The organism is Tenacibaculum pacificus (assembly GCF_027941775.1).
In the GTDB taxonomy this organism is placed as follows: Bacteria; Bacteroidota; Bacteroidia; order Flavobacteriales; family Flavobacteriaceae; genus Polaribacter; species Polaribacter pacificus_A.
Window position 1 is genome coordinate 2,599,387 of the sequence record NZ_CP115917.1, and the last position, 57,671, is coordinate 2,657,057.

59 protein-coding genes, 3 tRNA genes and 4 pseudogenes (1 of these 66 running past the window's edge) are annotated in these 57,671 nt (G+C 29.2%); 34 read left to right on the forward strand and 32 right to left on the reverse strand.

Going from position 1 to position 57,671, the window contains the following annotated elements; genetic code table 11:
* Nucleotides 1-99: 99 nt before the first annotated feature.
* On the forward strand, nt 100-2,154 hold the full coding sequence (metG, locus tag PG913_RS11860) for a methionine--tRNA ligase (RefSeq protein WP_271230892.1): 2,055 nt from the start codon (nt 100-102) through the stop codon (nt 2,152-2,154).
* Between the two features lie 75 nt (nt 2,155-2,229).
* Nucleotides 2,230-4,352 (forward strand): annotated as a pseudogene (locus PG913_RS11865) (Tex family protein).
* A gap of 233 nt (nt 4,353-4,585) precedes the next feature.
* Here the strand turns inward: PG913_RS11865 and PG913_RS11870 are convergent.
* Together PG913_RS11870 and PG913_RS11875 are read right to left on the reverse strand one after the other, a co-directional pair.
* A complete protein-coding gene (locus PG913_RS11870) occupies nt 4,586-5,440 on the reverse strand; it encodes a YitT family protein (RefSeq protein ID WP_271230893.1) in 855 nt (284 codons plus the stop codon).
* Nucleotides 5,441-5,615: 175 nt separating this feature from the next.
* Nucleotides 5,616-5,954, reverse strand: coding sequence for a single-stranded DNA-binding protein (locus PG913_RS11875; protein ID WP_271230894.1), 339 nt, complete (start codon nt 5,952-5,954; stop codon nt 5,616-5,618).
* 187 nt (nt 5,955-6,141) lie between these two features.
* Between PG913_RS11875 and PG913_RS11880 the strand changes: the two genes are divergently transcribed.
* Complete coding sequence (locus PG913_RS11880; RefSeq protein ID WP_271230895.1) at nt 6,142-6,492, forward strand: hypothetical protein; 351 nt, start codon at nt 6,142-6,144, stop codon at nt 6,490-6,492.
* Nucleotides 6,493-6,552: 60 nt separating this feature from the next.
* On the opposite strand, the gene pyk is transcribed toward PG913_RS11880, so the two are convergent.
* From pyk to PG913_RS11905, 5 genes are all read right to left on the reverse strand, one after another.
* Nucleotides 6,553-7,980: a pyruvate kinase gene (gene pyk / locus PG913_RS11885; protein ID WP_271230896.1), complete on the reverse strand. Its 1,428-nt coding sequence runs from the start codon at nt 7,978-7,980 to the stop codon at nt 6,553-6,555.
* A 3-nt stretch (nt 7,981-7,983) separates the two neighbouring features.
* A complete protein-coding gene (locus tag PG913_RS11890) occupies nt 7,984-8,454 on the reverse strand; it encodes an IPExxxVDY family protein (protein WP_271230897.1) in 471 nt (156 codons plus the stop codon).
* Nucleotides 8,455-8,536: 82 nt separating this feature from the next.
* The gene (gene rnc / locus PG913_RS11895) at nt 8,537-9,274 is read right to left on the reverse strand and encodes a ribonuclease III (protein ID WP_271230898.1); all 738 of its coding nucleotides are present in this window, start codon (nt 9,272-9,274) and stop codon (nt 8,537-8,539) included.
* A gap of 6 nt (nt 9,275-9,280) precedes the next feature.
* Nucleotides 9,281-10,531 (reverse strand): beta-ketoacyl-ACP synthase II, encoded by a 1,251-nt coding sequence (fabF, locus tag PG913_RS11900; protein ID WP_271230899.1) that lies wholly within the window; start codon nt 10,529-10,531, stop codon nt 9,281-9,283.
* 18 nt (nt 10,532-10,549) lie between these two features.
* Nucleotides 10,550-10,786, reverse strand: a complete 237-nt coding sequence (locus PG913_RS11905; protein WP_068702406.1) for an acyl carrier protein — start codon at nt 10,784-10,786, stop codon at nt 10,550-10,552.
* Nucleotides 10,787-10,964: 178 nt separating this feature from the next.
* On the opposite strand from PG913_RS11905, the gene purN reads away from it, so the two are divergent.
* On the forward strand, nt 10,965-11,534 hold the full coding sequence (gene purN, locus PG913_RS11910; protein WP_271230900.1) for a phosphoribosylglycinamide formyltransferase: 570 nt from the start codon (nt 10,965-10,967) through the stop codon (nt 11,532-11,534).
* A pseudogene (locus PG913_RS11915) lies at nt 11,535-12,161 on the forward strand (ribonuclease H1 domain-containing protein); the annotation flags it as partial.
* Nucleotides 12,162-12,210: 49 nt separating this feature from the next.
* Here PG913_RS11915 and PG913_RS11920 read toward each other — a convergent pair.
* Nucleotides 12,211-12,558, reverse strand: coding sequence for a toxin-antitoxin system YwqK family antitoxin (locus PG913_RS11920; protein WP_271230901.1), 348 nt, complete (start codon nt 12,556-12,558; stop codon nt 12,211-12,213).
* A gap of 724 nt (nt 12,559-13,282) precedes the next feature.
* Here PG913_RS11920 and PG913_RS11925 point away from each other — a divergent pair.
* Together PG913_RS11925 and PG913_RS11930 are read left to right on the forward strand one after the other, a co-directional pair.
* On the forward strand, nt 13,283-13,636 hold the full coding sequence (locus PG913_RS11925) for a DUF1304 domain-containing protein (RefSeq protein ID WP_271230902.1): 354 nt from the start codon (nt 13,283-13,285) through the stop codon (nt 13,634-13,636).
* Nucleotides 13,637-13,674: 38 nt separating this feature from the next.
* A complete protein-coding gene (locus PG913_RS11930; protein ID WP_271230903.1) occupies nt 13,675-14,484 on the forward strand; it encodes a mechanosensitive ion channel family protein in 810 nt (269 codons plus the stop codon).
* Here PG913_RS11930 and tsaB read toward each other — a convergent pair.
* From tsaB to cyoE, 10 genes are all read right to left on the reverse strand, one after another.
* Complete coding sequence (tsaB, locus tag PG913_RS11935) at nt 14,481-15,158, reverse strand: tRNA (adenosine(37)-N6)-threonylcarbamoyltransferase complex dimerization subunit type 1 TsaB (protein WP_271230904.1); 678 nt, start codon at nt 15,156-15,158, stop codon at nt 14,481-14,483. The two genes, PG913_RS11930 and tsaB, sit on opposite strands and share 4 nt — an antisense overlap.
* A 93-nt stretch (nt 15,159-15,251) precedes the next feature.
* A complete protein-coding gene (locus PG913_RS11940) occupies nt 15,252-16,616 on the reverse strand; it encodes a TolC family protein (protein WP_271230905.1) in 1,365 nt (454 codons plus the stop codon).
* A 184-nt stretch (nt 16,617-16,800) separates the two neighbouring features.
* Complete coding sequence (locus PG913_RS11945; RefSeq protein WP_271230906.1) at nt 16,801-17,013, reverse strand: hypothetical protein; 213 nt, start codon at nt 17,011-17,013, stop codon at nt 16,801-16,803.
* Entirely contained in the window at nt 17,006-17,527 is a 522-nt protein-coding gene (locus PG913_RS11950; protein ID WP_271230907.1) for a DUF420 domain-containing protein, read from the reverse strand. Before PG913_RS11950 ends, PG913_RS11945 begins: the two co-directional genes overlap by 8 nt.
* Nucleotides 17,528-17,541: 14 nt before the next feature.
* Complete coding sequence (locus PG913_RS11955) at nt 17,542-18,189, reverse strand: SCO family protein (RefSeq protein WP_271230908.1); 648 nt, start codon at nt 18,187-18,189, stop codon at nt 17,542-17,544.
* Entirely contained in the window at nt 18,176-18,856 is a 681-nt protein-coding gene (locus PG913_RS11960) for a hypothetical protein (RefSeq protein WP_271230909.1), read from the reverse strand. Before PG913_RS11960 ends, PG913_RS11955 begins: the two co-directional genes overlap by 14 nt.
* A gap of 66 nt (nt 18,857-18,922) precedes the next feature.
* Entirely contained in the window at nt 18,923-19,261 is a 339-nt protein-coding gene (locus tag PG913_RS11965) for a cytochrome C oxidase subunit IV family protein (protein ID WP_271230910.1), read from the reverse strand.
* 18 nt (nt 19,262-19,279) lie between these two features.
* Entirely contained in the window at nt 19,280-20,263 is a 984-nt protein-coding gene (locus tag PG913_RS11970) for a cytochrome c oxidase subunit 3 (RefSeq protein ID WP_271230911.1), read from the reverse strand.
* Nucleotides 20,264-20,319: 56 nt separating this feature from the next.
* Nucleotides 20,320-20,904, reverse strand: a complete 585-nt coding sequence (locus PG913_RS11975) for a cytochrome c oxidase subunit 3 (protein WP_271230912.1) — start codon at nt 20,902-20,904, stop codon at nt 20,320-20,322.
* The gene (gene cyoE / locus PG913_RS11980) at nt 20,905-21,807 is read right to left on the reverse strand and encodes a heme o synthase (protein ID WP_271230913.1); all 903 of its coding nucleotides are present in this window, start codon (nt 21,805-21,807) and stop codon (nt 20,905-20,907) included.
* Nucleotides 21,808-21,985: 178 nt separating this feature from the next.
* On the opposite strand from cyoE, the gene PG913_RS11985 reads away from it, so the two are divergent.
* The 15 genes from PG913_RS11985 (at nt 21,986) to PG913_RS12055 (ending at nt 30,146) form a co-directional block, all read left to right on the forward strand.
* A tRNA-Gly gene (locus PG913_RS11985) sits at nt 21,986-22,057 on the forward strand.
* Between the two features lie 55 nt (nt 22,058-22,112).
* A tRNA-Leu gene (locus tag PG913_RS11990) sits at nt 22,113-22,196 on the forward strand.
* 67 nt (nt 22,197-22,263) lie between these two features.
* Nucleotides 22,264-22,347: transfer RNA gene (locus tag PG913_RS11995), tRNA-Leu, on the forward strand.
* 117 nt (nt 22,348-22,464) lie between these two features.
* Nucleotides 22,465-23,028: a Crp/Fnr family transcriptional regulator gene (locus tag PG913_RS12000; RefSeq protein WP_271230914.1), complete on the forward strand. Its 564-nt coding sequence runs from the start codon at nt 22,465-22,467 to the stop codon at nt 23,026-23,028.
* Between the two features lie 115 nt (nt 23,029-23,143).
* Complete coding sequence (locus PG913_RS12005; RefSeq protein WP_271230915.1) at nt 23,144-23,560, forward strand: DoxX family protein; 417 nt, start codon at nt 23,144-23,146, stop codon at nt 23,558-23,560.
* Nucleotides 23,561-23,570: 10 nt separating this feature from the next.
* Nucleotides 23,571-23,765 (forward strand): tautomerase family protein, encoded by a 195-nt coding sequence (locus PG913_RS12010; RefSeq protein WP_271230916.1) that lies wholly within the window; start codon nt 23,571-23,573, stop codon nt 23,763-23,765.
* A gap of 395 nt (nt 23,766-24,160) precedes the next feature.
* Nucleotides 24,161-24,868, forward strand: coding sequence for a DUF547 domain-containing protein (locus PG913_RS12015; protein ID WP_271230917.1), 708 nt, complete (start codon nt 24,161-24,163; stop codon nt 24,866-24,868).
* 73 nt (nt 24,869-24,941) lie between these two features.
* Nucleotides 24,942-25,277, forward strand: a complete 336-nt coding sequence (locus PG913_RS12020; protein WP_028888674.1) for an arsenosugar biosynthesis-associated peroxidase-like protein — start codon at nt 24,942-24,944, stop codon at nt 25,275-25,277.
* Between the two features lie 9 nt (nt 25,278-25,286).
* A complete protein-coding gene (gene arsS, locus PG913_RS12025) occupies nt 25,287-26,339 on the forward strand; it encodes an arsenosugar biosynthesis radical SAM (seleno)protein ArsS (RefSeq protein ID WP_271230918.1) in 1,053 nt (350 codons plus the stop codon).
* Between the two features lie 234 nt (nt 26,340-26,573).
* Nucleotides 26,574-27,005: a rhodanese-like domain-containing protein gene (locus tag PG913_RS12030; RefSeq protein ID WP_333780762.1), complete on the forward strand. Its 432-nt coding sequence runs from the start codon at nt 26,574-26,576 to the stop codon at nt 27,003-27,005.
* A complete protein-coding gene (locus tag PG913_RS12035) occupies nt 26,998-27,597 on the forward strand; it encodes a TIGR04282 family arsenosugar biosynthesis glycosyltransferase (protein ID WP_271230920.1) in 600 nt (199 codons plus the stop codon). Before PG913_RS12030 ends, PG913_RS12035 begins: the two co-directional genes overlap by 8 nt.
* 49 nt (nt 27,598-27,646) lie before the next feature.
* Nucleotides 27,647-28,462, forward strand: a complete 816-nt coding sequence (locus PG913_RS12040) for a purine-nucleoside phosphorylase (RefSeq protein ID WP_271230921.1) — start codon at nt 27,647-27,649, stop codon at nt 28,460-28,462.
* A gap of 36 nt (nt 28,463-28,498) precedes the next feature.
* Entirely contained in the window at nt 28,499-29,467 is a 969-nt protein-coding gene (arsM, locus tag PG913_RS12045; protein ID WP_271230922.1) for an arsenosugar biosynthesis arsenite methyltransferase ArsM, read from the forward strand.
* 132 nt (nt 29,468-29,599) lie between these two features.
* A complete protein-coding gene (locus tag PG913_RS12050; RefSeq protein ID WP_271230923.1) occupies nt 29,600-29,893 on the forward strand; it encodes a Bor family protein in 294 nt (97 codons plus the stop codon).
* A 58-nt stretch (nt 29,894-29,951) separates the two neighbouring features.
* The gene (locus tag PG913_RS12055) at nt 29,952-30,146 is read left to right on the forward strand and encodes a hypothetical protein (protein ID WP_271230924.1); all 195 of its coding nucleotides are present in this window, start codon (nt 29,952-29,954) and stop codon (nt 30,144-30,146) included.
* On the opposite strand, the gene radA is transcribed toward PG913_RS12055, so the two are convergent.
* The 4 genes and pseudogenes from radA to panC all read right to left on the reverse strand — a co-directional run bounded on the left by radA (nt 30,143) and on the right by panC (nt 33,905).
* Nucleotides 30,143-31,504 (reverse strand): DNA repair protein RadA, encoded by a 1,362-nt coding sequence (radA, locus tag PG913_RS12060; RefSeq protein WP_271230925.1) that lies wholly within the window; start codon nt 31,502-31,504, stop codon nt 30,143-30,145. The two genes, PG913_RS12055 and radA, sit on opposite strands and share 4 nt — an antisense overlap.
* Before the next feature lie 205 nt (nt 31,505-31,709).
* Entirely contained in the window at nt 31,710-32,615 is a 906-nt protein-coding gene (locus PG913_RS12065) for a lysylphosphatidylglycerol synthase transmembrane domain-containing protein (protein WP_408648492.1), read from the reverse strand.
* A gap of 44 nt (nt 32,616-32,659) precedes the next feature.
* On the reverse strand, nt 32,660-33,010 hold the full coding sequence (panD, locus tag PG913_RS12070) for an aspartate 1-decarboxylase (RefSeq protein WP_271230927.1): 351 nt from the start codon (nt 33,008-33,010) through the stop codon (nt 32,660-32,662).
* A gap of 48 nt (nt 33,011-33,058) precedes the next feature.
* Nucleotides 33,059-33,905, reverse strand: a pseudogene (gene panC / locus PG913_RS12075) (pantoate--beta-alanine ligase).
* A 96-nt stretch (nt 33,906-34,001) separates the two neighbouring features.
* Between panC and PG913_RS12080 the strand changes: the two are divergent.
* From PG913_RS12080 to glmS, 3 genes are read left to right on the forward strand one after another with little or no spacing between them, the layout of a single operon-like run.
* Nucleotides 34,002-34,820, forward strand: coding sequence for a glycogen/starch synthase (locus PG913_RS12080; protein WP_271230928.1), 819 nt, complete (start codon nt 34,002-34,004; stop codon nt 34,818-34,820).
* Nucleotides 34,821-34,829: 9 nt separating this feature from the next.
* The gene (locus PG913_RS12085) at nt 34,830-36,425 is read left to right on the forward strand and encodes a DUF4270 family protein (RefSeq protein ID WP_271230929.1); all 1,596 of its coding nucleotides are present in this window, start codon (nt 34,830-34,832) and stop codon (nt 36,423-36,425) included.
* A gap of 9 nt (nt 36,426-36,434) precedes the next feature.
* On the forward strand, nt 36,435-38,291 hold the full coding sequence (gene glmS, locus PG913_RS12090) for a glutamine--fructose-6-phosphate transaminase (isomerizing) (protein WP_271230930.1): 1,857 nt from the start codon (nt 36,435-36,437) through the stop codon (nt 38,289-38,291).
* A gap of 136 nt (nt 38,292-38,427) precedes the next feature.
* On the opposite strand, the gene gdhA is transcribed toward glmS, so the two are convergent.
* A complete protein-coding gene (gdhA, locus tag PG913_RS12095; RefSeq protein ID WP_271230931.1) occupies nt 38,428-39,771 on the reverse strand; it encodes an NADP-specific glutamate dehydrogenase in 1,344 nt (447 codons plus the stop codon).
* Between the two features lie 266 nt (nt 39,772-40,037).
* Here gdhA and pheS point away from each other — a divergent pair, with 266 nt between their 5' ends.
* The 3 genes from pheS (at nt 40,038) to PG913_RS12110 (ending at nt 42,733) form a co-directional block, all read left to right on the forward strand.
* Nucleotides 40,038-41,057: a phenylalanine--tRNA ligase subunit alpha gene (gene pheS / locus PG913_RS12100; protein WP_271230932.1), complete on the forward strand. Its 1,020-nt coding sequence runs from the start codon at nt 40,038-40,040 to the stop codon at nt 41,055-41,057.
* A gap of 82 nt (nt 41,058-41,139) precedes the next feature.
* Complete coding sequence (locus tag PG913_RS12105; protein ID WP_271230933.1) at nt 41,140-41,535, forward strand: hypothetical protein; 396 nt, start codon at nt 41,140-41,142, stop codon at nt 41,533-41,535.
* A 79-nt stretch (nt 41,536-41,614) separates the two neighbouring features.
* Nucleotides 41,615-42,733 carry an SDR family oxidoreductase gene (locus tag PG913_RS12110; protein ID WP_271230934.1) on the forward strand — a complete coding sequence of 373 codons (1,119 nt, stop codon included), beginning with the start codon at nt 41,615-41,617 and terminating at the stop codon, nt 42,731-42,733.
* A gap of 189 nt (nt 42,734-42,922) precedes the next feature.
* Here the strand turns inward: PG913_RS12110 and PG913_RS12115 are convergent, their stop codons facing one another.
* Nucleotides 42,923-43,270 carry a HopJ type III effector protein gene (locus PG913_RS12115; protein WP_271230935.1) on the reverse strand — a complete coding sequence of 116 codons (348 nt, stop codon included), beginning with the start codon at nt 43,268-43,270 and terminating at the stop codon, nt 42,923-42,925.
* Nucleotides 43,271-43,711: 441 nt separating this feature from the next.
* Here PG913_RS12115 and PG913_RS12120 point away from each other — a divergent pair, with 441 nt between their 5' ends.
* From PG913_RS12120 to PG913_RS12140, 5 genes and pseudogenes are all read left to right on the forward strand, one after another.
* Nucleotides 43,712-43,906 carry a hypothetical protein gene (locus tag PG913_RS12120; RefSeq protein WP_271230936.1) on the forward strand — a complete coding sequence of 65 codons (195 nt, stop codon included), beginning with the start codon at nt 43,712-43,714 and terminating at the stop codon, nt 43,904-43,906.
* Between the two features lie 62 nt (nt 43,907-43,968).
* Nucleotides 43,969-45,724: pseudogene (gene aspS, locus PG913_RS12125) on the forward strand (aspartate--tRNA ligase).
* Nucleotides 45,725-45,876: 152 nt separating this feature from the next.
* The gene (locus tag PG913_RS12130; RefSeq protein ID WP_232124000.1) at nt 45,877-46,134 is read left to right on the forward strand and encodes a hypothetical protein; all 258 of its coding nucleotides are present in this window, start codon (nt 45,877-45,879) and stop codon (nt 46,132-46,134) included.
* Between the two features lie 4 nt (nt 46,135-46,138).
* The gene (locus PG913_RS12135; RefSeq protein WP_271230937.1) at nt 46,139-46,858 is read left to right on the forward strand and encodes a DUF1266 domain-containing protein; all 720 of its coding nucleotides are present in this window, start codon (nt 46,139-46,141) and stop codon (nt 46,856-46,858) included.
* 102 nt (nt 46,859-46,960) lie between these two features.
* Nucleotides 46,961-47,845 (forward strand): SAM-dependent methyltransferase, encoded by an 885-nt coding sequence (locus PG913_RS12140; protein ID WP_271230938.1) that lies wholly within the window; start codon nt 46,961-46,963, stop codon nt 47,843-47,845.
* A 21-nt stretch (nt 47,846-47,866) separates the two neighbouring features.
* On the opposite strand, the gene PG913_RS12145 is transcribed toward PG913_RS12140, so the two are convergent.
* The 8 genes from PG913_RS12145 to PG913_RS12180 all read right to left on the reverse strand — a co-directional run bounded on the left by PG913_RS12145 (nt 47,867) and on the right by PG913_RS12180 (nt 56,293).
* Nucleotides 47,867-48,787: a 2OG-Fe dioxygenase family protein gene (locus PG913_RS12145; RefSeq protein ID WP_271230939.1), complete on the reverse strand. Its 921-nt coding sequence runs from the start codon at nt 48,785-48,787 to the stop codon at nt 47,867-47,869.
* Nucleotides 48,788-48,789: 2 nt separating this feature from the next.
* Entirely contained in the window at nt 48,790-50,694 is a 1,905-nt protein-coding gene (locus PG913_RS12150; protein ID WP_271230940.1) for an AAA family ATPase, read from the reverse strand.
* A 13-nt stretch (nt 50,695-50,707) separates the two neighbouring features.
* Nucleotides 50,708-51,517 (reverse strand): ABC transporter ATP-binding protein, encoded by an 810-nt coding sequence (locus tag PG913_RS12155; protein ID WP_271230941.1) that lies wholly within the window; start codon nt 51,515-51,517, stop codon nt 50,708-50,710.
* Nucleotides 51,518-51,519: 2 nt separating this feature from the next.
* Nucleotides 51,520-52,482 (reverse strand): ABC transporter permease, encoded by a 963-nt coding sequence (locus PG913_RS12160; RefSeq protein ID WP_271230942.1) that lies wholly within the window; start codon nt 52,480-52,482, stop codon nt 51,520-51,522.
* Complete coding sequence (locus PG913_RS12165; protein WP_271230943.1) at nt 52,482-54,023, reverse strand: phosphate ABC transporter substrate-binding/OmpA family protein; 1,542 nt, start codon at nt 54,021-54,023, stop codon at nt 52,482-52,484. The genes PG913_RS12160 and PG913_RS12165 overlap by 1 nt, the downstream gene beginning before the upstream one ends.
* 30 nt (nt 54,024-54,053) lie before the next feature.
* Nucleotides 54,054-55,058 carry a PspA/IM30 family protein gene (locus tag PG913_RS12170; RefSeq protein WP_271230944.1) on the reverse strand — a complete coding sequence of 335 codons (1,005 nt, stop codon included), beginning with the start codon at nt 55,056-55,058 and terminating at the stop codon, nt 54,054-54,056.
* Nucleotides 55,058-55,726: a hypothetical protein gene (locus PG913_RS12175; RefSeq protein WP_271230945.1), complete on the reverse strand. Its 669-nt coding sequence runs from the start codon at nt 55,724-55,726 to the stop codon at nt 55,058-55,060. Before PG913_RS12175 ends, PG913_RS12170 begins: the two co-directional genes overlap by 1 nt.
* 63 nt (nt 55,727-55,789) lie before the next feature.
* Nucleotides 55,790-56,293: a hypothetical protein gene (locus PG913_RS12180; protein WP_271230946.1), complete on the reverse strand. Its 504-nt coding sequence runs from the start codon at nt 56,291-56,293 to the stop codon at nt 55,790-55,792.
* Nucleotides 56,294-56,482: 189 nt separating this feature from the next.
* Here PG913_RS12180 and PG913_RS12185 point away from each other — a divergent pair, with 189 nt between their 5' ends.
* On the forward strand, nt 56,483-57,671 hold the 5' portion of the coding sequence (locus PG913_RS12185; protein WP_271230947.1) for a DUF2339 domain-containing protein. 1,271 nt of this gene lie beyond the right edge of the window; only the first 1,189 of its 2,460 coding nucleotides appear in the window; its start codon is at nt 56,483-56,485; its stop codon lies beyond the right edge, outside the window.

A 57,671-nucleotide genomic window follows, 5' to 3' on the forward strand; every position in this document is an offset into this window, starting at 1 on the left:
GTTCAATTAAAAAGTATAATCTATGTAAATGTACCTATTTTATAACAGTTTAAAAAATTGCTTTTTCGTACTTTTGCGCTTTAATTTTAGCATAGAAAAATGACTACACCAAAAAGATATACAATTACAGCGGCATTACCTTATACAAACGGTCCTATACATATTGGACATTTAGCAGGTGTATATGTTCCTGGAGATATTTACTCACGTTTTTTACGTGGAAAAGGAAAAGATGTTGCTTTTATTTGCGGATCTGATGAGCATGGTGTAGCAATACCAATGCGTGCAAAAAAAGAAGGTGTTACTCCACAACATATTATTGATAAATATCACGGAATTATTAAAAAATCATTTGTTGATTTTGGTATTTCTTTTGATAATTATTCTCGTACATCTTCTGAAATTCATCATAAAACAGCTTCTGAATTTTTCACAAAATTATATAATGATGGAGAATTTATTGAAGAAGTTACAGAACAATTATACGATGCTGAAGCTAATCAATATTTAGCTGATCGTTTTGTGGTTGGAACTTGTCCAAAATGTGGAAATGAAGAAAGCTATGGTGACCAATGTGAAAAATGTGGAACAAGCCATAATGCAACAGATTTAATCAATCCTAAATCGGCAATTACAGGAAATGTTCCTTCTTTAAAAGAAACAAAACACTGGTTTTTACCTTTAGATAAACACGAAGATTTTTTACGTAAATGGATTTTAGAAGGTCATAAAAGCGATTGGAAACCAAACGTTTTAGGGCAATGTAAATCTTGGATTGATGACGGATTACGTCCAAGAGCCGTAACTCGTGATTTAGATTGGGGAATTCCTGTTCCTGCTGAAGGAGCTGACGGAAAAGTATTATATGTTTGGTTTGATGCTCCTATTGGTTATATTTCATCTACCAAAGAATGGGCTGCTCGTGAGGGTAAAAACTGGGAAGATTATTGGAAAAAAGACGATACTAAATTAGTACACTTTATCGGAAAAGATAATATTGTATTTCACTGTCTTATTTTTCCATCAATGTTAAAAGCTCATGGAGATTATATTTTACCTGAAAATGTACCTGCCAACGAATTTTTAAATTTAGAAGGTAATAAATTATCAACATCTAAAAATTGGGCAGTTTGGTTGCATGAATATTTAGAAGATTTTCCTAATCAGCAAGATGTTTTACGTTACACTTTAACGGCAAACGCTCCTGAAAGTAAAGATAACGATTTTACTTGGAAAGATTTTCAAGCAAAAAATAATAATGAGTTAGTCGCTATCTTCGGAAACTTTATAAACCGTGTAGTTGTTTTAACTAACAAATATTATGAAGGAAAAGTACCTGTTGCGGGTGATTTATCAGAAGTTGATGAAGATACTTTAGCCACTTTAAAAGAGTTTCCGAATGTAATTGCTAAATCAATTGAGCGTTACCGCTTTAGAGAAGCATCTCAAGAATTAATGAATTTAGCACGTTTAGGTAATAAATATTTAGCCGATGAAGAGCCTTGGAAAATGATTAAGGTTGATGCAGAACGCACTAAAACAATTATGAATGTAGCTTTACAAATTGCTGCTGGATTAGCTATTTTATCAGAACCTTTTTTACCTTTTACTTCAACAAAATTAAAATCAATTTTAAATATTGATACCGCTTTAACTTGGAATGATGTATCAGAAAAAGAAGTTTTAATTTCAGATAATCATCAAATTAACGAAGCAGAATTATTGTTTTCTAAAATTGAAGATGTTGAAATTGAAAAACAATTAGCAAAATTAGAAGCTACTAAAAAAGCAAATGAAGCTGAAAACAGAGTTCTTGAGCCTCAAAAAGAAACCATTGAATTTGATGATTTCACAAAAATAGATATCCGTGTAGGAACTATTACTGCTGCCGAAAAAGTAGCAAAAACGAAGAAGTTATTAAAACTTACTGTTGATGTTGGGCTTGATACTAGAACAATTGTTTCGGGTATTGCTGAAAGTTTTAAACCTGAAGATATTATTGGACAACAAGTTTCTGTAGTTTGTAACTTAGCTCCTCGTAAATTAAAAGGAATAGAAAGTCAAGGTATGATTTTAATGATTGATACGCCTGATGGTAAACTTGCATTTGCACAACCTTCTGAAAAGGTAACAAACGGAGAGTTTATATCTTAAATAAAAATAACATTTTAGTATATTTGAAACCTCACTTTTAAAAAGTGAGGTTTTTTTATCTCAAATAACTACGCTATGCAACTCATAAATTATATAATTTCTCGCTGTAAAATTTCTTTAAAATCGATTCAAAGTACTATTGAATTATTAAATGAAGATTGTACTATTCCTTTTATTGCTCGTTACAGAAAAGAAAAAACTGGTAATTTAGATGAAGTTGAAATCGGTTTAATAGTCGAATTAAAAGAGCAATTTGAAATCCTTGAAAAAAGAAAAAAACAATCATAAAAGCCATTGAAGAACAAGATGCTTTAACCGATGAACTAAAAAATAAGATTGATAAAACAGAAAATATTACTGCTTTAGAAGACATTTATCTTCCTTATAAAAAGAAACGAAAAACAAAAGCCGAAACTGCTCGTAAAAACGGATTAGAACCTTTGGCAAAAATGATACTAAGTCAGCGTATAAATGACTTAAATTTTACTGCATCAAAATATAAAAACAACGAAGTTTCATCCGAAGAAAAAGCCTTAGAAGGCGCACGACATATTATATCAGAATGGATAAATGAACGCACCGATGTTCGAAATAATATTCGTAAAGAATTAGCACGTTTTTCTGTTATCAATACTAAAGTTGTAAAAACAAAAAAAGAAGAAGAAAACGCGCAAAAATTTAAAGATTACTTTGATTGGAATGAAAGTTTTAGTAGAATTCCTTCTCATAGATTTTTAGCTATTCTTCGTGCCGAAAAGGAAGGTTTTATCAGAATAAAAATTGATATAGATAACGAAAGAGCAATTCAAAAAATAGAAAATAGTATTATTCGTTCTCAAAATAATTGTAGTCAACAAATTGAATTAGCTATTTCCGATGCTTATAAACGTTTATTATTAACCGCTTTAACAAATGAAGCAATGGTAATTGCTAAAGAAAAAGCTGATGAAAGTGCAATAACAGTATTTACAAAAAACTTACAACAACTTTTATTAAGTGCTCCGTTAGGCGAAAAACGAATTTTAGCAATTGACCCAGGTTTTAGGTCGGGCTGTAAAGTCGTTTGCTTAAATAAACAAGGCGATTTATTACAAAATGATACTATTTATCCACATGCACCGCAACATAAATCTGACGAAGCGATACAAAAAATAAGTGCTTTAGCTGAAAAACATAACATTGAAGCCATTGCAATTGGTAACGGAACTGCATCAAGAGAAACGGAACAGTTTATCAAAAAAATAGCTTTTAAAAATAATATTTCGGTTTTTGTTATTAGTGAAGCTGGAGCATCAATTTATTCGGCTTCAAAAATTGCTAGAGATGAATTTCCTGATTACGATGTTACCGTTCGTGGTGCAATTTCTATTGGTCGTAGATTGGCTGATCCGCTTGCGGAATTAGTTAAAATTGATGCAAAATCGATTGGTGTAGGACAATATCAACGTGATGTAGAACAAGGAAAACTAAAAAAATCATTAGATATCGTTGTTGAACATTGTGTAAATAAAGTAGGCGTAAATATAAATACGGCTAGTGTTTCGTTATTAAGTGCAGTTTCTGGAATTGGTACAAAACTAGCCGAAAATATTGTAAATTATCGAAATGAAAATGGCGCTTTTAAAAACAGAACTGCTATAAAAAAAGTTCCTCGTTTAGGTGGAAAAGCTTTTGAACAATCCGCAGGTTTTTTACGTATTAAAAATGGCGATAATCCTTTAGATAATTCGGCTGTCCATCCTGAGCGTTATGCTTTGGTCAAAAAAATGGCTAAAGATTCTGGCAATAAAATCATCGATTTAATAGGAAATAACTCGGTTTTAAAACAATTGAAATTACAGCAATATATTACCGATTCTTACGGATTACCAACCCTTCAGGATATTGTAAAAGAATTAGAAAAACCTGGCTTAGATCCTCGAGAAAAAGCGAAAGAATTTAGTTTTAACGAACATGTTAAAACAATTGATGATTTAAAAACAGCAATGATTCTTCCTGGAATTATCAACAATATTACAAATTTTGGTTGTTTTGTCGATATCGGAATTAAAGAAAGTGGTTTAGTTCATGTTTCTAATCTTTCAAATACTTTTGTGAAAGATATTAATGAACATGTTACTTTAAATCAGCATGTACAAGTAAAGGTTTTAGAGGTCGATGTAACAAGAAAACGCATTCAACTTTCTATGAATTTCTAATATTTTTTAAAAGATAAAATAAATAATTATTAGAAGCAATTTCCCGCTTTCCGCACTCGCTTTTTTTTGAAGAAAAATCAAAAAAAGAGCTCAAACAAATGCTACAATCGGGGCTAGAAATTTGTACATATTTTTAAATTCTTAGATAATTTTAAAATCATAAGTTATCAAATAAAAACACCCAAAAACGTTTAAATTTTTGGGTGTTTTTTATATCAAAAAAACGATATAATTTAATTTATAGTTGAAGAACCTAATAATTCGGTAGCTTCTAAAACAATCATATATGCATTTGGATCGTGCTTTTCAACAAGATTTTTAAGCGTCATAATTCTGTTTTTGTTTATCGATAAAAATATTATATTTCTTTGATTTGATTGTGATAAGTTATTTCCTTGTATTAAAGTTCCTGAAATCCCCATTTTAGAAGCAATTACCATATTTAACGCATCTAAATCATCCGAAGCAATATGTACAATTTTGTTTTGTTTACGTCCTGTAACTACTAAATCTATAAATTTACTTGCTACAAAAATACTTAGCATTGCCCACAAAGCAAGTTCTAAATCTTTAAAAACAAGTGCCGATAAAAGAACGATACATATATCTAAAGTTAAAATTACAGTACCTGGTTTAAAATCGTATTTATCTTTTAAAATACGAGCAATAATGGCACCTCCACCTGCAGAAGCATCACCTTTAAATATAAGTCCAATACCTAAACCTACACATGCACCTCCGTAAATTGTTGATAATAATGTGTTAGTACTTAAAGCAGGAAATTGTATAACTTCTCTAAATAAATCAACATATGTAGCTAATGAAGCAATAGAAATCATGGTTCTAAAAGCAAAACGTTTTCCAATATACTTTATCCCTACTAAAATTAATGGAGCATTTAATAATAGTAATAATATTCCTATCGGAATGTTAGATATATAATTTAAAATAATTGATAAACCCGAAGTACCTCCCGTTGCAATTTTATTTGGTGCTAAAAAACCAACTACTCCAATTGCTAAAATTAAACTACCACTAAGTATAAAAAGATAATTTTTTAACTCATTTTTAAGTTTCTTCCCGTTCATTTTATTCCATTTTAAGTGACAAAAGTACTCTTAATATAAAAAAACAGAATGTATTTATGATGTTTTTAATCTGAAAAAATCAAATTAAGGTTATATTTAACTATAAGTTTACATAGCATATCAATTTAAAAAAACTTGTTATTTTACGAATTATTTATTTTTAATATATCAAAAATTAAGACTTATTACCTAACATTAAAAAATCACTTACTATAACTTCGGTTACATATCTTTTTTCACCTGTAGCATTTTCATAAGAGCGTGAGGTTAATCTTCCTTCAATCATCACTTCTTTTCCTTTAGTGAAATATTTTTCAATAATTTCTGCAGTTCTATTCCAAGCTATTAAATTATGCCACTGTGTATCAACTATTTTTTCGCCTGCCGAATTTTTATAAGATTCATTAGTTGCTATTGAAAATTTAGCTAATTTTTTACCACTTTCTAAAGTAATAATTTCAGGGTCATTACCTAAGTTTCCTATTAATTGCACTTTATTTTTTAACTTATTCATTATCTTTTATATTTATCTTTAAATTAAAAATTATAACTCAAATTAATTAATACTGCAAAGATGAAGTACATTACAAATTACAAACGGTTAGTAATCATTTGTTTTCGTTTGTAAATGAATGTAAATGTTTAATTATTTTTAATACTTTTGTTATCAGTGGATTATAATATATTCTGATAAAAAACTTATGAGTGATAAAAAATGTTTAGAATGTAACGAAAAAGTAATTGGAAGAATTGATAAAAAATTTTGTTCTGATTATTGCCGAAATACGTATAATAATAAAGTAAATAAAGAGAGTAAAAATTTAATCAGAAATACAAATAATCGACTACGTAAAAATCATAAAATACTTACCGATTTAAACATATCAGGAAAAACAAAAGTTAGCAGACGTAAACTATTTGATAAAGGGTTTGATTTTAAATTTATCACTTCATTATACACCACCAAAACAGGAAATACCTACTACTATGTATATGACCAAGGGTATTTAGTTTTAGATACTGAACTTTACTTATTAGTAAAACAAGATTAAACTAAAAAAAGCCTTTAATTATTAATAATTAAAGGCTTTTTTTATAGTATTTTTTAATTTTTAGTCTATATGAGATACACGTAAGGTATTCACCATACCTTTTGCTTGTACAGGCATTGATGATAGATTAATCATAAAATCACCTGCTTTTACAAAACCTTTTTCTTTTGCTATTTCATTAATATCTTCAAGCGTATCGTCAGTACTTAAATCTCTATCATAATAAAAGGCTCTAACTCCCCATAAAAGATTTAATTTACCAAGTATTCTTTTTTCAGATGAAAAAGCTAATACATGTGATTTTGGTCGCCATGCAGAAACTTGAAAAGCCGTATAACCACTATTTGTTAAAGTTGTAATAGCAGAAGCTTTCATATCATCAGCCATTAAAGCAGCGTGATGGCATACTGATTTTGTTATAAATCTATTAGTACGAATATGCGGAGCTTCTTGTGGAACTTTTATTAAGCTAGAATACTCAACACTTTCAATAATTTCAGTCATCTTTTTGATAACTTTTAAAGGATGTTTACCTACTGATGTTTCACCAGAAAGCATTACTGCATCTGCCCCATCCATAATTGAATTTGCTACATCGTTTACCTCAGCTCTTGTTGGAACAGCGTTTTCAATCATTGTTTCCATCATTTGCGTAGCAATAATTACAGGAATTCTTGCTTGCTTAGCTCTTCTAACTAACATTTTTTGAATTAAAGGAACGTCTTGCATAGGTACTTCTACACCTAAATCTCCACGAGCAACCATTAATCCATCGCAATATGGAATTAAAGCATCAATATTTTCAACAGCTTCAGGTTTTTCAATTTTAGCAATTACAGGAACTCTATATCTTGATTTCTGCTTAATTAAATCACGTAAAATACGTAAATCTTCAGGAGTTCTTACAAAAGATAATGCAACCCAATCAACTTCTTGTTCTAAAGCAAAAGTTACATCACGCTTATCTTTTTCAGTTAATGCAGGTAAAGAAATGTTTGTATTTGGTAAATTAACCCCTTTTTTTGATTTTAAAGCACCACCAACAATTACTTTGGTAACTACTTCTGTATTTTTATCTGTAGAAATAACTTCAAATAATAATTTACCATCATCAACTAATATTTGCTCTCCTACTTTTACATCCTGAGGAAAACGTTGATAAGTCATAAAGGCTTTTTCATTTGTTCCTTTACATTCTTCAGTAGTAAAAGTAAAAGTATTACCTTCTTTTACCTCTACATCATCGTTCATAACACCTACTCTTAACTTAGGACCTTGTAAATCTGCTAAAATTGCTAGGTTATAACCTTTTTCTTCATTAATTTCTCTAATATCACGAATACGCTCTTTTACGTTATCATAATCAGCATGAGAAAAATTAACTCTAAAAACATTAACTCCAGCAGTTGCCATTTCAGTTAAAATTTCTTTTGTATTGATTGCAGGCCCTAAGGTTGCTACAATTTTTGTTTTTTTGTTGTGTGGCATAATTTAAAATATTAAAAAATCTTTCGACTTTAAGGATTCAACCTCTACTTCGTATGAGGTTATAATTTGGGGTATATTATTTATTACTTCAATTGTTTTCACAATATGTTCAATATCAAAACCGCTTTCTATTTTTAAAAAAAAATCTATTTTTTGTTTTTCGGGTACAAGATATCTGACAGAATAATTTTGTTCAAAAAGACTTGTTTTTACTGTTTTATTATTAAGTTTATAAACATTAGCTATTAAAAACCAATCATAACCTAATTCTGTATTAGTATATTCATATACAGTATAAAAAGATGTATTATTCTTTTCAGTAAAATCTAAATTGTAAGCAGCCTGACTAAACTTTATATTTAAGTCTCTATTTAGTAAATAGGCTAATTTATATTCATTTAGCATTGTATGAATACCTATTAAAGTATAATCATTAATAGATAATTCATTAATATTTAATGCATGAGTAACCATAAAACAATTATTTGTTTATGGCTAAATTACTAAATGTATATAAATATAATGTGAATTTTAAGAAAACGTTTTATTCCTAATGTTAAGAATTTTCCATTTGGGTTTGCATAGCAAAATATGCTCTATTAGCAGCTATTTCTTGTGCTTTTTTCTTTGAAGTTGCTCTTCCTTTAGCTACAACCTTACCTTCAATATTAAGGGTTACACTAAAATATTTTGTATTTTGATTACCAGAATCTTCAAATGATTCAAATTTATACTTCTTTTTATTCTTCTGACACCACTCAATAACGTATCCTTTATAACTAGATATTTTACCTTCTAATCGTTCAATGTCTACATATGGTAATATTACCTGTTCGTAAATAAATTGATGACAATAATTATAACCTCTATCTAAATAAATAGCACCGACTAAAGCTTCAAAAATATTGCCGTAAAGATTATTACTAATATTCTCATCAGGCATATTACTTTTTACAAATCGAAATAAATTTAAATCTTTACCCAAAGTATTTAGGTGCGATCTACTCACTACCTTAGATCGCATCTGTGTTAAATACCCTTCGTCTCCTGCTGGAACTTTTTTATATAAATAAGACGCCATTACAGACCCTAAAATTGCATCGCCTAAAAATTCTAAGCGCTCATAATTAATAGGATTTCCTTTTTTATCAACTAATTTTAAAGACCTATGTGTAAAAGCTTTTTTATAGTGTGAAAGCTTTATTGGTTTAAAATTAAGCAGTTCTTTTAACTCGTAGTAAAATTTTTCATCCTCTTTATTCTGGGGTTTAACGATTCTACGAAGAAAATTCATATATGATTAATCTAATTTTCTAAAAGCTACACAAGCGTTATGCCCACCAAAACCAAATGTATTACTCATTGCTATTTTAATGTCTCTTTTCTGAGGCTTATTTAACGTTAAGTTTAAATCAGGATTAATATTTTCATCTGGGTTTTCATGATTAATTGTTGGAGGAATAATACCATATTCCATTGCTAATATAGCAGCAATAGATTCAATAGCTCCTGCAGCGCCTAATAAATGACCTGTCATAGACTTAGTTGAATTTATATTCATAGTCTTAGCATGGTCTCCAAAAACTTCAGAAATAGCTTTTAACTCGGCAACATCACCTAAAGGAGTCGAAGTTCCATGAGTATTAATATGGTCAACATCCTCTGGTTTTAAGCCAGCATTTTCAAGACAGTTTTTCATTACAGCAATAACACCAATTCCTTCAGGATGTGGTGCAGTCATATGGTAAGCGTCAGAAGACATACCTCCACCAATAACTTCTGCATAAATTTTAGCTCCACGAGCTTTAGCATATTCGTATTCTTCTAATACAAGTGCTCCTGCTCCTTCTCCTAAAACAAATCCATCACGTTCACTATCAAAAGGTTTTGATGCTGATTTATGATTTTCATTATTAGTAGAAAGTGCGTGCATTGCGTTAAATCCACCAACACCTGCTTGTGTAATAGCTGCTTCACTACCACCTGTTACAATTACATCACAATATCCTAATCTGATATAGTTTAAAGCATCAATCATCGCATTTGCTGATGATGCACACGCAGATACTGTTGTATAATTAGGTCCCATAAATCCATTTTTAATAGAAATATGACCTGGTGCAATATCAGCAATCATTTTAGGTATAAAAAATGGATTAAATCTTGGTGTACCGTCTCCAGCACCAAAATTCATAGCCTCATTTTGAAAAGTTTCTAAACCTCCAATACCAGCTCCCCAAATAACACCTACTCTTAATTTATTTATTGTGTCTAGGTCTAGCTTTGAATCTGTAATAGCTTCATCAGCAGCAACTACTGCATATTGCGTAAACCTATCCATTTTACGTGCATCTTTCCTATTTATGAAATCTGTTACGTTAAAATCTTTTAACTCACATGCAAAACGAGTTTTGAACTTGGCAGCATCGAAATTCGTTATAGGCGCTGCTCCGCTAACTCCGTTAACTAAGCTATTCCAATATTCTTCTTTATTATTTCCTATTGGCGTTAATGCGCCAAGTCCAGTTACTACAACTCGTTTTAATTGCATATGAATTTTATATAATTATTATTTTTTAGCTTCTTCAATATAGCTAACTGCCTGACCTACAGTTCCGATGTTTTCTGCTTGATCGTCTGGAATTTGGATATCAAATTCTTTTTCGAATTCCATGATTAATTCAACAGTATCTAAAGAATCTGCTCCTAAATCATTTGTGAAGCTTGCTTCGTTAGTTACTTCGTTATCGTCTACTCCTAATTTGTCTACGATAATTGCTTTTACTCTTGATGCTATGTCTGACATAATTTGTTTGTTTTTAAATTTAAAGTCGAGGCAAAAATACAAATCTTAACTATTAATTCTAACTTTTGCTCAAAAATGTGGTGTTTAATATTAAAAAAAAAATGAATATTTTGCTACAAACACCGTGGTTGTTAATAATAATGCTTTTTTTTGTAGTAACAAAATAACATATTTAAAGATGAAACGTATCGTAATTCTTGCTTCAGGTTCGGGTAGTAATGCCGAAAATATTATTAAATACTTTCAAAAAAGTAAAATTGCTACTGTTACTCATGTACTATCTAACAATCAGCACGCCAAAGTTTTTGACAGATGTGAACGCTTAAATATTGATGCTTCTTTGTTTGATAAACAAGCATTTACCGAAGATGACACTGTTTTATCTTTTTTACAAGTAGAAGCTGACATAATTATACTTGCTGGTTTTTTATGGCGAATTCCTGCTAAAATAGTAACTGAATTTCCTAATAAAATTATAAATATTCATCCTGCTTTACTACCAAAATATGGTGGAAAAGGTATGTACGGTATGAATGTTCATAAGGCTGTAAAAGAAAATAATGAAACCGAAACAGGTATTACAATTCATTATGTAAATGAAAATTATGATGAAGGTGCTATTATTTTTCAAGCCAAAACAGCTTTAACTTCTTCAGATTCGTCAGAAGATATTGCTGATAAAATTCATATTTTAGAGCAAGAGCATTTTCCTAAAGTTATTGAAGAGCTAATTTTAAAAAATGGCTAAAAAAAATATTACGTTGTTTGGAAAGGTAAAAAAACAGGTATTTACACATCTTGGAATGATTGTAAAAAACAAATAACAGCTTTTCAAGGAGCAGAATACAAGGCTTTTATCGATAAAAAACAAGCAGAAATTGCTTTTACAAAAACTTATAACGATTATAAAGGAAAGGATACCAAAAAAGTTGTTTTATCTGCTAAAGAAAAAGCAACTTATGGAACACCCAATTTAGAAAGTATTTCTGTAGATGCTGCTTGTGCAGGAAATCCTGGAATTATGGAATACAGAGGCGTACTAACTAAAAGTAAAAAAGAAATTTTTAGGCTAGGACCTTTTAAAAAAGGCACCAATAATATTGGCGAATTTTTAGCTTTAGTACATGGAATTGCACTTTTGAAAAATAAAAAAATGGATAATTATCCTATTTATTCTGACTCTAGAATTGCTATGAGCTGGGTTCAAAAAAAACAATGCAGAACAAATTTAGCTTTTGATGCTAGTAATCAAGAAATTTTAAACTTGATAAAACGTGCCGAAAAATGGCTTAAAGAAAATACATATAAAAATCCAATATTAAAATGGGAAACAAAGGCTTGGGGAGAAATACCTGCAGATTTTGGACGAAAATAAAATAACCGAGCAAAAACTCGGTTATTTACATTTTGTTAACTATTCAAAACTATTTAATAGCCATTTTTGTTTCTTCTTTCCATGTTTGAACACTTGCTATAATATTATTATTGTAGTCTATTTCTTTTAAACCATCTTCTTTCCACATAAACCATTTACCTACTTTTTTACCAGCTTCGTAATGTGCAATTGCAACTTTATTTCCTTTAGAGTCAAAGGCAACCCATGTTCCTGTTAATTTTTTATCCTTAAAAAAACCTTGTTCTTTTAATTGACCATCTTCAAAAAAGTAGCTAGCTTTTACTAAATCTCCTGCTTTTTCAAATTTTGTTTCTGTACTCTGAGCTTGCAATAATGATATCGATAATATACAAACAATTAATATAAATTTTTTCATATCTAGGGGTTTTTAATTTTTTTTAACTTTATCTTAATATTTATAGTTCAAAGATAACACTTAATTTTACATAAAACAAACATTCAAGTAACAATTACATAACATTAAGTTAACATTGATGTTTTTAATCCATTATTTCAAAGAGTAAAACGTAGATAAGCGCTCTTATTTAAAGGGATTCAAGTGATTATTAAAAAAAAGTTTTTTTAAATATTTTTTTTGTCATCTAATAAAAAAAGAAAGAAATCTTAAAAAAAGAGAATAAAAGCAAGCTTAGATATTCATCAAAAAATAATAAAATGAATTTTAGTAGTCAATATATAAAGGATACTGTCGATAGCTAAAATACATTTTAATACAAATTTTAGAGAAATGAATCGTACACCTATTTTTACTTTGATATGTTTATCAAAAAAACAATAAAAACTACATAACCATATAAATACGATACTTACCAAAATCGCATACAGAGGTATTTTTGAGAAAAAACAGTAAATTAGTTTATATTCTAATAATTATCTTATCAAGATAAACTCAATTTATAAAGAAACCGTATATAATGCCTTGCAATTTATTAAACGTGAATTAACCGCTGAAAAACGGTGTTTTTTATCTTCTTTAGATTTCGGTTATTTAAATAAGATTGAAGAATTACAGGAAAGTATCTTTTATATTTAAAAGAAAAGCATAAAAACAAATTACTAACTTTTTAAATTTTTATACAATGAGCATTATACAATACCTTTTAATCGGATTAGTTGCTTTTATCCACATTTACATTCTGATTTTAGAAATGGTTTTGTGGACAAAACCAAAAGGAATAAAAACATTTGGGTTAAAAAACAAAGAATTTGCAGAAGAAACCAAAGTTCTTGCCGCTAATCAAGGTTTATATAATGGGTTCTTAGTAGCTGGATTAATTTGGTCAATATTAACTCAAAAAATAGAAATTGCTATTTTCTTTTTATGTTGTGTTTTTATCGCAGGCTTATACGGTACATATTCTACTAAAAAACCAAGAATTTTTATAATTCAATCAATACCTGCTTTATTAGGAATTATTTCTTTATTTATATAAATATATTTTACATTTACAGCAAACTAAAAATTGATAAAATGGAACAATACATCGAAAAATTTAAAAACTTATTATTTGAATTCGGACCAAAAGTAATTTCTGCTATGGTTCTTTTAATTGTTGGACTTTGGGTCATTAAAATGATAACCAAGGGTTCTAAAAAATTAATGATTAATCGTAATTTAGATGCTTCTTTACAAGGTTTTTTCTCTAGTTTAATTGGTTGGGGATTAAAAATATTTTTATTTGTTACTGTTGCAGGACAATTAGGAATAGAAACTACTTCTTTTGCCGCAATTATAGCTGCTTTAGGTTTAGCTATTGGTATGGCATTACAAGGTGCTTTATCTAACTTTGCTGGTGGAGCTTTAATTATGGTTTTTAAACCTTTTAAAATTGGTGATTATATTGAAGCACAAGGAGTGCAAGGATCTGTTAAAGAGATTCAAATATTTACTACAAAATTAAATACTATTGATAATAAAGAATTAATTGTTCCTAACGGAATATTATCTAATGGAAACATTATTAATTATTCTTCAGAAGAAAATAGACGTGTTGATTTAGTTTTTGGTGTTTCTTATGATGCTGATATCAAAGAAACCAAAAATGTATTATTAAGTGTATTAAACAACACGCCATATACATTAACAAACCCTGATAAACCTGCTGTTATGGTAAGTGAATTAGCAGAAAGCTCTGTTAATTTTACAACAAGAACTTGGGTAAAATCAGCTGATTATTGGGATGCTTATTTTTATATTACTGAAAATATGAAAATAGAACTTGATAAAGCAGGAATTGAAATACCATATCCTCACGCTGTTGAAATTCAAAAAGAAGCTTAAACTTTCTTTTTTTCAGGAATAGCAACAAAATCTTTTAAATAAAAAGGTTCAAAATAAGCGACATCTTCGATGTCGTTTTTTTTGTACTTATTATAACTTAATAAGGCCATTTGTTTTGCTGATGGAAACTCATCATCTATAAAAATAGCATTATCATTAACAATTACATCTTTACATTTAGCTGCTCCATCACCTAAAAAATAAACTTTTCCTTTTGATAATTCATCTTTAAAAGAATTTTCGTCAATAATTTCGGCCTTTATTTCACGTACTTTTTCATAAGATTTATTGTAAACTGCTGAATACACTTCCATTCTTCGTGCATCTAACATTGGAACAATTACACCTTCTTCTATAGAAATGCTATGTGCTAAAGAAGCTAATGTTTCAATCGATATTAAAGGTTTATCAATAGCAAAACACATTCCTTTAGCTGTTGAAACCCCTATGCGAAGCCCAGTATAAGAGCCTGGTCCTTTACTAACAGCTACTGCATCAATAGCATTTGTAGTTATATTAACTTCTTTTAAAATCTCTTGAATAAAAGGATGTAATTTTTCGGCATGAGAATAATTACCATCATTTAATTCTCTTATTGCTAAAGTTTCTCCGTTTTTTGCTAATGATACCGAACAATTTTTAGTTGCGGTTTCTATATTTAAAATTATTGCCAATTGAAATTTATTTTTTTACAAAGATACATTATAAACAAAAAACCTCATTAAATTTTAATTAATGAGGTTTTAAGTTGTGTTTTATAATTGAAATTAATCAACAATAGATTCCCCAAAATAAAATTTTAATACTTTTACTTTAAATATATAATCATATTTAGAGCGTATCATTACTCCTTGTGCATTTACTAATCGATTACGAACTTGATCAAAATCAAATTGAGTCATTGATCCATAATCATAACTTACTTGAGCATTTTTAAATGCTTCTTTTTGTGCTTCTAAAGATATTTGTGCCGCTTCAAATGTTTTTGCAGCTGCTTTAGCATCTAAAAATGATTTTTCTATTTCTTGTTGTAATTGTAATTTCTGATTTTCTAAAGCAAACTCACTTTGCGCTTTGTTAATTACAGATTTTGCTACTCTATTTTTTGTTTGAAAACCACTAAATATAGGAACACTTAATGATAGTCCTATACCGTAACTTAAATTATTATCTAATTGAGTCGTAAAACCATTTGGAACCGACTTTACAATCTTAGTTATTGGATCTGATACATATGTTACATCAGGCTCTCCAAATACCGTAAAATAAGAAGTACCTGCTCTTGCTGAATACCTTAAAGTAGGTAAATAAGCTCCTTTTGCTAACTTAATATTTAAATCAGCATTATCTAAATTTAACTTTGCTTTATCTATTTCGGGTCTACTAGTTAATGCTTTCTCAAATACTTTTTTTGAAGAATCATACAACAAAGCTGTTGATGGAGAATTTACAATAATAGACGCTATATTAAAATTATCAGATGATACTTGAAGTAATTGTGCTAATGTTAACAAAGCTAAATTCAAGGTATTTTCTTGTATTACAAGATTCTGAACATCATTTGCTGCTGTAGATTGTACATTTAATAAATCTCCTTTAGGAATAACCCCTGCTTCAAATTGTACTTTTGCTCTTGTAATCTGCTTTTTACTAATTTCTGCTTGAGTTTTAGCTACGGCTAAATTTTCTTTAGCAAATAATACATTCAAATACGAGTTTACAACATTTAATGAAATATCATTTTCAATCTTTGCTAAATCGAACTTACTACCTTTAATATTAAGTAATGCTTGTTTTTTGGTATTTATATTTCTAAAACCATTAAAAATAGTTCCTCCTGCATCTAAACTAAAATTAGTAGAATATCTATCTTGACTTGTATTAACTCCACTAACTCCTGAAGATAATCCAAAGGTACTACTGTGTGAATTACTTAAACTTAAATTAGGCAAAAAATTACCTTTAGCTATTTCAACATCTTTTTCGGCTAATGTGATATTTAGCTTGTTTTGTTTAATTGTTATGTTATTTTCTAAAGCGTGTTTTACACATTCTTTTAGTGTCCATTGTTTTTGAGAAAAACTAGCTAACGAAGTAAATAAAGCTGTAAATAGTACAATTTTTGTTTTCAAGAGGAATATTTTTTTGTTCATTATAGTCAATTAAGAAAAACAATAAGCAACTACATAACAATTGGTTATCATAATATTTTATTTTGATTATCGATAATAACAAAACTCAACAATTATTTTTTTCTTTTTTATATGACGACCAAAAACAATATATGTTACAAAAAAAACACTCTTATTAAGAGTGTTAGTTTTTTGATGATTTTTTATGTCGATAAATAAAGTAAAATAAAACGCCAACTAAAATATAAGGAAATACCATTAAATAAGTAATTCCGTTATTAACGCCCTCGGCAATTGTTTCATTTCCTCCTTCTACAACTGCTTTACACATCGCACATTGAGCATTGGCATCGGCAGAAATAATTAATACTAAAATTAATAAAAGTTTTTTATACATAATATGGTGATATCATTAAATATACAATTACACCTGTTACAGCTACATATAACCATAAAGGAAATGTAATTTTTGCTATTTTTTTGTGTTCAGGAAAATTACCTAAACGAGCTCTCATAAAAGTGATTAATACAAAAGGAATTATAATAATCGATAATATAATATGTGTTATTAAAATAAAAAAGTAGATATATTTTATAACTCCTTCGCCACCAAAATTAGTAGAATTTGAAGTCATATGATAAGCCACATACATTACTAAAAACAATGCTGAACAAGCAATTGCAGTAGTATTTAATTGTTCATGTAACTTTTTATTTCCTTTTTTTATAGCAATTACTGATGCTATTAATAATACAGCTGTCAGTCCGTTTATACTTGCGTATATTGGAGGTAAAAACGATAACGGTTCAACATTAGGGATTTTAATTCCGAACAAAGCAGCCACAGCTATTGGAATAACAATGGAAACGATGGTAATAAATTTTTTATATTTCTGTTCTTTTGTGTTCATAATACTGGTTTAAATTATTCGTTTAATAATAACTTAATATCTTGTTTTAGTTCTTGAATTTGGTTTCCAAAACCATGCTCATCTAAGGCTCTGTAATACATTAAAGGGTTTCCGTGTTCATCATAACGAGAACGAATATTTCCATTTTTATCAACTAAAGCAAACAAACCAGAATGTTCAAAACCTCCATGTGAAACCTCTCCTTTTCCTACAAATAATTTAAACCCTTCGTTTGATAAATCATATACTACATCTTCAGATTTACCTGTTAACAAATGCCAATTTTTATGATTAATACCATTTTTAAGCGCATATTGTTTTAATTGATTTGGTGTATCAATTTCTGGAGTAATCGAAAAAGAAGCAATTCCAAAGTTAGGATTTCCCATAAATTCATTTTGAATATCTACCATTCGAGCATTCATTATAGGGCAAATAGTAGGACAAGTAGCAAAGAAAAACTCAACTATATATACTTTATCTTCAAAATTTTTATTGCTGATTGTTTCACCATTTTGATTGATAAACTCAAAATTTGGAACTTTATTAAAAGTATATAAATCGGCAGTTTGAAAATGTTTTATAATTTTTGGCACCGAATAAATACCAAATAATAAAATAATAAACGAAATTCCAACGTATGAATAATTATTTTTTTTCATTTGAAATGCTATTTGTTCTTCTGTCTTCACTCCTATTATTCTTCTTCAAAGCCATTTTATATTCTACTAAAACAACACTGATATCATCAATCATATCGTTTTTAAGTTCTGCTACAGAACTCATAGTATAACCGAATAAATCTTGATTTTCTAAACTTTTAATTGTTGACTTTCCTCTTCTTAAATTAAGTTCTTTATCAACAATATAGGCTTTTGGCGAATGGGTATTTTTATCTAAAGGATTTGGAGTTTTAAAACTTTCATGTAAAGCTTCCATTTCTTCGGAAGAAGCAAAAATAAAGTCCCATCTACTTAAATCAGTATTAACACTTAACATCTTTTTTAAGTCTTCTATTTCTTCTTTTTGACTTTTATCAACTAAAGAAATCATTTGAAAACTAACATAATTATTAAACTTAGTATAAATTTTTTCTTTTAAATTATATACTTCTCCTTTTACTAAGTCAATGTCATTCCCTAAAAAAGTAACTACAGTAACTCTTTTATCAAAAGAAAAACCTTTATTAATTAAAGAAATATCAATAACACTTTTAGATACTACAGGTAATTTTCCAAAATTATGTGTACCTAATTGTAATAATATATAAAACAATAATGGTACTATAAAGAGTGCAAATAATACCGTAAACTTTTTAAATTTATCCATTTTCAGCTGTTATTAAAGTCAAAAAAAGGGTGGTTAAAACCACCCTTTTTTAAATATTTTATTCAATTACCATTTTACTAATGGTGCTAATGTTTCATGTAAATAATCACCTTCTATTAAAATAATAAATAATAGATAAGAAACTAAAAATACAGCTGTCCAAACAATTGATCTTCTAAGCCATGTTTTTTCACCTTCTAAGTGCATAAAAGCCCAAGCAATATAATACGCTTTAACAAGTGTTAGGATTATAAACAACCAGTTTAACCAACTAGTACCCCATCCATGTAAGTGTAATGAATCTGGTTTAACAATACCAAAAGCAACTTCAACAGTTGTTATAATTGTTAAGATTGCTAAAACAATCCAGATTCTTTTTTTATTTGATTCGTGTGCGTGTCCCATTTTAATATCGTTTTTTAATTATACTAAATAGAAAAAGGTAAATACAAATACCCAAACTAAATCTACAAAGTGCCAATATAAACCTACTTTTTCAACCATTTCATAGTGTCCTCTACGTTCGTAAGTACCTAATACTACATTGAAAAATATAATAATATTTAAGATAATCCCTGATAATACGTGGAAACCGTGGAAACCAGTAATAAAGAAGAAGAAATCTGCAAAAATAGGATTACCATATTCATTTTCGTGTAAGTTAGCACCTTCAACAACTTTAGTTGCTAAAGCTAATTTAGCTAAACTTTCAGCTCTTGATAAAACAATTTTTTGTTTTGTTTCGGTATTTAACTGCTCCGTTCTTATTAATAAAGAAGGATCAGCTTTAAAAGCTTCCTGAATTTGTGCTATTGAATACTCAGAAATGGTAGCTTCTTTTTCAAACCATAATCCATTTTCACGAGTATGTTGAACTCTATCATCTTTTCTTTCAGCATGAACAAAATCAGCTAAAGCTATTTGATGACCGTCTTTTACAAACTGTAAAATATGATTATTGGTTGTTTTAACAGCTCCATAAGAACCATTGATAAAGTTTTTCCACTCCCACGCTTGCGATCCTACGAAAATAATTCCGAAAATGATCGTTGCAAACATATACCAAGCAACTTTCTTTTGTTTCTTTTGATGACCTGCATCAACGGCTAACACCATTGTTACTGATGAAATAATTAAAATAAATGTCATCAAAGCTACATAATACATGGGTGCATGCACACCACGTAACCCTGGAAAGTGAGTAAACACTTCATCAGCTATTGGCCATGAGTCAATAAATTTAAAACGAGTTAAACCATACGCGGCTAAAAACCCCGAAAAGGTTAATGCATCTGAAACGATGAAAAACCACATCATCATTTTACCATAACTAGCGCCAAATGGTTTTTCACCACCTCCGCCCCAGGCTTCTTTCTTATCAGAATTTACAGCAATATTTGCTTCCATAAATCTCTTTTTGTTAATTTTTGTTAAAACAGTGTGCCAAAATTACGTAATTTTCATCATCTTATGAAATAGAAAAAGAAAAATAGATAAATCCATAAAACATCTACGAAATGCCAAAAGATTCCACCTAACTCAAAGCCAAGCATATCGGCTGCTGAATATTTCTTTTTAAAATGATTATAAATAACGACTAACAATACAATTACACCTGCTAAAAGGTGCAAAATATGCATAAATGTAATTCCTAATATAAAAGATGTAGATACAGTACTTTCTGGACCTGTAAAAAACAAGCCTACAGCTTTTAACTCGTTAAACCCCACATATTGATACCATACAAATCCTAATCCTAAAATTAAAGTTGCTAGTAAACTAAGCAATGAAGCTTTTAAATTATTTTTCTTTAAAAATTTTTGAGATAAAATTAAGGTAATACTACTTAATACTATTAAAATAGTACTAATAAAAAATGCTTGTGGCAAATCAAAAGTAACCCAATCATCTCGTTTCATACTTACTACGTAAGCACTTGTTAGCCCTGCAAAAAACATGACCATACTAATCATAGCAACCCATAACATTGGCTTTGCCGATTTTCTTTTACCTGCCGTTAATTCTTCTTGTAATGTTTGTGTGCTCATTTAGTGTAAAAATTTATCTACCACATAAATTATGGGTACAATTGTTATATAAAAAACGCTCGCTAACATTAATTTTCGCGCGTCAGTATTTTCTTCTGATTTATATAATTTAAAAGCATAATACAACATTAACACTCCTAATAATAAAACTATAATAGCTGTTATTGGATAAATATAAAAATTACCAGTTACTTTTAACACCGGTGCTACCGACATTAAAATCATAATACAAGTGTAAAAAATTATTTGAACAACAGCTCCTTTATCTTTTTTATCCATAGGAAGCATGTGTAAGCCTGCTTTATTGTACTCTTCAAATTGTAACCAACCGATTGCCCAAAAGTGAGGAAACTGCCAAAAAAATTGAATCATAAATAAAAAACCTGCTTCAATACCAAATTCACCTGTTGCAGCAACCCAACCTAACATAAAAGGAATTGCTCCTGGAATAGCACCAACAAAAACAGCTAACGGAGTTACAGCTTTTAAAGGTGTGTAAGCACTTGTATATAAAAAAATAGAAATTGCACCAAACAAAGCACATTTCGGATTTATAGCATATAAAATTCCAATACCCGCAATAGTAAAAATAATGGCTATTGTTAATGCTACATTCACGCTCATTCTACCAGCTGGTAAAGGACGATCTTTAGTGCGTTTCATTAATGAATCTATATCTTTCTCTATAACCTGATTAAAGGCATTCGAAGCTCCTACCATTAAGTACCCACCAAAAGCTAGTAAAAACACTACAGTATAGTCAATTGTTTCAGCTCCTAATAAATACCCCGTAATAGAAGTAAAAACAACACTGATAGATAAACCGACTTTAGTTAATTGTTTAAAATCATCAAACAATGATTTTAAAGATACTTGATTATGTGCAGGTGAGGATAAATTCAATTCTAGTTATTTTATTTTTGCAAAGATATTTCTTTCTTACTTAATGACCATAAAAAAGGATAGTAATCGAAATATTTTAAAAAAAATGATAAAAAGTTTTTTTTATCTAATAAAAGGTTGTAGATTTGCACCCGCATCGAAACACATGCAAACGATCTTTAAAATAATTTTTGACTACGCGAAAGTAGCTCAGGGGTAGAGCATCACCTTGCCAAGGTGGGGGTCGCGGGTTCAAATCCCGTCTTTCGCTCTGAGACTTTCTTAAAAAAAATATACCAATTTGATTGTATGACAATCAAAACTACGCTGAAGTGGTGGAATTGGTAGACACGTTGGACTTAAAATCCAATGGCCCTTGGGCCGTGCGGGTTCAAGTCCCGCCTTCAGTACTAAGCCTCGCTTTAATTAGCGAGGTTTTTTTTAAGAAAGAGTCAAAAAGAAATATAAAATCCACTTGCTGAAGTGGTGGAATTGGTAGACACGTTGGACTTAAAATCCAATGACCCTTGGGTCGTGCGGGTTCAAGTCCCGCCTTCAGTACTAAGCCTTAACATTTATTTGTTAAGGCTTTTTTATGCTTTAATAATAAGTAACTGAAAAAACATTTATATCTTTCAAAAATTAAAGAACACTTTATCAGTTATTGGCAACAATTAAATGAAACATCCCTTAAAGCAACATATAGAAGAAATAATTAAACTGACAGACGAAGAGTTTAAATTCATCTTGAGCCATTTTGAAACGACAACCAAACGTAAACATCAATATATTTTACAAGAAAATGAAATTGCTGACAAAGAATATTGGATAGTGAAAGGTTGTCTAAAAAGCTACTTTTTTGACGAAAGCGGAAAAGAACATATTTTACAATTTGGAATGGAAAATTGGTGGATAACAGATTATGAATCCTTTATAAAACAATCTAAATCAAAAATAAATATAGACTGTATCGAAGATTCCGAATTGCTTTACATAACTTATGAAAATAGAGAAAAACTCACCAAAGAAATGCACAAAATGGAACGATTTTGGGCGAAGAAAAGTAAGTTTGGCAGAATAGCACTTCAAAATAGAATCTTATCATTATTAAAAAATTCTTCAAAAGAACGCTATGAGTTACTTCTGGAACAATACCCAAAACTTTTTCAAAGAGTACCAAAAAAACTTATAGCTTCCTATTTAGGAGTCAGTAGAGAAACATTAAGCCGATTAAATTCGTAAAATAAATTTCTTTAACGTGTGACATTTGTCACAAATTAATAGTGACAATAGTCCTGTGGTTAGTCCAGTCATTTTTTGACTTTTGTATCATAATAATTTTAAAAAATTAAATGATATGAACACTTTAGAAAATTTTCAAAACAAAGACACAGGATTACTTTTACAAAGATTGAGTATTAGCGTACTTATTTTATTTCATGGAATTGCAAACTTGACTTCCAATTATTCATTTATCAAAAGTTTACTAAATAGTATCGGAATTCCAGAATTTGTTGCATACTCGGTTTTTATAGGCGAAATAATTGCACCAATACTCATAATAATTGGTTGGAGAGCAAGATTAGCAAGTTTAGCTTTAGCTATTAATATGTTAGTTGCTATTTTAATGGCTCATACATCGGATATTTTTACATTAAATCAATTTGGAGGTTGGGGAATTGAACTACAAGGCTTATACCTATTTGGTGCAATCGTAATATTTTTATTAGGTACAGGAAAATATGCAGTATCAAACACTTCAAAATGGGATTAAATAAAAATATATGCCTTACATAAACATTAGGGTTACAGATACAAATGTAACCAAAGAACAAAAAAGACTATTAATTGAAGGTGCTACACAATTAGTCGTTAGTATTTTAAACAAAAAACCTGAAAGTACTCACGTAATAATTGACGAAATACCAATTGAAAATTGGGGGTTTAACGGAAAACAATCTTTAGTAACTAAAAAATAGTCAATAAACTTTTTTCCAACGTAGTTTTGTAAAATATTCAAATAACTAAGAGCCTGTTTAAATTTTAAATAAAGTGTTTTTTTAACATCTAAACGTCACGCTGAATTTATTTCAGCATCACATAAATAAAGGAACTACGACAAATCAGAATACAAAACTGAAATAAATTCAGTTTGACAGATTCGATTTTTCAGCTATAAAACGTTTTTAAATTAAACTTAAACAAGCTCTTTATCAGTTCTTTAATCATCTCCCCTCCTATCTTTTTAAATTATTTTCTGATAAAATAAAAGCAACAGTTTTACACAAATTTTTATATTGATAAAAAAATAGCCTATCATTTGTAATCTATCAATTAGAAAAACGTCTAAATTATCAGCTTAAAACAAATAACTATGCGTAAAATATTCTTATTATTTAGTTTAACATTTTTCATAAATTCATTTGGACAAACAAGTACTTTTGATAATTTATTAAAAGAACATGTTAATAACAAAGGCATCGTAAATTATAAAAACTTAAAAAAAGACGAAGCTAAATTAGATTCTTATTTAAGTTATCTGAATAAAACAAGTCCTCAAAAAAAATGGACTCCTTCAAAAACAAAAGCTTTTTGGGTGAATGCATATAATGCTTACACCTTAAAAATAATATTAAATAATTACCCGATTAAAAGTATTTTAAAAATTAAAGAGCATAAAAAAGATGCTTGGAATATCTCTTTTGCAAAGGTTGGAGGAAAAACATATACCTTAAATTTTATCGAACATGAAATTTTACGCAAAAAATTTGATGATCCTAAAATTCATGTTGCTGTAAATTGTGCTTCTGGTTCTTGTCCTAAATTAGGAAATTTTGCTTTTACAGAAGCAAACTACGAAACCAAAACAACCGAATTAATGAAAAATTTTATTAATGATGCTAAAAGAAATAAAATATCAGAAAAAAAAGTAGCGCTTTCAAAAATTTTCGAATGGTTTAAAGATGATTTTACTAAAAATGGCTCGTTAATCGATTTTTTAAATACCTACTCAGAAACTAAAATATCAAAAAAAGCAACAGTTAATTTTTTAAAATATGACTGGAATTTAAACGGTAAATAAATAGCATTACTTCTTTTTGCTATAAAAATTTTAAAAACAATTTGTATTTTTACTTTTCAACATAAAAAAATAGATGTCAAAAACATATTACGATCCAGCCGATTTACGCAAATTTGGAAAAATAACAGAATGGAATGAAGAACTTGGAAATAAATTTTTTGATTATTACGGAAAAGTATTTGAAGAAGGTGCTTTAACTGCTCGTGAAAAAAGTTTAATTGCTTTAGCCGTTGCGCATACCGAACAATGTCCTTATTGTATTGATGCTTATACAAAAGATGGATTAGAACGAGGAATTACAAAAGAAGAAATGATGGAAGCACTTCATGTTGGAGCTGCTATAAAAAGTGGAGCAACTCTTGTTCACGGTGTTCAAATGATGAATAAAGTGAACAAACTTGAAATGTAAAATACATCTATGAAAAAATCACTTTTAGCCAGAAATAACGATTTAGCAAATACACAACGTCAATTAGATATTTTATCAAACGGAATTTTTGCTGATGGTGAATTACCAACGTTTGCTAAAAAAATAAAAGAAACAAATCAGTTTCCTTTACGTCCTAAAAAGCTAGAAATTCTTCAAATTAATTTAGGCTATATGTGTAATCAGGTTTGTGCACATTGCCACGTTGATGCTGGTCCTGATCGTAAAGAAATAATGACCACAGCAACAATGCAACAATGTTTGGATGTTATAAAAAATACCCAAGCTCATACTTTAGATTTAACTGGTGGAGCGCCTGAAATGAATCCTAATTTTAGGTGGTTTGTTGAAGAAGCTTCTAAAGCAGGAATCAAAGATTTTATTGTTCGTTCTAACTTAACAATTATTAGAGCTAACAAAAAATATCACGATTTACCCGATTTTTTTAAAAAACATAATATTCACGTTGTTTCGTCAATGCCACATTGGACACGTGGAAAAACCGACAAACAACGTGGTGATGGTGTTTTTGATAAATCAATCAAAGCACTGCAAATGTTAAACGAAGTTGGTTACGGAATTGAAGGTTCTAATTTAAAATTAGATTTGGTTTATAATCCGTCTGGTGCTTTTTTACCTGGGGATCAAATGGCGCTTGAAAACGATTTTAAAAAAGCTTTAAAAGATGATTTTAATATCGATTTTCATAATTTATTTGCGATTACCAATTTACCTATCAGTCGTTTTTTAGATTATTTAATCGCTTCTGAAAATTATGAAGATTATATGTATTCTTTAATTGATGCCTATAATCCGAAGGCTGTAGAAAATGTGATGTGTACAAATACTTTATCGGTAAGTTGGGACGGTAATTTATACGATTGTGATTTTAATCAGATGTTAAATTTAAAAGTAGCAAGCAGCGTAAAACATATTTCGGAATACAACGAGGAAATTTTACAAGACAGAAATATTATTATAAATCAACATTGTTACGGCTGTACTGCTGGTTCTGGAAGTAGCTGTCAGGGTGTGGTTGCATAATTTTATCTTTAAAAAAAAGATAAAACTATTTTTGATAATTATAGTTACTTGCAAATAAGCCTAGCCCCGATTGAAGCAATTGTTTGAGCTCTTTTTTTGATTTTTCTTCAAAAAAAAGCGAGTGCGGAAAGCGGGAAATTGCTTCAAATTATTTTTATTAAAATGAATAAATTTATCTTATTTTTTTTGCTGATAACCTTTAATTCTTTTTCTCAAAAGGATTTAAAACAATTGTTGAAAAAACATAATACAGAAACGATTCCTTATATTTCTGTTGATAGTTTGAGTAATTTAATACATCAAAAAAAGGAGTTTGTTTTATTAGATGCTAGAGAATCAAAAGAATTTAAAGTAAGTCATTTAAAAAGTTCTGTTTGTGTTGGTTATGATAATTTTGATATTTATAAAATATTAAAAAAGCTTCCTTCGGATAAAAAAACTAAAATAGTCGTTTATTGTTCCTTGGGAATTCGTTCTGAAGATATTGCCGAAAAATTAAAAAAAGAAGGATACACAAATATTTACAATTTATATGGCGGAATTTTTGAATGGAAAAATAAACAAAATTTAATAGTAAATTCTGATAATAATCCAACAGAAAAAGTACACACATTTAATAAAGCGTGGAGCAAATGGCTGTTAAAAGGAGAAAAAATATATGAGTAAAAATATACTTTTAATTTTTACAAGAAATCCTGAATTAGGAAAGACAAAAACACGTTTAGCAAAAACTGTTGGCGATGAAACCGCATTAACTATTTATAAATTTCTATTAGCGAAAACCAATGAAATTACCGCCAATTTAAATTGTGATAAAGCCGTTTATTATTCTGTGAAAATTCGTGATAATGATATTTGGGATACAAAAATTTATCAAAAACATCAACAAAAAGGCGAAGATTTAGGAATTAGAATGGAAAACGCTTTTAAAAATTCGTTTGATGAAAAGTATGAAAAAGTGCTAATTATTGGTAGCGATTTATATGATTTATCCGAAGAAATTATAGAAGATGCCTTTGACAAATTAAATTCAAATGATGTTGTAATTGGTCCTGCCGAAGATGGCGGATATTATCTTTTAGGAATGAAAACTTTACATCCTGATGTTTTTCAAAATAAAGCTTGGGGAACAGAAACCGTAAGAAAAGATACGCTAAACGATTTGCAAAAAGTAAACGTACATTTGTTAAAAGAACTTAACGATGTTGATGTGTTTGAAGATATTGAAAATCATTCGGCATTTCAACAATTTTTATAAAAATAAGATATCGTAATTAAAAAAAACGACAATCGAAGATATACAACCAATGAAACAACAACAATTACAAGAAACTACAGATTATTTAAAGTTAAACGGAATTACAAATCCTGAAATAGGTATTGTTTTAGGTACAGGACTTGGAAAATTAGTCAACGAAATTGACATTGAAAAAGAGATTTTATATTCAGATATTCCTCATTTTCCACAAGCAACTGTTGAATCTCATTCTGGAAAATTAATTTACGGAACTTTATCAGGAAAAAAAGTAGTTGTAATGGCGGGGCGTTTTCATGTGTATGAAGGTTACAATCTTTGGGAAGTTACTTACGGAATTAGAACAATGCATAGTTTAGGAATTAAAAAATTATTGATTTCAAACGCTGCAGGTGCAATTAATTTAACCTACAAAAAAGGCGATTTAATGCTTTTAGAAGATCATATAAATTTACAAGGTGGTTCTCCCCTAGCTTTTAAAGGTGCAAAAGATTTCGGAAATATTTTTGCTGATATGCTTGAGCCTTATTCTAAAAAAATCAACAATTTATTGAAAGATATTGCAACTTCAAACGACATACAGTTATATGAAGGAATGTACGCAAGTGTTGTTGGTCCGCAATTAGAAACCAGAGCAGAATACCGAATGTTACAAATACTAGAAGCTGATGCTGTTGGTATGAGTACCGTCCCTGAAGTTATTGTTGCAAAACAATTAAACCTTCCTTGTGCTGCTATTTCTGTTTTAACAGATGAATGTGATCCTAAAAATTTACAACCTGTAAATATTGCTGATATCATTGCTGTTGCAGGAAAAGCTGAACCAAAAATGATTACATTATTTAAAGAATTAATCTTTAAATTATAACAACATTCGGAGTTGATTTCGATAAAATAAAAACACATGAGTTATTTAGAAACTACACATAACGTATATAAAAAAGCCGCATTAACACCTGATGTTGGCTTATGTTGCACTACAAATCCTATTTGGGAATTACCTGGATTAAAAATTCCAAGAATCATGCAAGAAATGAACTACGGTTGTGGTTCGACAGTACATGCTCGTGATTTAACGAACAATCCTAAAATGCTATATGTTGGTGTTGGTGGTGGTATGGAATTATTGCAATTTGCTTATTTCAATAGAAATAAAGGCGGTGTAATTGGTTTAGATGTGGTAGATGAAATGTTAGAAGCATCTCGCAAAAACTTTATAATTGCTGAAGAACAAAACGATTGGTTTAAGTCTAATTTTGTTGATTTACGAAAAGGTGATGCCATGAATTTACCTGTGGAAGATAATTCTATTGATGTTGCGGCTCAAAATTGTTTGTTCAATATTTTTAAGTCAGATGATTTAAAGAAAGCCATTGCAGAAATGTATCGTGTTTTAAAACCTCATGGAAAATTGGTTATGAGCGACCCAACTTGCGAGCAAGAAATGAACGATGAATTACGAAATGATGAGCGTTTACGTGCCTTATGTTTAAGCGGAAGTTTATCGATTGCCGATTATGTAAAAGCATTAACCGATGCTGGTTTTGGAACGATAGAAATTAGAGCTAGAAAACCTTATCGAATTTTAGATCCGAAGAATTATCCTACTGATGAATTAATTTATATTGAATCGATTGAAGTTGCAGCAATTAAAGATCCTATGCCAGCAGATGGTCCTTGTATTTTTACTGGAAAAGCAGCTATTTATTATGGTGCTGATGATTATTTTGATGACGGATTAGGACATACTTTATTAAAAAACCAGCCTTTAGCAATTTGCGATAAAACAGCAAGAGATTTAAAAGCCTTAGGAAGAGATGATATTTTCTTTTCAGAATCTACCTATCATTATGATGGCGGTGGATGCTGTTAATTTATTGATATAAAACAAAGAACGAAACATTTATATAAAATTAAGAGTTTCCTTTTTTTATATAAGTTATTTTTTCAATAACTTGCTCAAAAATAACCATACTCTATAAAGAGTAATTTTAAATTACAAAAAATGAAAAATTCAATGAAAATGATTGCTGTTGTATTTGCTGCATCAACATTATTAACTTCTTGTTATTCTTATACAAGTGTTGTTGGAAAAGGAGCTCAAGGAAACTCTCAAACTACTGAGTGGAACCATTATGTGTTAGGTGGTTTAGCACCTGTTGGAGTTTCTAACTCTAAGCAAATGGCTGATGGAGCTAAAGATTATACTGTTCATACAAGACTATCTTTTGTTAATGGGTTAGTATCAGGTTTAACTTTTGGACTTTACTCGCCTACTACTACTACAGTAACTAAATAGTAAATTCTTATAAAAGAAGCGTAATTAAAATTACGCTTCTTTTTATAAATTATTGAATATGAAAAAAATTATCTTTTACATTTCTATTATACTTTCATTATTATTATTAATTAATATTATTGAAATTTTAATTACTGATTTTAATCGATTAACAGAATATGGATATGGTTCTTTAATTGGAAAAGTAATTCTTTTTGTACTTTTTTTATCTGTTGTATTTTTCACAAGAAAGAAACAAATTAAAATAACCTAAGCAAATAAGGTAGCAAAAGCTTCTTCAATTTTACCGACTAAAAGTAATTTTATAGAATGATTTTTTGAGGCTATTTTATTATATTTTGATGCAACCAAGGTTTCATACCCTAATTTTTCAGCCTCTATAATTCGTTGGTCGATTCTTGAAACTGGTCTTATTTCACCCGCTAAACCAACCTCGGCAGCAAAACACACATTCGGGTTTATTGCCATATCTTGATTTGATGATAAAATTGCAGCAACAACGGCTAAATCTATTGCAGGATCATCAACATGAATTCCTCCTGTAACATTTAAAAAAACATCCTTTGCTCCTAATTTAAATCCTGCTCGTTTTTCTAAAACAGCTAAAATCATATGTAATCTTTTCAGATTATATCCTGTTGTAGATCGTTGTGGCGTACCGTAAACGGCTGTACTTACCAATGCTTGGATTTCTATCATTAACGGGCGTACACCTTCTAAAGTTGATGCAATTGCCGTTCCGCTTAAATCGGCATCTTTTTTAGAGATTAATATTTCTGATGGATTAGAAACTTCTCGTAATCCTGTTGATAACATTTCGTAAATTCCTAATTCGGCTGTTGAACCGAATCGGTTTTTTTGAGAACGTAAAATTCTATAAGTATGATTTCTGTCTCCTTCAAATTGTAAAACAACATCTACCATGTGTTCTAAAATTTTAGGTCCTGCAATATGTCCGTCTTTATTAATATGTCCGATTAATAATACTGGAGTTCCTGTTTCTTTAGCAAATTTTATAAGTTCTGCTGATGTTTCTCGAATTTGAGAAATACTTCCTGGTGAGGCTTCTATAGAACTTGTATGTAATGTTTGAATAGAATCTATTACCAGAACATCGGGTTGAACTTGTTCTATGTTTTTAAATATTTGTTGTGTACTCGTTTCTGTTAATATTAAACAATTAGAATTGGTTGATTGTAAACGTTCAGCACGCATTTTAATTTGCGATTGACTTTCCTCTCCTGAAACATACAATACTTTTTGAGGAATATTTAAAGCGATTTGTAATAATAAAGTCGATTTTCCGATTCCTGGTTCTCCTCCTAATAAAACAACTGCACCTTTTACAATTCCACCACCTAAAACAGTATCTAATTCGTTATTTTGAGTTACAACACGCTCTTCTGTGTTTACTTGAATATCTTGTACTTTTAAAGGTTTAGATACTTTTTTAACTACGTTTTCAGGCGTTTTCCAAGCTCTTTTTTCTTCTTTTTCAATAACTTCTTCAACAATAGTATTCCATTCTTTACAGGTTTTACACTGCCCTATCCATTGTGCATGTTGAGATCCGCAACTTTGACAGAAAAAAGTAGTTTTTGTTTTAGCCATTTGAAATAAATTGAAAGTTTTAAAATATCGTATTAATAAAACTCAAAGTTACAAACTTAAATAGTTTATAATCAAATTTTAAAAAGTAACTGCGTTAGCGATTGAATGGCATGTTTGAGCTCTTTTTTATTTTTTTCTTTTCGAAAAAATAAAAAAAGCGAGTAATGAAAGCGCGACCTGCAAGGTAACGCCCAATAAATTATTCTTATTTTTTGTTTTTATTATAAATAGGTAAAAATAGAAAAGCTAATCCTCCAAAAATAATAATCATAGCTGTTTGAGCTGTCCACATAATCCAACCAAAAGCGGTTGCAGGTTCTTCGGATACGCCAAATAAAGCCAATGCTCCTGCTACAGCGATTGGATATAAACCGATACCTCCGTTGGTGGCTGCGATACTAAATCCGCCAGCAATAAAACCGATTAAAACACCTCCTAAAGGAACATTTAAACCACTAATTGCAGGAATTGTTGCCCAAAACATTAAAACATACATCAACCAAATAAATACTGTGTGGAATATAAATGCCCACTTATTTTTCATTTTGAAGATGCTTGTTACCCCTTCGACCAATCCTGAAATAAAGGTTTTAATTTTTAAACCAATTCCTGAACTTGCCTTTTTAACATAACGGGTAAGTAAATAAAATCCAAGAATTAATACGGATAAAATAATTCCGATTCTTATGGGATCGAAATTTTGAGTAAGCAAATTGTAAATAAAATCGAACTGAAGAAAAAGTGTAATAGTAATGATACTTAACATCATAATTACATCGGCAATTCTTTCGGCTACAATAGTTCCGAAGGCTTTTTCAAAAGGGATATTTTCGTAATTTGTCATAACCGCTGCACGAGAAACTTCTCCAGCTCTTGGTAATGCTAAATTAACTAAATAACCTACCAAAACGGCTAAAGTGCTATTTCCAAAATCAGGTTTATAGCCCATTGGTTCTAATAAAAACTTCCAACGATATGCTCTTGATAAATGACTTAGAATTCCAAAAAACAAACCTAAAACAATCCAACTATAATTTGCTTCTTTAAAATATTCTATTAAAATATCAATAGAAATTTTAGAGATTGAATACCAAACTAAAAAACCGCCCAAAATGAGCGGTAATATGATTTTTAAGATTTTTTTGAAATTCAAAATTATGTAAGGGTATTATCTGCTTCGTTAGGAAAAACTAAAGAAGGTTTAAATTTCTTAGCTTCTTCTAATTCCATAAACGCATACACGATTAGAATTAATACATCACCTTTTGCTACTTTTCTTGCCGCAGCTCCGTTTAATGTAATTTCGCCACTTCCTCTAGGTCCTGGAATAGCATAGGTTTCTAAACGTTCTCCATTATTGTTATTCACAATTTGAACACGTTCACCTTCTATAATTCCTGCTGCATCCATTAAGTCTTCGTCAATGGTAATGCTTCCTATATAATTTAAATCGGCACCGGTAGCTTTTACACGGTGTATTTTAGATTTTACTACTTGTACTAACATACTGCAAAAATAGTTTTTTAATGATTAATGATTTGTTTTTGACTGAATTTATTTTAAGCGAATATTATCTATCAATCTTATATCGCCTGCAAAAACCGCAATAAACGCACGGTATTTATGATTTGATTCTTTGTTTTTAACAGTTTTTAAAGTTTTTTCATCTGCAATAGTAAAGTATTCTAATACTAATAATGGATGATTTTTAAACTTTTTCTGTATCCACTTTGTAACTTCATCTGCACTTTTTGTGCCAAACTTCTTTTTTGCCTTCTTTAATATTTTATAGATAAATGGTGCAGATTTACGGTGTTCTTTTGTTAAACGAGTATTTCGAGAACTCATAGCCAAACCATCTTTTTCCCTGTAAATATCACATCCTTTAACCTTAACCGGGATGTCAGTGTTTTTGAACCATTTTTTTGATAATCTGAAACTGTTGAAAATCTTTTTTACCAAAATAAGCAGTATTCGGATTTACAATTTCAAATAATTTTTTGACAATAGTACCAACTCCATCAAAATGACCGTCTCTAAATTTCCCTTCCATTTGATGTTCTAATCCATCAAAATTGAAGTTTTTAGCATCCACAACCTCGCTATATATTTCTTCTACAGAAGGAAAAAATAAAACATCGCACTGAACACTTTCTAATAATTTAATATCTTCTTCAATAGTTTTAGGATATTTTATAAGATCTTCCTCATTATCAAACTGAGTAGGATTTACAAAAATACTGACAACCGTAATGTCATTTTTTTTCTTTGATTTTTTAATAAGCGATAAATGACCTTGATGTAAAGCTCCCATTGTAGGAACGAATCCTATTGATTTATTCTCTTTTTTTAAGGGAGATAAAAATGCTTTTAATTCTGATTTAGTTTTATAAACTTTCATTCTATTATAGTTGGAATACGTGCAAAATTAGCAATTTAACATCATTATAGCATAAATTTTCGTATTTTTGCGCATTCAATAAAATAGACCGATTTAATGAAGGATAAGAGAATATTATACGTTTCATCAGAGGTAATACCCTATTTACCGGAAACAGAATTATCGTCTACTGCATTTAATGTTGCTAAAAACGCACATTCTAAAGGAGTTCAAACCCGTATTTTTATGCCTCGTTTTGGGGTAATTAACGAACGAAGGCATCAATTACATGAGGTAATTCGTTTGTCTGGAATGAATTTAATAATTAATGACATGGATATGCCATTAATCATTAAAGTTGCTTCAATTCCTAAAGAAAGAATGCAGGTCTATTTCATTGACAATGAAGAATATTTTAAGCGTAAAGCGGTATATTCTGATGAAGATGACAAAATGTTTGATGATAATGACGAACGTATGATTTTCTTTGCAAAGGGAGTTGTAGAAACTGTTAAAAAATTAAACTGGGCACCTGATGTAATTCATATTCACGGATGGATGGCGTCTTTACTTCCATTATATTTAAGAGAATTTTATAAAGAAGAACCATTATTTACGGAAAGTAAAATTGTAACTTCGATTTATCAAAATAATTTTGAAGGTGAGTTAAATAGTGAATTAGCAAATAAAGTTCGTTTTGATAAAATTGACGAATCAAAAATTGCAACTATTGTAACACCGAATCAAATTAATATCTTAAAAAGTGCCATTGAAAACTCAGATGCTATTGTAAAAGGTAGTGAAGTTTTACCTGATGAAATTAATGATTTTATTGCCGAAAAAGCAACAAAAGTCTTAGAATTTCAATCAGAAGAAACTTTAACAGAGGCGTATTTAGATTTTTACAAAGAAAATGTTTTAGAAATAAGTGAATAAATAATACAAATGATTAGAAAAATTGGGGTTTTAGGTATTAGCTTGTTATGTTTAGCTACTATAATATCATGTGAAAAAGATTTTAACGATGTAGGTGGTCGTGTTATTGATAACACAAAATTTGAAACTGGCGAACTATTATTAGATGTCGCTATTGAAAAAATTGATATATCAGACTCAAATACTAACGATGCTTATAAAGCTGTTAGAGCAGATAATATAAGTACTACTGTAGGTGAGTATTGGCTAGGTGTATATAAAAATGGGGGTTATAAAGGTATTGAAGCGTCTATTATTAGCCAATTAAAACTATTAAATAATCCTAAAATAAAAGATACAAAACCTGCTACAAAAATTGGAGAAATAGACTCTATTTATGTACTTGACAAGGTTATTCTTAAAATACCATATACAGCAACCAATATAGGCAAAGAAACTGATGGAAAACCTAAATTCAGGTTAGATTCTATTTTAGGAGATATTAGTATTCCTATGCCTTTAAATATTTACAGAAACGGAACGTATTTAAGTGAACTAAATCCTAGTAATCCAGCTAACCAAAATAGTTTTCAATCTAATCATTCTTATATTAAATCTGAATTATTAAATGAAAATACTGGGTTTACATTTAAACCTAGTCCAAAAGATACAATGCTAATATTAACAAGAAATATTAGTAATGGTAACACTTATAAAGACACTATAAAATTAGCAAATAAAGCGCCATTTTTAACTATCCCTTTGGATAAAGAAAAAATGAAAACTATTTTTTGGGATAAATTCAAAGACACTGAGTTTTCTTCTTCTAGTACTTTCAACAACTATTTTAGAGGTTTAATTATTGAAACGGAAGGAAGTAATGGTACTATTTTCCCTCTTAGTTTACTAGGAACTAATGCTTCAGTTAGCGTTGATTTTCTTTATACAATTACTACTTTTCAGAAAAAAGAAGGAGAAGCTACTTTAGTATTAAAAGATACCTTACCAAACACTTATTCCTTCCCTTTATCAGGTATAAGAAACAGCAAATATGTGATGTCACCAGCAACTACAGCTGTACCTTCAAATAATTTTGTAATACAAGGTACTGCTGGAACTATGGCAAAAGTTACAATATTAAACGAAAGTAAGCTTCAAGAGTTAAGAGATGATAAGTTATTAATTAATGATGCTTCTTTAACTTTTTATGTCAATCAAAATATTAATACGAATAAAAATATAGTACCTCAAAAGTTATTTATTTATCAAAATATAGATAAAGGAACTAAAGGAATTGTTCCAACACAATTAACAGATGCTTATAAAGAAACAGCTACTTTTGGTGGTTATATTCAATTGTCAGAGGATGATAAACCTGAGAAATATTCTTTTAGTATAAAAGATTATATTTCTGACTTATTAGATGGTACAACAAGTGATATTGAACCTTTAATATTAAAAGTATATAATAACCCTACAGATAGTGCTATAAAAAATAATGCTATTGATGTAAATGTTAGAACATATAATTGGAATCCTAGAGGAGTTACATTGTTAAACGGAAGTGAAACTGCTAACGGAGTAAAAAGAGCTGTATTAAAAATATCATATTCAAAAGAAAAATAAAACATTGCTATGTGTGGAATAACAGGATATATAGGTCATAGAGAAGCATACCCAATAGTTATAAATGGGTTAAAACGCTTAGAATATAGAGGTTACGATAGTTCAGGAATTATGATGTATGATGGAGAATCAATACATTTATCTAAAACTAAAGGTAAAGTTTCTGATTTAGAATACATTACTAATAAAGACGAAAAAAGAAAGAAAGGAAATATAGGTATTGGTCACACACGTTGGGCTACTCATGGTGTACCTAACGATACTAATTCTCATCCTCATATTTCTGAATCTGGAAATTTAGTTATCGTTCATAATGGAATTATTGAAAATTATGATACTATAAAAAAAGAATTAATATCAAGAGGATATACTTTTAAAAGTGATACTGATACAGAAGTATTAGTAAACCTTATAGAAGAGGTTCAAAAAAATGAAAACTGTAAATTAGGTAAAGCTGTTCAATTAGCACTTACAAATGTTATTGGAGCATACGCTATTGCTGTTTTTGATAAAAATAAACCTAACGAACTAATTGTTGCTCGTTTAGGAAGCCCTATTGCAATAGGTGTTGGAAAAAATAATGAAGAATTTTTTGTTGCTTCTGATGCTTCTCCTTTTATTGAATATACTAAAAATGCTATCTATTTAGAAGATGGTGAATTAGCTATTATCAAAAAAAATAAAGGAATAAAAGTTCGTAAAATTGAAAATGACAAAGAAATTGATACTAATATTCAAGAACTTCAATTAAGTTTAGACCAAATTGAAAAAGGTGGATATGACCATTTTATGTTAAAAGAAATTTACGAACAACCAAAGGCTATTATAGATACTTACAGAGGAAGAATGTTACCAGACAAAGGTATTATTCGTATGGCTGGTATTGATGATAACATTTCTAAATTTAAAAATGCAAGTAGAATTATTATAGTTGCTTGTGGTACTTCTTGGCATGCTGGTTTAGTTGGTGAATATCTTTTTGAAGATATGGCTCGTATTCCTGTTGAAGTAGAATATGCTTCTGAATTCAGATACCGTAACCCTATTATTAATGAAGATGATGTAGTAATCGCTATTTCTCAATCAGGAGAAACTGCCGATACTTTAGCTGCTATTAAATTAGCAAAATCTAAAGGAGCATTTGTTTTTGGTATTTGTAATGTTGTAGGTTCTTCTATTGCAAGAGAAACTCACGCTGGTGCTTATACACATGCTGGTCCTGAGATTGGAGTTGCATCAACAAAGGCATTTACTACACAAATAACAGTACTTTCTTTAATTGCTTTAAAATTAGCTAAAGAGAAAGGAACATTGTCTAAATCTGCAGTAAATAATTATTTACAAACATTACAACAAATTCCTTCTCAAGTAGAAAAATTATTACAAACTAACGAGCAAATTAAGGAAATTGCAAAGGTTTATAAAAACGCTAAAAACTGCTTATATTTAGGTAGAGGATTTAACTTTCCTGTAGCTTTAGAAGGAGCTTTAAAACTTAAAGAGATTTCATACATTCATGCAGAAGGATATCCTGCTGCTGAAATGAAGCATGGTCCTATTGCTTTGATTGATGAAAATATGCCAATTTTTGTAATTGCAACTAATAAAGGGCATTACGAAAAAGTTGTTAGTAATATTCAAGAAATAAAATCTAGAAGTGGTAAAATTATCGCTATTGTAACAGAAGGCGATACTACAGTAAAAGAAATTGCAGATCATGTAATTGAAATTCCTGATACTGATGAAGCTTTTACTCCGTTGTTAACTACAATTCCTTTTCAATTATTATCGTATCATATTGCGGTATTCTTAGAAAAAAATGTAGATCAGCCAAGAAATTTAGCAAAATCTGTAACTGTTGAATAAACAGTTATAATCATAATAAAATAGAAAATCCTGAGATAGTATCTCAGGATTTTTTTATTTTTAAATATCATCTAAAATATATCAAAAAAAAAGCACGCTATAAATAGCGTGCTTATAATATATCAAAAAGGAATTATTATACAACTCCTTGATCTAACATTGCATCAGCAACTTTTACGAAACCAGCAACATTTGCTCCTTTTACGTAATCTACGTAACCATCAGCTTGCGTACCATACTCAACACAAGAAGCGTGAATATCATTCATAATAGCTTTTAATTTAGCGTCAACTTCTTCTCTTGTCCAGTTATAACGTAATGAATTTTGACTCATTTCTAAACCAGATGTTGCAACTCCACCAGCATTAGAAGCTTTTCCTGGAGCAAATAATATTTTTGCAGCAACAAATACTTCAACAGCTTCAGGTGTAGAAGGCATGTTTGCTCCTTCAGCAACACAAATACATCCGTTAGCAACTAATGTTTTAGCTTCTTCACCGTTTAACTCATTTTGAGTTGCACATGGTAAAGCTACATCACAAGCTACAGACCAAGGCTTTTCACCTGCAAAGAACTTAGCGTTAGGATATTTTGTTACATATTCGCTAATTCTAGCTCTACGAACATTTTTAATTTCCATAACGTGTGCTAATTTCTCAGCATCAATTCCGTCAGCATCATAAATATATCCTGAAGAATCAGATAAAGTAACTACTTTAGCTCCTAATTCGGTAGCTTTTTCAGTAGCATACTGTGCAACGTTTCCAGAACCAGAAACAACAACAGTTTTACCTTCAAAAGAATCTCCTTTAGTTTTTAACATGTTATCAGCAAAATAAACATCACCATAACCTGTTGCTTCTGGTCTAATTAAAGAACCACCCCAAGAAGCACCTTTTCCTGTTAAAACTCCAACAAATTCGTTACGTAACTTTTTATATTGACCGAACATAAATCCGATTTCTCTTCCTCCAACACCAATATCTCCAGCAGGAACATCAGTATTTGCACCAATATGACGGAATAATTCAGACATAAAAGATTGACAAAAAGCCATTACTTCTCTATCAGATTTTCCTTTTGGATTAAAGTCAGAACCTCCTTTTCCTCCACCCATTGGTAAAGTAGTTAAAGAGTTTTTGAACACTTGCTCGAATCCTAAGAATTTTAAGATTGATAAGTTTACAGATGGGTGAAAACGTAAACCACCTTTGTAAGGTCCGATAGCAGAGTTAAACTCAACTCTGTATCCTCTGTTTACTTGAGTTTCTCCTTTATCATCTACCCAAGCAACTCTAAACATTAAAGTTCTTTCTGGCTCAACCATTCTCTCTAACAATTTCTTCCCTTGGTACTTAGGATTGTTTTCAATAAATGGAATTACAGTTTCTGCTACTTCGTGTACAGCTTGTAAAAATTCTGGCTCATTAGAATTACGTTCTTTAACGTAATCCATAAATGCATTTATTTTAGATTCCATAATCTAGTTGTTATATTAGTGTATATGTTGTTGTATTAATCTTTTTAACAAATTTTGTTAGGCAAATATAATTAATTTACAATCTGTTAAATTTAAAAACATTTAAAAATTAACTAATTTTAATATTTATTTATCAATTATATAAAAGAAACAGGTATTCACTAAAAGAATTCCTATTTATATTTCATCAAATTTTAATAATTATAGATATTGTGTAAATTTGATATAAAAATATTAAATTTGCAGTCAAATTTTGGATAGATAAGATGTTAGACAAAGTAAAAGAATTGATTGGTGATGTAAAGGTTTTTCAAGCAAGTTCTAAAGAAGAAGTTGAAACTTTCAGAATAAAATACTTAGGAAGTAAAGGTTTATTAAAAGATTTGTTTGCTGAATTTAAAAATGTAGATCCAGCAATGCGTAAAGATTTTGGACAAGCATTAAACACTTTAAAGAAATCTGCTGAAGATAAAGTAACTGAACTAAATGATAATTTAGAAAGTACATTTGAACATAAAAGTTTTTATGGCGATTTAACGCGTCCATCAGAACCAATTAATTTAGGTTCTCGTCATCCAATATCTTTGGTTAAAAATCAAATTATTGAGGTTTTTAATAGAATTGGTTTTACAGTTTCTGAAGGTCCAGAAATTGAAGATGACTGGCATAACTTTACAGCATTAAACTTACCAGAATATCATCCAGCACGTGATATGCAGGATACTTTTTTTATCGATAAAAATCCTGATACCTTGTTAAGAACGCATACTTCATCGGTACAAGTTCGATATATGGAAAACAACACGCCACCTATTAGAACGATTTCTCCAGGACGTGTTTTTAGAAACGAAGATATTTCTGCCAGAGCACACTGTATTTTTCATCAAGTAGAAGGTTTATATATTGATACTGATGTGTCTTTTGCCGATTTAAAGCAAACCTTATTATATTTTACCAAAGAGATGTTTGGGAAGTCTAAAATCCGATTAAGACCTTCTTATTTCCCATTTACAGAGCCAAGTGCCGAAGTAGATATTTACTGGGGATTAGAAACTGAAACTGATTACAGAATTACAAAAGGAACAGGTTGGTTAGAAATTATGGGCTGCGGAATGGTAGATCCTAATGTATTAAAAAATGCAAATATCGATCCTACTAAATATTCTGGATACGCTTTCGGAATGGGAATTGAACGTATAGCAATGTTATTATATCAAATTCCTGATATTAGAATGTTTTACGAAAATGATAAACGTTTCTTAGAGCAATTTAAATCAGTTATATAAATAAAAATTACTATAAATATAAAAAGTTGAAAAGTTAAGAATCACTTCTACTTTTCAACTTTTTGCTTTTAACATAGATTAAATGAGAAAAGACATAAAAATACCAGGAGTTACTGATGTAGAAATTGCCATCACTTTAGAAAAAAATCCAAATGATAATTTGGATGAATGGAACGTTTATATTATCAATAAAAAAGAAGTAGATTTAGAAATGGTTGTTATCGTTTCTCAAGGATTTTCTGAAACTAAAAAAACTTCATTATTCCGAAGAAAAATTGACCTTTTAAAAGCTAAATCTTTTTCTAAATTTGAAATAATGCAACCTGAATTATTTGCTTTAGATAATCAATTTCAGGTTACTTTTTTTGAAAATAATATTTTACACGACAAAACGTTTATCTTTCAAGAAGGAACTATTCAAGAAGGATTTTTTAGAGATATTGATCTTTTAAATAAAAAAGGCGTTGTTTGTAAGTAATATTTTCACAAATAATTATTACCTTATTTCTTCTTAAAAATTGACACAATTAGCCCAAATAGGTTAATTATCTATTAAAATGAAACAAAATAAAATAAATGTTATTCTTACAGGTTGTACAGGAACACTAGGTTCACAGGTTTTTTATGAATTATTACAACAAGATAACATCAAACATATATATCTTCCTGTAAGAGAAAAAAACGGTAAATCAGCATTAGATAGAGTTCAAAAAATATTAAATAGTGATGCTTCTCCATCATTTATTACTGAAAATAAAAAGTTAATCGCTCAAAAAATTAGAGCTTTAGATATGGTTTCGTTTTTTAAACCTGAAACTTTTTTATCTAAAAATGAAACCAATTTTTTTATTCATTCAGCAGGAAGTGTAAATTTAACCACCGATAAATCGCAACGCGATGTTGTTTTTAATGGTGTTTATGAATTTACAAAAGAGGTATTTAATACATTTTCATCTTTCATTACAAAGTTCACTTATATAAGTACGGCGTTTAGTATCGGTAATATTGGCGGATTAATTGATAATGATTATCACGCTAAAAAAAAGCCTAAATACCGCAACTTTTACGAAGAAGCAAAGCACACAACCGAAAAATTTTTATTAAAAAAAGGACAAGAAAATAAGGTTTCCATACAAATATTAAGACCTAGTGTTTTAGGCGGAAATATTTTTAATAAATCGCCTTATTTTATTTCAAATTACATGGTTTATTATCTTTTAGGAAATTTTTTTTATAAAAATCCGCTTGCTAATAATCCTATTCGAATTACCACCAATTTTAAAACAGGTTTAAATATTATTCCTGTCGATTATGTCGCAAAAATAATAGCAACGGTATATCAACAAAAAATAGAACAACTTAATATTGTGCATTCTAAAAGCACAAATATTGTTACAGGAATGAAACGAATTTTAAAAACAGTAGATTTTAATAATTTTACTTTTTTAAATTCGTCAACAGGTGGTTCATTATTAAAAAGTAAAAACAGATTAGAAAACATTTATTACAAAACTATTGGATTGCATTTAAACCAATATTTAATTTCTGATCCTTACGAATATGATACTAATTTATTAGAATCAATTTTACCGATACCAAAATATAATACCGAAGATTATTTAGAAAATACCATTAGTTATGCGAAATCTAAAGATTTTAAAGGCGAAGATTGGTAAAATTTAATTTTTTATCAAAAAAAAGAAACACCTATTATAATTTATAAATTACGATAGGTGTTTTTTTTGAAGCAATTTCCTGCTTTCCGCACTCGCTTTTTTTTGAAGAAAAATCAAAAAAAGAGCTCAAACAAATGCTTCAATCAGGGCTAGTAATTTTTACTAATTTTGATAATTTATATTTAAAAATTATACTTTTTCGCTTAAAGTTTCATTTTCAAAAGAAAGTCCTTCGAAACCAGTATTCATAAAATTTCTAATATTCTGATGGTCGGTAGCTGTTGGATTTTCTAAAACATCAATAAAATAATATTGTGCAAAACAAGCCAATGCTTCTTCTTTGCTTAATTCTTGTTTTACAGCAAAAGAAAGCACTTTACACGAACCTAAATTTTGAGTACTCGCATTTTCTAAATCTCCATTTTTAAATGCTGATGGGGTAAAATTGTAGTTTTCTTCAATAACACTAATCGTATCTGAAAATTGAATATTTTTAGGTGTATTCTTTAAAGTATTTTTAAATTCTTGTAATGTCATAATTATATTTTTATTCTGATAAATAAATTGTTTACCTGTTTTATAAAATTCTTTTTTCCTGTAAAAAACATAGTTTGTCCTAAAATCAGATTAGTAAAAACCTTGTTAGCCCTTTATTTCATTAAGCATTTCAGTGTTATTGTTTTCATCATTTTAGGACAAAAAAATTATTTCATAAAACTGTCCTATAATAAAATCACCTATTCAGCTTATAATTAGCGTTTTACAGTTTTTCCTTTTTTAAAAAAACACAAACAAAAAACCTAATAAACTAACTAACTAACAGTGTTTTACACTTAAAAAACAACATTATTTAGTGTCCTATTTTAAACTGAGTCGGTACAATAATTTTACCCAAAGATAAACAAAGTCAGTTTACATAATAGAAAACTCCTTACATGGGTTCAATATTAAAGTAATACTCATTTTTAAAGAAAAATTATGTATTCATATTTAAAAGCAAGTACAATGTTAAATTTTCTAATCATATTAATATTTCCTAAATTATTGAAATTTTTAAATGCTTGGTTCTTAAAAAAATTATTTCCAGAAATGACAATTGACGATTTAATTAAATACGAAAAAGAGGCTAAACCAATGATATTTAAAAATAGGAAAAACATGGGTTTAAACTAAATAATAGTAATTTTTTACATACTAACAATTATCGTTAGATTTGCATATCTAAAATTCTAGAAATGTACAGAACGCATACTTGTGGCGAATTAACAGCCTCGCATATTAATACTGAAGTAACCCTTTCTGGTTGGGTACAAAAATCACGTGATAAAGGTTTTATGATTTGGGTCGATTTACGAGATCGTTACGGAATTACGCAATTGATTTTTGATGAAGAGCGTACTTCTAAAGATTTAATCGAACAAGCAAAAACCTTAGGACGTGAATTTGTAATTCAAGTTACAGGTACTGTTATTGAAAGAGAATCTAAAAATAAAAATATCGCTACTGGTGAAGTTGAAGTATTGGTTACTAAATTAGAAATTTTAAACCAAGCAAAAACGCCACCTTTTACTATTGAAGATAAAACAGATGGTGGTGAAGATATCAGAATGAAATATCGTTATTTAGATATTCGTCGTAATCCTGTAAAAGATAGTTTGATTTTCAGATCAAAAGTATCTATGGAAGTACGTAAATATTTATCTGACCAAGAATTTATAGAAGTTGAAACACCTTATTTAATCAAGTCAACTCCTGAAGGAGCGCGTGATTTCTTAGTGCCTTCAAGAATGAACGCAGGGCAATTTTATGCCTTACCACAATCGCCTCAAACCTTCAAACAACTATTAATGGTTGGTGGAATGGATAAATACTTTCAAATTGTAAAGTGTTTTAGAGATGAAGATTTACGTGCCGACCGTCAGCCAGAATTTACACAAATTGACTGTGAAATGGCTTTTGTTGAACAAGAAGATATTTTAAATATTTTTGAAGGATTAACTCGTCATTTATTAAAGGAAATCAACAATGTTTCTGTGGATAAATTCCCAAGAATGTTGTACGATGACGCAATGCGTTTATACGGAAATGATAAACCTGATATCCGTTTTGGAATGGAATTTGGCGAATTAAACGCAGTAACACAACATAAAGATTTTGGCGTTTTTAATAGTGCTGAATTAGTGGTTGGTTTCGCTGTTCCTGGAGGAAATAAATTCACAAGAAAAGAAATAGACAATATTATTAAATGGGTAAAACGTCCTCAAGTTGGCGCTTTAGGAATGATTTATTCTCGTATAAACGAAGATGGAACATTCAAATCTTCTGTAGATAAATTTTACGATCAAGAAGACTTAGCGAAATGGGCAGAGATTACAGGTGCAAAAGCTGGTGATTTAGTGTGTGTTTTATCTGGAGATACAAATAAAGTAAGAGCTCAATTATCGGCTTTAAGAATGGAATTAGCAGAACGCTTAGGTTTAAGAGATCCTAAAGTATTTGCTCCGTTATGGGTTATTGATTTCCCATTATTAGAATTAGACGAAGAAACTGGGCATTATCATGCAATGCACCACCCGTTTACATCGCCAAAACCAGGACAATTAGAGTTATTAGATACAGACCCTGGAGCAGTTAAAGCAAATGCTTATGATTTAGTATTAAACGGAAATGAAATCGGTGGAGGTTCTATCAGAATTCACTGACAAAGAAACACAAGCTATCATGTTTAAACATTTAGGATTTACCGAAGAAGAAGCAAAAGAGCAGTTCGGTTTCTTAATGGATGCTTTTGAATATGGCGCACCACCACACGGAGGTTTAGCTTTCGGGTTAGATAGATTGGTTGCTATTTTAGGCGGACAAGAAACAATTCGTGATTTTATCGCTTTCCCTAAAAACAATTCAGGACGTGATGTAATGATTGATGCTCCTGCTGCTTTAAATGATGCACAATTATCAGAATTAAGTATTAAATTAGATTTGAAAGAGTAATCTTTTTTAAAATATATTATAAAATCCCGTGCTTTTTAAGTGCGGGATTTTTTGTTTGATTTAAGCTTATAACTTAATCGAAATTAACATTTTAAAATCAATGAAATTTATTTAGATTAATTATATTCGTATTCAAAATTAAATAAAAAAATATGGAAAAAATTGAAAATGTATTAGAGAAACAAAACAAATTCTGGGTATTTATTATTGGTATCGTTTTAATTATTGGAGGAATATATTTCTTTTTTGATATGAAAACAACAGAAGAAGCTGGGTTACCCGTAAGAATGAAAAAAATATTTCAAATAGTCTATGATTTTGGCGGAAAATATGCAATTCTTGCAATTTTTGAGGGCTTAGGGCTTTTTGCATTAATTTCAGGAATACAACAATTAAGAAATAAACTATAATAATATGAATCAAAATACATACTACATAATAGGCGCAATTGCAGTAGTTTTTACAATATATATAATTTTTGTAATCACTTATGCGAGTAAAAGAAAGAAAAAACAATTAGAAAAATTTAATAATCTTAAACCTTTAAACAAAAGCGAAAAAAATGCATTAGTCTTTGGAGCAATACTTTCTTACCACAGAGGTGAAGATATATTAGAAATTAAACCTAAAGATTCAATTGACACCTATAAAAATGGATTAAGAGATTCTTGGGAAATATCAAATAAAGAAGAAGCTATTGAAACAATTAGTGCTTTAATTTCACTTGAAAGAAGTCAAGAATTTGATAAGTATTTATTAAATCCTTCGGATGATTTAACCAAAATAGAAAAGAAAATAGCAAAAGGCTTAAAGCTAGAACTAGAAGAAATACAGCAAGTAAAATCAACTTTTGCTTGGGATACTTGTAGAGCAATATCATTAACAAAATGGTGTTTTTGGTGTGATTATTTAACAGAAAAAGAATGTTGGAACTTTATTAATCAAGTGGTTAATACAGCACAAAACCTAGGCTCAAATTGGAAAGATTATACCATTTCATTTTTATTAGGAAGAACTATGCAAGGTTTTGATTTAGAAGATGTAATTATAGAATCTGAACAACTTTTAAGTGGTAAAAATTTACTTGGAGAAAAAGAGTTTTTAAGTGTTTACTCAAAATTTTTATACAAGTAATAACACTTTACAATACATCAGAAGCAAACATTAAAAATCTCGTGCTAATTTTAGCACGAGATTTTTTGTTACTTTTATCTTATAAAAAAACCTACAAAATAAATGAACGACAAACTACATAATCAAATTATAGATAATTACGATACGTTAAAATATGCCTTATTAAAAGCACAAACTTTTGATGAATCTCATTTTGGTTTTCCTGAAATTTATTATAAAATAATGGAAACCGATGCGCAAAGAGTCAACGCATTTAAAAAAGCTTTTGAGCTAAATAATAACTTTAAAGATGCCGTAGTTTGTGAAATTGGCGTTGGTACTTTACCGCTAACAAAATTATATATGCCACACGTTAAAAAGGCGTATTTAATTGAAAACAATCCTGATTTAATTCCTTTTATCAACAAAGAAATTGAAAAATATGATTGGAAAGACAAAGTAGAAGTTATTTATGCCAATGCACTTACCGTCAATTTACCCGAAAAAGTTGACCATGTTATTGGTGAATTAATGAGTATTTATTGTGCTAATGAATTTCAGGTGCAAATTTTTCAACATATGCGTCAGTTTTTAAAACCTGATGGTAAATTATTCCCAAATAGAATTGTGAATTTTGCAAGATTATGCGAGGCTGAAATAGATGAAAATGTACAACATTATCCTGTAATGTTTACAAGACATCAGCCGATGTTTTTATCACAACAATTTTTAGCAAATGAAATTGAATTATTAAAAGAAAAAAAAGAAGGTGTAAATTTAAGTTTTTCAGTTCCTGCTTTATTTTCAGGTACAATTAATGCCTTATATTTAGAATCGTATGTAGAAGTTACACCTGGTGCTAATTTTACAGGAACAGATAGTTTAATGCCTCCTACCGTTTTAAAAACCACCAATACTTTAGCCGTTAAAGCAGGTGATTTAATACACATCGATTTTAGTTTTAAATACGGTGATTCTCTTGATAAAATTAGCTGTATGCTTTCTTAATTTTTTAGTAAATATTATTTATTAAGATACTATTTCAATATCAAAACCAATAATATCTCTAACGCCTTTTTCAGCTAAATTTATCGGCTGAATAGGCGTTACATAATGCCATAAATCAGTTCCGAATTCTTTTTCTTCGCCAGTATCTGCTTGAAAAGCAAATTCTCCAGCTTCTAAAATCGTATTAAAAACAAGTTCTTTTTTTTCTGAAATAGCTTCAAAAATTTGAGTTTCTCCACCTAAAATATTCGTTCTATTGATAACCAAAGCAGAAAGAATATATTTTGCACCATCTTCATGAACACCTTCTGGAGAGTTTTCTCCTTTTATCTGAACATCAGAAATTGTGCGCATAAAATGACTCGTAACTTTTATCTTTTGAGTAGTTGGATGAATTTCACTTATCAAAAGAAATACTTGTTTTAAAAGGCTTTTAAATAATTCATTTTCTACGGATGCTTTTGATGCTTGTTTAAAAACACGTTTCCAAACTCTAAAATCGGATACATCTTGTTTAAATGATTTTGCTTCAATACGTTTTACACCTAAATTATCTCTTTGTTTTTCTGATGATTTCTCAACTGTAAAAGAAGAAATATTTCGTTGTCTTGTAATTTTAGAAAGGATTAAAAATTCTTTCTTTTGATTTTCTGATAATTTATCAATCCAAGGATTTAAAACATTTTTTGATAAATTTCCTTCAAAATAATCTTGATGTATTTTTTCTAAAGAAACTATATCCTCTATAAAAACCGACTTTAAAAATGCAATTTGATTATTTTTAACCAAATACACATCATCCATTAAATCAGTATCAAAAAAAAGTTTAAAAGATGCTATAAAATCGGCTTTATTAATGGCTAAATCAGTTAACGAACCAATACGAATTGGCGCTTTTATAGTACGTTTTAATTGTTCGGATATCTCTTTTTCAGTAATCATTTTTATAATACTTCTTCGGCTTCTTGAAACATCAAATATTTTTCCACTGTTTTATTTACTGGCGGTATATCTTGTTCAACAATGGTGATTAATAATTCTTTTGTTATGGGAGCAATTGCAATAATTCTGTTTGCTTGATATTCAATTATTTTTTCAAAAAGATTTCTTGCTACACGAGCATTTCCAAAATTTTTATCCTTTTTTTCGTAGAGTTTTTCAAAGATAAATAAGAGTTTTTCTTTAGCATCAGTAGCTAAAACAAAATCGTTCTTTTTACAAAAAAGTTCAAAAATAGCGACCAATTCTGTCGGTTTATAATGATCAAAAGTAAAATACCTATTAAAACGAGATTGTAACCCTGGGTTTGAATTGATAAAACTTTTCATTTCATCTGGATATCCAGCTACAATAACCACCAATTCTTTTCTGTGGTCTTCCATTTTTTTCAGTAATACTTCAATAGCTTCATTTCCAAAATCTTTTTTAGCATCTTTTGCCAAGGCATATGCTTCATCAATAAATAAAACACCATTTAACGAAGCGGTTACAATTTCTTCAACTTTTAAAGCCGTTTGTCCAACATAACCCGCAACCATTCCACTTCTGTCAGTTTCTATTAAATGTCCTTTTTCTAAGTATCCTAAATGTTTGTATATTTTAGAAATTAAACGTGCTACCGTAGTTTTCCCTGTACCTGGAGGTCCCATAAAAACAGAATGCAACGAATTATTTACACTTTTTAATCCTTCGGATTCTCGTAATTTTTGAACCTTTAAAAAATTCGATAATTCAGAGATTGCACCTTTAATATTGTCCAATCCTACCAATTGATTCAATTCCTCTAAAACTTCTTCTAAAGTTTCATTTTCATCAATTTCAACCTCTTTTACACCTTGTAATTTTTCCTTCGGATGCTGTAACTTATCGTTTATATTTTTGAGTATTTCTTGTTCTTTTTCAGATACTGTTCCATCTGCTTTTACGATTAAAGAAGCAATTCGATATAAAAAAGCAGCTGAATTTGAAAAATGTGGATTCTTTAATCGCTTTAAAATTAGTGGTAATAAAAACTCATTTTTATAGGTATCTCCTAAATCAAAAAGAGTGGCTTTTTTTATAATTTCAATATTTTTATCAAAACTATCCGAAGCAACAAATTCATTTATTCGGGCGATACTCAAACTACTGATAATATCCTTTCCTTGTAATTTTTCAAACAAAAAAGCGAGTAAAAACTTAATTCTTAGCGTTGCTACTTTATTTTCTTCACTTGTTAAATTACAAACTTTATTAAATACTTTAATAATATCTTGTAAAATAATGTGTTCGGCGGTAAATTTTACAGCATCATCGGTTTTAGTTACAATATCATTAATTACTGTTGAAAACCGTTTATTATTATTTAAATCGTCTGCTAAATTTTGAATTTTATCACCTTCATTTTTTAAAATTTCTAAAAAAGAAGCATCAATATCAAAATTAGTAGCACTACTTTCTTTTTGATTTACAAAGCGTTTAAATTTATCAGTAAAAGAAGCCAAATTTTTCTTTTCTTCATTTACTGATAAACCTAAATCACTCACCAAATTTCTTATTAATGATAAATGTTCTTTATCAAAAGAAAGGAATTCCTCATTTTTTAAAGCCGTAATTTCTAATAAATACGTATTGCTTTTTGTGTGAATATGTTTTGAGGTAATTACAAAATCGAAATTATTGCTATCTTTCTTTGACGAATAAAGCAATAATAAATCTTCATCTTTAATTTTCAGTTTTGAAAAATCCGCAGAAATAGCTATTATTTTTAAAGGATTTACCAATTTCCCTTTAAAAAAATAAGGCGTATCTTTTGAAGATAACTTCTTAAAAAACAGGTCGATTATTTTATACGATTTTGTACTATTCATAGACTATTGATTATTAATTTTCTGAATCTATTGCCATCATTGCATCTTCTACTTGATGTACTAATTCATCAAAATGAGGCAATCTTTTAGTTTCTCTATTTCGTTGAAAAGGCAAATCGACATTAATATGTTTTACAAAATTTGATGGTGCGTGTTTCATGATATAAATATCATCGGCTAAATACACCGCTTCCTGAATGTCATGTGTTACAAACAAAATAGTTGGGCTAAATTTCTCCCAAATATTGATTAATAAATCTTGCATTTGCAACCTTGTTTTAACATCTAAAGCTCCAAAAGGCTCATCCATCAATAAAATTTCTGGATTCGACATTAAACTTCTCGCAATCGCAATTCTTTGTAACTGTCCTCCTGATAAATTAGGATATTGTGCATACTTTTTTTGATGTCCATCTAAACCTACTAATTGAATCATTTCCATAGCACGTTCATCACGTTCTTTTTTAGAAATCCCTTCAAATTTCAATGCCAAACCAACATTATCTAAAACGGTCATCCAAGGTAAAGAAGAGTATTGCTGAAAAACCATACTCACCCTATTTTCTTTGCTAACAGGTTGCCCTTTTACCAAAACACTTCCTGATGTTGGTTGTTGTAAACCTGCAATATATCTTAATAAAGTAGATTTTCCACAGCCCGACATTCCTAAAATAACGGCAAATTGCCCTTGCATTGGTTTATCTTCAATTAGTAAATCTAAATTTTGAATAATTTTAGTTTGTCCGTTATTATACGACTGCTCAATATTGCGCAATTCGATAAGATTAGACGCCTGTGGGTTATCTGTAAATAGTAAGCTCATGGTTAACGTTTGTTTGTATTAATGTGTTTGTAAGGAAACAATAGTTTATCTATAATTACAAATAATCGATCTTGTACCACGCCAATAATAACAATGATTATTAATATTGCAAACGCCTTATCTATTCTACTTTGTCTTTTTGCTGTCCAAATTAATTCACCAATTCCACCGCCTTTATTTAGCATTTCTACGATGGTAATATACGTCCAAGAAATTGCGGTTAAAACTCGAATATCATCAATTAATTTTGAAAACACATACGGCATATATACCGATTTTATGGTTTGCCATGGTGTTGCTCCTAAAGTAAAAACAGTGTTTAAATATACTTTTCGAACTTCATCAATACGTTGAACCACCACAGGAATTAAATAAACGATAATACCAAAAGCTAAAAAACTAACTTTCATTTGACTTCCTAAACCGAGCCACATAATAAAAATTCCTGTTACAGCTGTTAGCGGAATAAAACGATATGAATCAATTATTTTGCTAAACAAACCTCTAAAAAGTGGAATTAATCCTAAAAGAAAACCAACAGGAATTGCAATAATAATGGCTAATAAATATCCTAAAAGATTTAATTTAATTGATAAAAAAGTATTTCCAATAACATCATCATCTTTATTTAATTCAGGAAAAGCTTTGATTACTTTTATTGGCGAAGGTAAAATAGGATATACTTTATTTTTAACTAAACCGAATCCTTTTAAATCATCAATACTTTTTGTTTCTAAAAGTGTGTAATTAGCAACTAAAAGTGAATCGCTTTCATAGTATTTTCTATTTTCTTTGGATAAAGAAGTAGGTGAGATCGTGTCGTTTTGGGTGATGATAGTTTTAGATAAAACTTCAGCTAATAAAAACCAAAACAAAATAAGAATTACGCTTCCCAAAATGGTTAGCGTAATTCTTTCTTTTGATGCGAGTTCTCCTCGTAACTCAAATAATTTTTTATAGTTCATTAGTCTACAACTAATTCAAAATCGGTTCTTCTATTTTTTGCTTGACAATCTTTATTCTGATTTCTCTCACAACCAGCAATTGGTTTATCAGGACCATTTCCTAAAATGATAAACCTATTTTTAGGCATATTATGTTGATCGATTAAATAATTAGCAACCGACTGAGCTCTTCGTCTAGAAAGTAAAACATTAGAACTTCTTTTTCCAACATTATCAGTATTTCCTTCAATACGGATGCGTGTATTTGCAAAAGCTTTTGCTATTGGCGTAAATTGCACGTCTATTAATTGCTTTGCATTATCGCTTAAAATAAACTGACCAGTTCTAAAACTGATACTTACTTTTTTTGATGATAAAGATGCTTTTTTAGCTAATTTATCATTGGCTTTAGAAAATTGTTTTTCTTTTTCTGAAACATGATTTGCTCCTGTTAAAGAGTTGGTTTTTGTTACTAAATCTTTTGTTGAAAGTAATCTCCAACTTTTTGCACCTGAAGTATTGTATCCTAAATTTTGATACTTTACTTTCATTTTATTGTACAAGTTTTCACCAGTTACACCGTTGTAATTATTATTTAATCCGAAGAAATTTTGATTATCTCCATGTGTAGCTAAACGTACATTATTAATCGCATCATAACAAAAACCTTCTGGTTGCGATAAACCTTCAGCTAAAATTTTAGCGGCTTTCTTTTTGTTAGCATCCGAATTATTAAGTTCAGAAGCTCCAATCATCCAACCTTCGTATAATTCTCTTAATTGCTCTTTATTATTTTCGATAAAATCTTTTTTAGCGACAAAAACATCAGCAATAATATGTGTTGCATTTTTAGTACTTTCTAAAACCCTAGCTCCTGCTACTTTTTGAACACAATCAGCATCATCTGGACTCCAAACAACGGCAGCATCAACAGTTCCACTTTTAAAAGCATCGGCAGCATCAATAGCACTTGGCACTTCAATTATTTTAACATCTTTTACACTGATATCTCCTGCTTCTAATAACCAAATTAAAAACGAGTGCGATGGTGTCATTGGTGCAACGGCAATTTTCTTACCTCTTAAATCGCTTACTTTATTAATTCCTCTACGTGCAACAATTGCATCTCCTCCACGACTCCAATCTGCCTGAAAAACAACTTGCGGTTGATATTGCGATAATCCTGCAACTTCGGTAGGAAAAGCATCAATAGTTGCCCACATTAAATCGATATCGCCATTTTTAAACGCATCACGAGAAGCATCAAAATCATCAATTACTTTAAAATTTACTTTAAATCCGTAATCTTTATAAAATCGAGAATTTGTATTTGCTCTAAAACCTTCATTAAAATATTGTCCACCAGCATAACCTCCCCAAGTAACAACTCCGATATTTAACACATCTTGATACCCTTCTTTGGTTTCTGAGCTCGCAGTTACTTCATTTATTTTGTCTTTAACCTTCGGATCTCTTAGTTTATTTAATAAGAAATAAACACCTCCAATGATTACTGCAACAATTAATATTTTGGATAATGGAGTTAATTTTTTTCCTGCCATAATTTATTTTTTTATTGGTTGATTTGTTATTTAAAAGTTGAATAAATCAGTATACTGATTATTATGCTTTTTGTTTTTCTTTAATGTTGGTGCATCTAAATCTACACTATGACTGTCGTTTACTAATAAATCTTTTTGATTTCCAAGGATTAAAGAAACTCCTTCTTTTTCCCACTTATCTAATAATTCTAAACCTTCTTCTTCAAAAATTCCATTTTGTAAATCGATAGAATCCATAAAACCGTTTGACATTTCCATAAAACGCTCCATTTCACCAATTTTCATACTAACATCATCAGCAATTGCCTCTAAAGCTCTATCAAACATTTCTTTTTTATCGTTGTTTCCTGTGATGATATTCATTGCCGATTTCATAGCAGAATGACTCGCACGTATTGCCTTACGTTCTTGTTCTTTTACCATTACTTGGTCTTCAATATCTTCGACTAAAATTTCAGAATTTTCATACATTTTTGTTAATACTCTGTATAAAATTTCCATTTTTCTGTACAACTCATCTAGCTTTAAATTAGATTCTCTTAATCTTCCTGCTTTTCGAGATTTCAGAATCATAATTCCTTTTTTATCTTTCTCTTTGGCAGCACTTGCAAGCTTTAAGTTATTATTGATATTCTTTTTATTTTCATTCATTATTTGCTGTAGCCTTCTCATTTGACCTTTTAAAACAGCAATTTGTTTGTTCATTTTCTTTAAGTTATCTTTTAAATCATCAATATAACTTTTTAAAATTCCTATCGGATCAATTAAAATAAACAAACCTGTAATCCATCGCATAAACGATTTATACATGTAAAAAATCAAGTTACGCATTTTAGGATCTAAAATCATATAAATTAAAGCTCCTAAACCTGCTAAAAGTAATCCTAAATGTAAGGTGTTTTCTACAATATTAATAAGATAAGGCAATGCTTTGTATAAAAAATACATACTCCCTCCTGCTAATAAAGCTGTAAAAAACATTCCTGTTTTTCCTTCTGGTTTTTCCCAAAAAGATTTGGGTGTAAAGTTTTCCATTATTTTATATATTGTTTTATTTTTTGTGCATCTTGTTCTAATTGAGTTCTTAAATGTAAGTACGACATTTTAAAATCATTTTGAGTTTTAGTAATTTTATGGCTACTATCAGCTATCAATTTTTTTAACTCTTCAATTTGATTTTGATGCTTTGTAATTTCGTTTGTAAGTTGTTTTATTTTTTCTGATTTTTCATTAACAACCGCTTCAAACTGTGTAATTTCTTTTTCTTTATTCCCTATTTTAGCTACTAATTGCCCTTCAAAAGCTTTTGTAAAAGTGCTATTTTCAGTATCTAATACCCCAATATAATGGTTTATAGTTTCTAACAAGCTATCTAAAGTTGCTCCCATTGTAGAAGCTGCTGCATAAGTTGAACGATATTTTGTAGCCTCATCCATCGGAATTTTTTCTAAAGCTTTTAAGGCTTTTTTAAATTCTAGATAATCAAATCCTTCTAAGTTATTGTTTTCAATTGCTATTAATAATTTTTCTACAATAGCATTATCAACACTACCAGTAGCATTGAAATTTATAGGAGCTGATTTATTTATAGTACTTACTTTTTCCGCTGATTTTTTTGGTGTTTCTTTTGAAACTACCTCCTTTTTCTTCTCTTCTTTACTTTCATCTTCAGTAAAAAATAACGATTTTAAATTTTTTAACATAGTTACTCTAGTTTTAACAAATTTAAAAAAATTAACCAACTAAAAAGCCTTTATGTTCCTTGATTACTTTACCAACTTATTCCATCCTAATTTTAAAACGACTAATAAAACTAAAAATATGGCTATAAGCTGAGTAAAACTACCAATAAAGAAAACTCCTATAATTGCTTTTTGAATAAAATACGTAATTAAAAAGGTGATAAATAAGATAATAAACAACCCTGATAACTTATCAAAACCAGGAATTTCTTTTAAAGGAAGTGTTTTTTTGATAATTAAGAACAATAATATCATGGCTATTATCGGTAAATAATAGGTAACTAATTGAAGTTGCATTAAATTTTTACGCAAGAAAAAAAAGTTATAAACAACTAAAATAATACTTAAAAGACCTGGTATTGCTACAGCGTATATTAAAACGCTATACACATATAAAATTGGCGATTTAGGACGAATTATATTTGAAAATAAAAGTCCTATTAATATTATTACAAACAACAATATATAGTAATTAAGAATATTACCCGAATTGGTGGTAAGTATGTTTATAAGATCGTATACTGTCATGTTTTTTCTTCTTTTATAGCTAACTCACAAATTTATAAGAATAATAGTATTGATTCAGTTTTTATCTAAAAAATATCAGAAAACAAATAATAATAGCTTTTACAGACCTATTTTTTTCCTTTTGATGACATCAAAAATCGATATAATTATAAAGGTTTACATTTGATGTGAAATTCAAAATGATACGCTATGGAATTTTTATACTTTATAATACCTTTACTCTGTTTTTATTTTATCAATAAAAATATCAACAAAAAATTTGAAGAACTCAATAAAACAATTACAGATTTACAAAAAGAAATTTTTTCAAAAAATACGGTTGTAGCTAATAAAAATGTAGCATCCGAAGAAGAAAAAACTGTAATTCCTAAAGTAACTAAAATAGTAAATCCAATAATTCCTACTCCTAAAAAAGAGGAAATTATAATACCTCCTATTACTGATTCTTTAAAAGTCAATACTATTTTAGAGGATAAAAAAACAATAGAAAAACCAATTAAAGAGAAAATAAAATCAATTCCTAAAAAATCATTTTTTGAAAGATTTAAAGAAAAAAATCCTGATTTAGAAAAGTTCATCGGTGAAAATCTGATTAATAAACTTGGGATCTTAATTTTAGTATTAGGAATTAGTTTTTTCGTGAAATATGCCATCGATAAAGATTGGATAAACGAACCTGCAAGAGTTGGAATTGGTGTTTTATGTGGTTCATTAATTATGGCAATTGCACATAAATTAAAGAAAAATTACACCTCTTTTAGTTCTGTTTTAGTTGCGGGAGCTATTAGTATTTTTTACTTTACTATTTATATTGCTTTTCATGAATATCAGTTATTTAGTCAAACCGTAGCTTTTGCTATTATGACGGTAATAACCATTTTTAGTACGCTTGTTGCGGTTTCTTATAACCGACAAGAACTAGCTGTTTTATCATTAATTGGTGGGTTTTCAGCACCATTTATGGTAAGTACGGGCGAAGGTAATTATGTAGTTTTATTTACTTACATTGCTATTTTAAACATCGGAATATTAGGGATTTCTTATTTTAAGAAATGGCGAATTTCAACAATATTATCTTTTATATTTACAATAATATTATTCGGAAGTTGGTGTGGTTTAAAAATAGGTTACAAAACATTTTCACACACAGGAGCTTTAACTTTTGCAACCTTATTTTATTTTATATTTAGCATTACAATTGTTTTAAATAATCTTAGAAATAAAGGTGTGTTTTCTACGATAGAATATTTTATTTTAGTAGCAAATACCTTTGTTTTTTTCGGTTTAGGAATGTTAATTTTAAATGATTTAGAATCAAATTTAACAGGATTATTTACGTTATTATTGGCACTTTATAACATTGCTTACGCTACTGTTT

Bases quoted from the DNA above. Each gene is read 5' to 3' on its own strand.
- PG913_RS12150 (WP_271230940.1), bottom strand. From the start codon at position 50,694: ATGAATAGTACAAAATCGTATAAAATAATCGACCTGTTTTTTAAGAAG.
- PG913_RS12085 (WP_271230929.1), top strand. From the start codon at position 34,830: ATGATTAGAAAAATTGGGGTTTTAGGTATTAGCTTGTTATGTTTAGCT.
- PG913_RS12035 (WP_271230920.1), top strand. From the start codon at position 26,998: ATGAGTAAAAATATACTTTTAATTTTTACAAGAAATCCTGAATTAGGA.
- PG913_RS11960 (WP_271230909.1), bottom strand. From the start codon at position 18,856: ATGGATAAATTTAAAAAGTTTACGGTATTATTTGCACTCTTTATAGTA.
- PG913_RS12055 (WP_271230924.1), top strand. From the start codon at position 29,952: ATGAAAAAAATTATCTTTTACATTTCTATTATACTTTCATTATTATTA.
- PG913_RS12140 (WP_271230938.1), top strand. From the start codon at position 46,961: ATGAACGACAAACTACATAATCAAATTATAGATAATTACGATACGTTA.
- radA (WP_271230925.1), bottom strand. From the start codon at position 31,504: ATGGCTAAAACAAAAACTACTTTTTTCTGTCAAAGTTGCGGATCTCAA.
- PG913_RS12000 (WP_271230914.1), top strand. From the start codon at position 22,465: ATGAAACATCCCTTAAAGCAACATATAGAAGAAATAATTAAACTGACA.
- PG913_RS11875 (WP_271230894.1), bottom strand. From the start codon at position 5,954: ATGAATAAGTTAAAAAATAAAGTGCAATTAATAGGAAACTTAGGTAAT.
- PG913_RS11950 (WP_271230907.1), bottom strand. From the start codon at position 17,527: ATGAACACAAAAGAACAGAAATATAAAAAATTTATTACCATCGTTTCC.
- PG913_RS12015 (WP_271230917.1), top strand. From the start codon at position 24,161: ATGCGTAAAATATTCTTATTATTTAGTTTAACATTTTTCATAAATTCA.
- PG913_RS12080 (WP_271230928.1), top strand. From the start codon at position 34,002: ATGAAGGATAAGAGAATATTATACGTTTCATCAGAGGTAATACCCTAT.
- pyk (WP_271230896.1), bottom strand. From the start codon at position 7,980: ATGCCACACAACAAAAAAACAAAAATTGTAGCAACCTTAGGGCCTGCA.
- PG913_RS12160 (WP_271230942.1), bottom strand. From the start codon at position 52,482: ATGAACTATAAAAAATTATTTGAGTTACGAGGAGAACTCGCATCAAAA.
- PG913_RS12020 (WP_028888674.1), top strand. From the start codon at position 24,942: ATGTCAAAAACATATTACGATCCAGCCGATTTACGCAAATTTGGAAAA.
- PG913_RS11975 (WP_271230912.1), bottom strand. From the start codon at position 20,904: ATGAGCACACAAACATTACAAGAAGAATTAACGGCAGGTAAAAGAAAA.
- glmS (WP_271230930.1), top strand. From the start codon at position 36,435: ATGTGTGGAATAACAGGATATATAGGTCATAGAGAAGCATACCCAATA.
- PG913_RS12110 (WP_271230934.1), top strand. From the start codon at position 41,615: ATGAAACAAAATAAAATAAATGTTATTCTTACAGGTTGTACAGGAACA.
- PG913_RS12115 (WP_271230935.1), bottom strand. From the start codon at position 43,270: ATGACATTACAAGAATTTAAAAATACTTTAAAGAATACACCTAAAAAT.
- purN (WP_271230900.1), top strand. From the start codon at position 10,965: ATGAAACGTATCGTAATTCTTGCTTCAGGTTCGGGTAGTAATGCCGAA.
- PG913_RS12050 (WP_271230923.1), top strand. From the start codon at position 29,600: ATGAAAAATTCAATGAAAATGATTGCTGTTGTATTTGCTGCATCAACA.
- rnc (WP_271230898.1), bottom strand. From the start codon at position 9,274: ATGAATTTTCTTCGTAGAATCGTTAAACCCCAGAATAAAGAGGATGAA.
- gdhA (WP_271230931.1), bottom strand. From the start codon at position 39,771: ATGGAATCTAAAATAAATGCATTTATGGATTACGTTAAAGAACGTAAT.
- PG913_RS12175 (WP_271230945.1), bottom strand. From the start codon at position 55,726: ATGTTAAAAAATTTAAAATCGTTATTTTTTACTGAAGATGAAAGTAAA.
- PG913_RS12130 (WP_232124000.1), top strand. From the start codon at position 45,877: ATGGAAAAAATTGAAAATGTATTAGAGAAACAAAACAAATTCTGGGTA.
- PG913_RS11880 (WP_271230895.1), top strand. From the start codon at position 6,142: ATGAGTGATAAAAAATGTTTAGAATGTAACGAAAAAGTAATTGGAAGA.
- panD (WP_271230927.1), bottom strand. From the start codon at position 33,010: ATGTTAGTACAAGTAGTAAAATCTAAAATACACCGTGTAAAAGCTACC.
- pheS (WP_271230932.1), top strand. From the start codon at position 40,038: ATGTTAGACAAAGTAAAAGAATTGATTGGTGATGTAAAGGTTTTTCAA.
- PG913_RS11945 (WP_271230906.1), bottom strand. From the start codon at position 17,013: ATGTATAAAAAACTTTTATTAATTTTAGTATTAATTATTTCTGCCGAT.
- metG (WP_271230892.1), top strand. From the start codon at position 100: ATGACTACACCAAAAAGATATACAATTACAGCGGCATTACCTTATACA.
- PG913_RS11925 (WP_271230902.1), top strand. From the start codon at position 13,283: ATGAGCATTATACAATACCTTTTAATCGGATTAGTTGCTTTTATCCAC.
- PG913_RS11890 (WP_271230897.1), bottom strand. From the start codon at position 8,454: ATGGTTACTCATGCATTAAATATTAATGAATTATCTATTAATGATTAT.
- PG913_RS12040 (WP_271230921.1), top strand. From the start codon at position 27,647: ATGAAACAACAACAATTACAAGAAACTACAGATTATTTAAAGTTAAAC.
- PG913_RS12135 (WP_271230937.1), top strand. From the start codon at position 46,139: ATGAATCAAAATACATACTACATAATAGGCGCAATTGCAGTAGTTTTT.
- PG913_RS11905 (WP_068702406.1), bottom strand. From the start codon at position 10,786: ATGTCAGACATAGCATCAAGAGTAAAAGCAATTATCGTAGACAAATTA.
- PG913_RS12010 (WP_271230916.1), top strand. From the start codon at position 23,571: ATGCCTTACATAAACATTAGGGTTACAGATACAAATGTAACCAAAGAA.
- PG913_RS11920 (WP_271230901.1), bottom strand. From the start codon at position 12,558: ATGAAAAAATTTATATTAATTGTTTGTATATTATCGATATCATTATTG.
- PG913_RS12120 (WP_271230936.1), top strand. From the start codon at position 43,712: ATGTATTCATATTTAAAAGCAAGTACAATGTTAAATTTTCTAATCATA.
- PG913_RS12005 (WP_271230915.1), top strand. From the start codon at position 23,144: ATGAACACTTTAGAAAATTTTCAAAACAAAGACACAGGATTACTTTTA.
- fabF (WP_271230899.1), bottom strand. From the start codon at position 10,531: ATGCAATTAAAACGAGTTGTAGTAACTGGACTTGGCGCATTAACGCCA.
- PG913_RS12155 (WP_271230941.1), bottom strand. From the start codon at position 51,517: ATGAGCTTACTATTTACAGATAACCCACAGGCGTCTAATCTTATCGAA.
- PG913_RS12170 (WP_271230944.1), bottom strand. From the start codon at position 55,058: ATGGAAAACTTTACACCCAAATCTTTTTGGGAAAAACCAGAAGGAAAA.
- PG913_RS12180 (WP_271230946.1), bottom strand. From the start codon at position 56,293: ATGACAGTATACGATCTTATAAACATACTTACCACCAATTCGGGTAAT.
- PG913_RS11955 (WP_271230908.1), bottom strand. From the start codon at position 18,189: ATGAAAAAAAATAATTATTCATACGTTGGAATTTCGTTTATTATTTTA.
- PG913_RS11930 (WP_271230903.1), top strand. From the start codon at position 13,675: ATGGAACAATACATCGAAAAATTTAAAAACTTATTATTTGAATTCGGA.
- PG913_RS12165 (WP_271230943.1), bottom strand. From the start codon at position 54,023: ATGGCAGGAAAAAAATTAACTCCATTATCCAAAATATTAATTGTTGCA.
- PG913_RS11965 (WP_271230910.1), bottom strand. From the start codon at position 19,261: ATGGGACACGCACACGAATCAAATAAAAAAAGAATCTGGATTGTTTTA.
- PG913_RS11970 (WP_271230911.1), bottom strand. From the start codon at position 20,263: ATGGAAGCAAATATTGCTGTAAATTCTGATAAGAAAGAAGCCTGGGGC.
- PG913_RS11870 (WP_271230893.1), bottom strand. From the start codon at position 5,440: ATGAACGGGAAGAAACTTAAAAATGAGTTAAAAAATTATCTTTTTATA.
- PG913_RS12145 (WP_271230939.1), bottom strand. From the start codon at position 48,787: ATGATTACTGAAAAAGAGATATCCGAACAATTAAAACGTACTATAAAA.
- PG913_RS12105 (WP_271230933.1), top strand. From the start codon at position 41,140: ATGAGAAAAGACATAAAAATACCAGGAGTTACTGATGTAGAAATTGCC.
- arsS (WP_271230918.1), top strand. From the start codon at position 25,287: ATGAAAAAATCACTTTTAGCCAGAAATAACGATTTAGCAAATACACAA.
- arsM (WP_271230922.1), top strand. From the start codon at position 28,499: ATGAGTTATTTAGAAACTACACATAACGTATATAAAAAAGCCGCATTA.